39 protein-coding genes, 16 tRNA genes, 1 rRNA gene and 1 pseudogene (1 of these 57 running past the window's edge) are annotated in these 57,671 nt (G+C 54.9%); 49 read left to right on the forward strand and 8 right to left on the reverse strand.

Annotated features, from left to right (window positions below):
• The 20 genes and pseudogenes from F556_RS0128005 to F556_RS0128095 form a co-directional block, all read left to right on the forward strand.
• A 23S ribosomal RNA gene (locus F556_RS0128005) occupies nt 1–284 on the forward strand; the annotation flags it as partial.
• A gap of 81 nt (nt 285–365) precedes the next feature.
• A tRNA-Asn gene (locus F556_RS0128010) sits at nt 366–441 on the forward strand.
• Between the two features lie 4 nt (nt 442–445).
• A tRNA-Ser gene (locus F556_RS0128015) sits at nt 446–538 on the forward strand.
• Between the two features lie 74 nt (nt 539–612).
• Nucleotides 613–687 (forward strand) — tRNA-Glu (locus F556_RS0128020).
• A gap of 82 nt (nt 688–769) precedes the next feature.
• Nucleotides 770–845: transfer RNA gene (locus F556_RS0128025), tRNA-Val, on the forward strand.
• A gap of 15 nt (nt 846–860) precedes the next feature.
• A tRNA-Met gene (locus tag F556_RS0128030) sits at nt 861–937 on the forward strand.
• A 33-nt stretch (nt 938–970) separates the two neighbouring features.
• Nucleotides 971–1,046: transfer RNA gene (locus F556_RS0128035), tRNA-Asp, on the forward strand.
• 17 nt (nt 1,047–1,063) lie between these two features.
• Nucleotides 1,064–1,139 (forward strand) — tRNA-Phe (locus F556_RS0128040).
• Between the two features lie 26 nt (nt 1,140–1,165).
• Nucleotides 1,166–1,241 (forward strand) — tRNA-Thr (locus tag F556_RS0128045).
• A gap of 3 nt (nt 1,242–1,244) precedes the next feature.
• Nucleotides 1,245–1,329, forward strand: a tRNA-Tyr gene (locus F556_RS0128050).
• Nucleotides 1,330–1,338: 9 nt separating this feature from the next.
• Nucleotides 1,339–1,412 (forward strand) — tRNA-Trp (locus tag F556_RS0128055).
• A 21-nt stretch (nt 1,413–1,433) separates the two neighbouring features.
• Nucleotides 1,434–1,509: transfer RNA gene (locus tag F556_RS0128060), tRNA-His, on the forward strand.
• 29 nt (nt 1,510–1,538) lie between these two features.
• Nucleotides 1,539–1,613: transfer RNA gene (locus tag F556_RS0128065), tRNA-Gln, on the forward strand.
• 5 nt (nt 1,614–1,618) lie between these two features.
• A tRNA-Gly gene (locus tag F556_RS0128070) sits at nt 1,619–1,693 on the forward strand.
• Between the two features lie 7 nt (nt 1,694–1,700).
• Nucleotides 1,701–1,774 (forward strand) — tRNA-Cys (locus F556_RS0128075).
• 14 nt (nt 1,775–1,788) lie between these two features.
• A tRNA-Arg gene (locus F556_RS0128080) sits at nt 1,789–1,865 on the forward strand.
• Nucleotides 1,866–1,900: 35 nt separating this feature from the next.
• A tRNA-Leu gene (locus F556_RS0128085) sits at nt 1,901–1,981 on the forward strand.
• Between the two features lie 212 nt (nt 1,982–2,193).
• Nucleotides 2,194–3,648 (forward strand): annotated as a pseudogene (locus F556_RS39305) (alpha-helical endospore appendage domain-containing protein); the annotation flags it as partial.
• Nucleotides 3,649–3,728: 80 nt separating this feature from the next.
• Nucleotides 3,729–4,097, forward strand: a complete 369-nt coding sequence (locus tag F556_RS39345) for a hypothetical protein (RefSeq protein WP_083938155.1) — start codon at nt 3,729–3,731, stop codon at nt 4,095–4,097.
• A gap of 326 nt (nt 4,098–4,423) precedes the next feature.
• Nucleotides 4,424–5,353 carry a nucleoside hydrolase gene (locus F556_RS0128095; protein WP_020620328.1) on the forward strand — a complete coding sequence of 310 codons (930 nt, stop codon included), beginning with the start codon at nt 4,424–4,426 and terminating at the stop codon, nt 5,351–5,353.
• A 65-nt stretch (nt 5,354–5,418) separates the two neighbouring features.
• Here F556_RS0128095 and F556_RS0128100 read toward each other — a convergent pair whose 3' ends face one another.
• Nucleotides 5,419–6,207, reverse strand: a complete 789-nt coding sequence (locus F556_RS0128100) for a GTP cyclohydrolase II (protein WP_020620329.1) — start codon at nt 6,205–6,207, stop codon at nt 5,419–5,421.
• Between the two features lie 141 nt (nt 6,208–6,348).
• On the opposite strand from F556_RS0128100, the gene F556_RS0128105 reads away from it, so the two are divergent.
• From F556_RS0128105 to F556_RS0128185, 17 genes are all read left to right on the forward strand, one after another.
• Nucleotides 6,349–6,708, forward strand: a complete 360-nt coding sequence (locus F556_RS0128105) for a winged helix-turn-helix transcriptional regulator (RefSeq protein WP_020620330.1) — start codon at nt 6,349–6,351, stop codon at nt 6,706–6,708.
• Between the two features lie 408 nt (nt 6,709–7,116).
• The gene (locus F556_RS0128110; protein ID WP_020620331.1) at nt 7,117–8,133 is read left to right on the forward strand and encodes an ABC transporter substrate-binding protein; all 1,017 of its coding nucleotides are present in this window, start codon (nt 7,117–7,119) and stop codon (nt 8,131–8,133) included.
• A 2-nt stretch (nt 8,134–8,135) separates the two neighbouring features.
• Nucleotides 8,136–8,939, forward strand: a complete 804-nt coding sequence (locus F556_RS0128115) for an ABC transporter permease (protein ID WP_020620332.1) — start codon at nt 8,136–8,138, stop codon at nt 8,937–8,939.
• Between the two features lie 63 nt (nt 8,940–9,002).
• A complete protein-coding gene (locus tag F556_RS0128120) occupies nt 9,003–9,734 on the forward strand; it encodes an urea amidolyase associated protein UAAP1 (protein WP_020620333.1) in 732 nt (243 codons plus the stop codon).
• Between the two features lie 17 nt (nt 9,735–9,751).
• Nucleotides 9,752–10,408, forward strand: a complete 657-nt coding sequence (locus tag F556_RS0128125; protein ID WP_020620334.1) for an urea amidolyase associated protein UAAP2 — start codon at nt 9,752–9,754, stop codon at nt 10,406–10,408.
• Between the two features lie 14 nt (nt 10,409–10,422).
• Nucleotides 10,423–14,256 (forward strand): urea carboxylase, encoded by a 3,834-nt coding sequence (uca, locus tag F556_RS0128130; RefSeq protein ID WP_020620335.1) that lies wholly within the window; start codon nt 10,423–10,425, stop codon nt 14,254–14,256.
• A 60-nt stretch (nt 14,257–14,316) separates the two neighbouring features.
• Nucleotides 14,317–15,165 carry an ABC transporter ATP-binding protein gene (locus F556_RS0128135; protein ID WP_020620336.1) on the forward strand — a complete coding sequence of 283 codons (849 nt, stop codon included), beginning with the start codon at nt 14,317–14,319 and terminating at the stop codon, nt 15,163–15,165.
• Nucleotides 15,166–15,492: 327 nt separating this feature from the next.
• On the forward strand, nt 15,493–16,752 hold the full coding sequence (locus F556_RS0128140) for an ATP-grasp domain-containing protein (protein WP_020620337.1): 1,260 nt from the start codon (nt 15,493–15,495) through the stop codon (nt 16,750–16,752).
• The gene (locus F556_RS0128145) at nt 16,749–17,585 is read left to right on the forward strand and encodes a Rossmann-like domain-containing protein (protein WP_020620338.1); all 837 of its coding nucleotides are present in this window, start codon (nt 16,749–16,751) and stop codon (nt 17,583–17,585) included. The genes F556_RS0128140 and F556_RS0128145 overlap by 4 nt, the downstream gene beginning before the upstream one ends.
• Nucleotides 17,582–18,385 (forward strand): class I SAM-dependent methyltransferase, encoded by an 804-nt coding sequence (locus F556_RS0128150; RefSeq protein WP_020620339.1) that lies wholly within the window; start codon nt 17,582–17,584, stop codon nt 18,383–18,385. Before F556_RS0128145 ends, F556_RS0128150 begins: the two co-directional genes overlap by 4 nt.
• A 30-nt stretch (nt 18,386–18,415) precedes the next feature.
• The gene (locus tag F556_RS0128155) at nt 18,416–19,990 is read left to right on the forward strand and encodes an ABC transporter substrate-binding protein (RefSeq protein ID WP_020620340.1); all 1,575 of its coding nucleotides are present in this window, start codon (nt 18,416–18,418) and stop codon (nt 19,988–19,990) included.
• Between the two features lie 12 nt (nt 19,991–20,002).
• Entirely contained in the window at nt 20,003–20,974 is a 972-nt protein-coding gene (locus F556_RS0128160; protein ID WP_020620341.1) for an ABC transporter permease, read from the forward strand.
• Nucleotides 20,958–21,794, forward strand: coding sequence for an ABC transporter permease (locus F556_RS0128165; RefSeq protein WP_020620342.1), 837 nt, complete (start codon nt 20,958–20,960; stop codon nt 21,792–21,794). Before F556_RS0128160 ends, F556_RS0128165 begins: the two co-directional genes overlap by 17 nt.
• A 306-nt stretch (nt 21,795–22,100) precedes the next feature.
• The gene (locus tag F556_RS0128170; RefSeq protein ID WP_020620343.1) at nt 22,101–23,693 is read left to right on the forward strand and encodes an ABC transporter ATP-binding protein; all 1,593 of its coding nucleotides are present in this window, start codon (nt 22,101–22,103) and stop codon (nt 23,691–23,693) included.
• A gap of 36 nt (nt 23,694–23,729) precedes the next feature.
• Nucleotides 23,730–24,869 carry a cysteine synthase family protein gene (locus F556_RS0128175; protein WP_020620344.1) on the forward strand — a complete coding sequence of 380 codons (1,140 nt, stop codon included), beginning with the start codon at nt 23,730–23,732 and terminating at the stop codon, nt 24,867–24,869.
• Between the two features lie 28 nt (nt 24,870–24,897).
• Nucleotides 24,898–26,088 carry a staphylopine family metallophore export MFS transporter CntE gene (gene cntE, locus F556_RS0128180; RefSeq protein ID WP_020620345.1) on the forward strand — a complete coding sequence of 397 codons (1,191 nt, stop codon included), beginning with the start codon at nt 24,898–24,900 and terminating at the stop codon, nt 26,086–26,088.
• Nucleotides 26,089–26,162: 74 nt separating this feature from the next.
• The gene (locus tag F556_RS0128185) at nt 26,163–26,984 is read left to right on the forward strand and encodes a polysaccharide deacetylase family protein (RefSeq protein WP_020620346.1); all 822 of its coding nucleotides are present in this window, start codon (nt 26,163–26,165) and stop codon (nt 26,982–26,984) included.
• A gap of 118 nt (nt 26,985–27,102) precedes the next feature.
• On the opposite strand, the gene F556_RS0128190 is transcribed toward F556_RS0128185, so the two are convergent.
• Nucleotides 27,103–27,549, reverse strand: a complete 447-nt coding sequence (locus F556_RS0128190) for an SMI1/KNR4 family protein (protein ID WP_020620347.1) — start codon at nt 27,547–27,549, stop codon at nt 27,103–27,105.
• A gap of 103 nt (nt 27,550–27,652) precedes the next feature.
• Between F556_RS0128190 and F556_RS0128195 the strand changes: the two genes are divergently transcribed.
• The 6 genes from F556_RS0128195 (at nt 27,653) to F556_RS0128225 (ending at nt 37,354) form a co-directional block, all read left to right on the forward strand.
• Entirely contained in the window at nt 27,653–28,822 is a 1,170-nt protein-coding gene (locus F556_RS0128195; protein ID WP_020620348.1) for a TolB-like translocation protein, read from the forward strand.
• Between the two features lie 547 nt (nt 28,823–29,369).
• The gene (locus F556_RS0128205; RefSeq protein WP_020620350.1) at nt 29,370–30,269 is read left to right on the forward strand and encodes an ABC transporter permease; all 900 of its coding nucleotides are present in this window, start codon (nt 29,370–29,372) and stop codon (nt 30,267–30,269) included.
• A 9-nt stretch (nt 30,270–30,278) separates the two neighbouring features.
• On the forward strand, nt 30,279–31,154 hold the full coding sequence (locus tag F556_RS0128210) for a carbohydrate ABC transporter permease (RefSeq protein WP_020620351.1): 876 nt from the start codon (nt 30,279–30,281) through the stop codon (nt 31,152–31,154).
• Nucleotides 31,155–31,177: 23 nt separating this feature from the next.
• Entirely contained in the window at nt 31,178–32,764 is a 1,587-nt protein-coding gene (locus F556_RS0128215; RefSeq protein ID WP_020620352.1) for an extracellular solute-binding protein, read from the forward strand.
• A 95-nt stretch (nt 32,765–32,859) separates the two neighbouring features.
• Nucleotides 32,860–35,097 carry a helix-turn-helix domain-containing protein gene (locus tag F556_RS0128220; RefSeq protein ID WP_020620353.1) on the forward strand — a complete coding sequence of 746 codons (2,238 nt, stop codon included), beginning with the start codon at nt 32,860–32,862 and terminating at the stop codon, nt 35,095–35,097.
• A 37-nt stretch (nt 35,098–35,134) separates the two neighbouring features.
• Nucleotides 35,135–37,354 (forward strand): family 78 glycoside hydrolase catalytic domain, encoded by a 2,220-nt coding sequence (locus F556_RS0128225; RefSeq protein ID WP_020620354.1) that lies wholly within the window; start codon nt 35,135–35,137, stop codon nt 37,352–37,354.
• A gap of 1 nt (nt 37,355) precedes the next feature.
• Here F556_RS0128225 and F556_RS0128230 read toward each other — a convergent pair whose 3' ends face one another.
• Nucleotides 37,356–38,258: an AraC family transcriptional regulator gene (locus F556_RS0128230; RefSeq protein ID WP_020620355.1), complete on the reverse strand. Its 903-nt coding sequence runs from the start codon at nt 38,256–38,258 to the stop codon at nt 37,356–37,358.
• A gap of 148 nt (nt 38,259–38,406) precedes the next feature.
• Here F556_RS0128230 and F556_RS0128235 point away from each other — a divergent pair, with 148 nt between their 5' ends.
• A complete protein-coding gene (locus tag F556_RS0128235; protein ID WP_020620356.1) occupies nt 38,407–39,219 on the forward strand; it encodes a phytanoyl-CoA dioxygenase family protein in 813 nt (270 codons plus the stop codon).
• Nucleotides 39,220–39,243: 24 nt separating this feature from the next.
• Here F556_RS0128235 and F556_RS0128240 read toward each other — a convergent pair whose 3' ends face one another.
• Nucleotides 39,244–40,146, reverse strand: a complete 903-nt coding sequence (locus tag F556_RS0128240) for an AraC family transcriptional regulator (protein WP_020620357.1) — start codon at nt 40,144–40,146, stop codon at nt 39,244–39,246.
• Nucleotides 40,147–40,297: 151 nt separating this feature from the next.
• On the opposite strand from F556_RS0128240, the gene F556_RS0128245 reads away from it, so the two are divergent.
• From F556_RS0128245 to F556_RS0128255, 3 genes are all read left to right on the forward strand, one after another.
• The gene (locus F556_RS0128245) at nt 40,298–41,035 is read left to right on the forward strand and encodes an SDR family oxidoreductase (protein WP_020620358.1); all 738 of its coding nucleotides are present in this window, start codon (nt 40,298–40,300) and stop codon (nt 41,033–41,035) included.
• Between the two features lie 841 nt (nt 41,036–41,876).
• Complete coding sequence (locus F556_RS37405) at nt 41,877–42,047, forward strand: hypothetical protein (RefSeq protein WP_211222651.1); 171 nt, start codon at nt 41,877–41,879, stop codon at nt 42,045–42,047.
• 49 nt (nt 42,048–42,096) lie between these two features.
• Nucleotides 42,097–43,557, forward strand: coding sequence for a sulfatase family protein (locus F556_RS0128255; protein ID WP_020620360.1), 1,461 nt, complete (start codon nt 42,097–42,099; stop codon nt 43,555–43,557).
• Between the two features lie 57 nt (nt 43,558–43,614).
• Here the strand turns inward: F556_RS0128255 and F556_RS0128260 are convergent, their stop codons facing one another.
• Complete coding sequence (locus F556_RS0128260; protein ID WP_020620361.1) at nt 43,615–44,409, reverse strand: helix-turn-helix domain-containing protein; 795 nt, start codon at nt 44,407–44,409, stop codon at nt 43,615–43,617.
• 151 nt (nt 44,410–44,560) lie between these two features.
• Between F556_RS0128260 and F556_RS0128265 the strand changes: the two genes are divergently transcribed.
• Nucleotides 44,561–45,430 carry an SDR family NAD(P)-dependent oxidoreductase gene (locus tag F556_RS0128265; RefSeq protein WP_020620362.1) on the forward strand — a complete coding sequence of 290 codons (870 nt, stop codon included), beginning with the start codon at nt 44,561–44,563 and terminating at the stop codon, nt 45,428–45,430.
• Nucleotides 45,417–47,066 (forward strand): AMP-binding protein, encoded by a 1,650-nt coding sequence (locus tag F556_RS0128270; protein ID WP_020620363.1) that lies wholly within the window; start codon nt 45,417–45,419, stop codon nt 47,064–47,066. Before F556_RS0128265 ends, F556_RS0128270 begins: the two co-directional genes overlap by 14 nt.
• Before the next feature lie 652 nt (nt 47,067–47,718).
• On the opposite strand, the gene F556_RS0128275 is transcribed toward F556_RS0128270, so the two are convergent.
• The 3 genes from F556_RS0128275 to F556_RS0128285 all read right to left on the reverse strand — a co-directional run.
• Nucleotides 47,719–48,297: a PepSY domain-containing protein gene (locus tag F556_RS0128275; protein ID WP_020620364.1), complete on the reverse strand. Its 579-nt coding sequence runs from the start codon at nt 48,295–48,297 to the stop codon at nt 47,719–47,721.
• 166 nt (nt 48,298–48,463) lie between these two features.
• Complete coding sequence (locus F556_RS0128280; RefSeq protein ID WP_020620365.1) at nt 48,464–54,550, reverse strand: glycosyl hydrolase 115 family protein; 6,087 nt, start codon at nt 54,548–54,550, stop codon at nt 48,464–48,466.
• 125 nt (nt 54,551–54,675) lie between these two features.
• On the reverse strand, nt 54,676–57,671 hold the 3' portion of the coding sequence (locus tag F556_RS0128285; RefSeq protein WP_020620366.1) for a family 43 glycosylhydrolase. 1,615 nt of this gene lie beyond the right edge of the window; 2,996 of the gene's 4,611 nt are visible here — the last part of the coding sequence; its start codon lies off the right edge, out of view; its stop codon occupies nt 54,676–54,678.

Consider the following 57,671-nt stretch of genomic DNA (forward strand, 5'->3'; position numbering starts at 1 on the left):
GTCCCTATCTGTCGTGGGCGTAGGAAATTTGAGAGGAGCTGTCCTTAGTACGAGAGGACCGGGATGGACGTACCGCTGGTGTACCAGTTGTTCCGCCAGGAGCACCGCTGGGTAGCTATGTACGGACGGGATAAACGCTGAAAGCATCTAAGCGTGAAGCCCCCCTCAAGATGAGATTTCCCAACAAGTAAGACCCCTGGTAGACGACCAGGTTGATAGGTCCGGGGTGGAAGTGCAGTAATGCATGCAGCTGACGGATACTAATCGGTCGAGGGCTTATCCTAAATAACACCTCAGCTAAGATACACCATGCTTGATTCGCATCCAGTTTTTAAGGTGCAATGCCTTATACTACTGATCTACGTTCCCTGATAGCTCAGTTGGTAGAGCACTCGACTGTTAATCGAGTTGTCACAGGTTCGAGTCCTGTTCGGGGAGCCAATATGGAGAGGTGTCCGAGTTTGGTCGAAGGAGCACGATTGGAAATCGTGTAGGCGTCACAAGCGTCTCGAGGGTTCGAATCCCTCTCTCTCCGCCACTTCACCCCAAAAAGTGAAGTCGTTTCTAAGAAGGAGTTTCCGATTACTTTTCGGGGGCCCCGGATAACAGCATGGCCCGTTGGTCAAGGGGTTAAGACACCTCCCTTTCACGGAGGTAACAGGGGTTCGAATCCCCTACGGGTCACCAACTTTTTCTAAAAAGAAATCAAAAAAAGCTTGATTTTAGCAGCACTTTTAAGGTATACTATTAAATGTCGCTTCTAAAAAATGGACGCTTAGCTCAGCTGGGAGAGCATCTGCCTTACAAGCAGAGGGTCGGGGGTTCGATCCCCTCAGCGTCCACCATATTTTGTTTAACGACGCGGGGTGGAGCAGCCCGGTAGCTCGTCGGGCTCATAACCCGAAGGCCGCAGGTTCAAATCCTGCCCCCGCAACCAACTTACCTTCGGAGTTTATCCGAGAAATCATGTGGAGCTGTGGTGTAGCGGTTAACATGCCTGCCTGTCACGCAGGAGATCGCGGGTTCGATCCCCGTCAGCTCCGCCATTTAATACTCATGATAAGGCTCGGTAGCTCAGTCGGTAGAGCAGAGGACTGAAAATCCTCGTGTCGGCGGTTCGATTCCGTCCCGAGCCACCATCAATGTTTTAACTGGAATTGCATACGCCGTTGTAGCTCAACTGGTAGAGCAACTGACTTGTAATCAGTAGGTTGGGGGTTCAAGTCCTCTCGACGGCACCACATGGAGGATTAGCGAAGTGGCTAAACGCGGCAGACTGTAAATCTGCTCTCTCTGAGTTCGGTGGTTCGAATCCATCATCCTCCACCAGTTTACCTTAGGGGCATAGTTTAAAGGTAGAACAGCGGTCTCCAAAACCGTTAGTGTGGGTTCAATTCCTGCTGCCCCTGCCAACTGAATATCTTGTTATTATGGCGGTCGTGGCGAAGGGGTTAACGCACCGGATTGTGGCTCCGGCACTCGTGGGTTCAAGTCCCATCGATCGCCCCATTTAACAAACTACAACAATCAAAAATTGTTGGGGCATAGCCAAGCGGTAAGGCAACGGACTTTGACTCCGTCACCCCTAGGTTCGAATCCTAGTGCCCCAGCCATTAATGCGGAAGTGGCTCAGCGGTAGAGCATCGCCTTGCCAAGGCGAGGGTCGCGGGTTCGATTCCCGTCTTCCGCTCCATCTTTTTGGCGCCATAGCCAAGTGGTAAGGCAGAGCTCTGCAAAAGCTCTACCCCCAGTTCGAGTCTGGGTGGCGCCTCCACAACCTTCATATTTGCGCCCTTAGCTCAGCTGGATAGAGCGTTTGACTACGAATCAAAAGGTCAGGAGTTCGAATCTCTTAGGGCGCGCCATCTTTTTTTTATGTAAAGAGAAAAGTAAATAACATGCCGGCGTGGCGGAATGGCAGACGCGTTCGACTCAAAATCGAATGGGGAGACCCGTGGAGGTTCGAGTCCTCTCGCCGGTATCATCTATGAAGGCTTAACACTGATTGCTCTTAGGAGTGGTCAGTGTTTTTTTTGGCCATATTTCCGCTACAGCAAGTATGGTCTTATTTGTGCTTAGACCCTTACCTTAATTGGCAGAGAAATGGAACATGAGGGGTGTGAAAGGTATATGATAATGTACGGTTATATTTTAAGAACTAACTAAGATTGGAGTAAGGGGTGAGGATAACAAATGTCACAATCTAATCTTCCCAATATTACACCTCTTATTAGTATAAACAGAAATGATGCCATCAACCTTCTACTATCGTCCATTGCTCTAGAGGAACTCGGACTGAGCCATATTATTAATGCCGAAGGGGAAAAACTTCAATATGTCCTTGGCACGCTACCAGGATTGACAAGCCCAGGGGCTACGATTAGCGATATTTTGTCAGTCAATGAAAGTGTGAGAAATACCATTCGAGATTTAACAAAACAGGAATGGCTGCTGCAAAATAAACTAGAAGCTATTCTTGCTACCCCCATTTCTGTGGGGCCAACTGGACCTACAGGTCCTGCCGGTCCGACGGGCGGGCTCGGACCGGGTGATGCCTTGTTTACCGTCACAGGGACAACAGGAAGCGCTATAGTGGGCTTAGGGGAGAGTTTAAATTTACAATCGGATACATTGGACATCCTAGTTACCAGCGGTTCGGCTAACGTACAAATCGAAAGTAAGCTTTCGGCAACTGGCCCGACCGGAGCGACAGGTCCCATAGGCCCGACTGGAGCCGAGGGTATGACTAGGGCTGTCGGATCTACGGGTGCGATTGGACCAGCAGGGCCAACTGGAACCGCGGGAGTCATCGGTCCAACTGGAGCAACAGGGGCAATTGGGATTACGGGCCCCACAGGAGTTGGCGTCACTGGTGAAACAGGTGCGACCGGTATAGCAGGCCCAGCAGGTCCAACTGGAGTTACGGGCCCCACAGGAGTTGGCGTCACTGGTGAAACAGGTGCGACCGGTATAGCAGGCCCAGCAGGTCCAACTGGAGTTACGGGCCCCACAGGAGTTGGCGTCACTGGTGAAACAGGTGCGACCGGTATAGCAGGCCCAGCAGGTCCAACTGGAGTTACGGGCCCCACAGGAGTTGGCGTCACTGGTGAAACAGGTGCGACCGGTATAGCAGGCCCAGCAGGTCCAACTGGAGTGACAGGAGCAACTGGAGTAGGCGCAACCGGTCCTACCGGTCCTACCGGTGCAATAGGGGCAACGGGATCCACTGGAGTAACCGGTCCAACCGGAGTGACAGGTGCAGTCGGAGCTACAGGCCCGACAGGTATCGGCGTAACCGGTCCAACCGGCGCTACTGGAGCAGTAGGTGTTACCGGCGCCACCGGTCCGTCAGGTCCAACGGGAGCCGCAGGAATTACCGGTCCAACGGGCACCGCGGGAGTCACCGGTGCAACTGGAGCAATCGGGGCAACTGGGATTACAGGCGCAACGGGAGTAGGAGCAACCGGTGCAACTGGCGCGACAGGTGTAACGGGGGCAATTGGAGCTACAGGTCCAACCGGCCCTACCGGAGGGGGAGCCACGGGCTCGACAGGCGCAACCGGCGCCACAGGACCGGCAGGCCCAACGGGCCCGACTGGACCAACAGGGCCGTTGGTGGCCGTAGATGGATTCTCGGCTTTAGGCAGCGTATCAGGTATTTCAACCTCAACGCAGATTACCAAATTTCGGTTACGAGCCCATATTTTAATAGTGGCGGATTTGATACGGTGACAGGAAACTTCACCGTTCCGGTGACCGGCAGGTACTCCATTCAGGCCACCATTAATTACGCAACGACTGCTGCACTCACCATTTCACTGGGACCAGGTGTCAATCCATCCTTTGCTGTCCGTCGCATATCGGCGCCTGTAACAGATCTGATTAACGGGCTGTTTCCAATCTTGAATGTTAATATTCTCCTACTTCTGACTCTCCGCGCTGTACTGGGCAGCGGGACAGTCACATTGGCGGGGGATGTATTGCTTAATGCGGGTGATGTAATTGGATTATTTTATGAGTCCAATGGATTGGCTGTTTCGCTGAACCTTGGTGGGACTACTCCAGGGATTGTCTGGTCGATCCATCGAATCGTATAGGTTACAGCCAACAAAAACCATCGTTGATCCCAAGATTATTGGAATCGACGGTGGTTTTGGTTTTAACCATTAGTGCCTAGTTTTGTTCCTCCCTATAACGCCCAGGGGTTTGGCCTATGCCTGTCTTATTTCTGAACACATGCCGGAAGCAATCATAGCTATAGCCAGTCTGAGCTGCCAGCGAGTGAAAGTCGATTTTGTGCATATAATATTCGTTAATGAACGTCTCCACTACTGCAAATATGTAATTTCAGATACAATAAAGTTAGTATACCATGGTGTTAAAGCCAGTTAATTATACTTATTTCATTAGCCGGAGGTTGAACATGATGACGGGACGTTATCCGAGATTGTCCGCAGAGCAGTTGGTTCGCAAGCTGGAGGCGCCACAGGGCAAGGTGAGCATGGTGTTGGACACAGATACATTTAATGAAATTGATGATCAATTCGCCGTCATTTATACGCTGCTGTCACCTGAAAAAATCGAACTGCAAGCCCTCTATGCAGCCCCGTTCTATAACGAGCTGTCAAGCGGACCACAGGATGGAATGGAGAAAAGCTACGAGGAAATTAAGCGTATTCTGAAGCTGATGAAGCGGGAGGAAATTCCGGTCTATCGTGGCTCGAAAGGGTATATGCAGGCAGCTGACCAGTTTGTTGAAAGCGATGCCGCGAGCAATCTGGTTGAACGGGCGATGGCCGCTACACCGGATGAACCGTTGTATGTTGTAGCCATTGGCGCCATTACCAATGTTGCAAGCGCGATTGTGATGAATCCCGCAATTATTGATCGAATCGTAGTGATCTGGCTCGGTGGGCATGCGCTGGAATGGCCGGATACGCGAGAGTTTAACTTGGCACAAGATGTGTACGCTTCCAGAACGGTGCTCGACTGTGGCGTGCCATTGGTGCTCATTCCGTGCATGGGGGTTGCATCCAATCTACGGACGACGCTGTCGGAGGTCAGGGACTATGTGCGACCTGTCGGTGCAATTGGAGCCTATCTCTATGATACGTATGAGAAGAGTCGGGACGATCATTTTGCGTATTCCCGAGTCATCTGGGATATTGCGGTGATCGCCTGGCTGGTGGATCCTGAGCGGGTGCCCTCGCATCTCCTCCAAAGTCCGGTCCTATCCGACGATTACCGTTGGAGTCTGGATGCCTCACGTCATCTGATCCGTTATGTGCGCTACATTGACCGAGACGCCGTGTTCCACGATTTATTCACGAAATTGGCCAACGCTGATAGATAGACTTTCCAGGCCAAAAGAAAAAGGCGGCTGTCCAACTGGATAGCCGCCTTTCTATAAGAAAACGATCAGTGCGCCTGCAGCATCGTTTGCAGCGGGTCGTGGCCGTGGTGTGGATCGGAGAAATGTCCTGAGCGATCGATTTTCGTCTGAAGATAATGGCTATTATATTCGGACTGGTCCCCCCAGAGCGGAACCCGGTCTTTGACATTCAGTCCGGCAGAGCGCAAGGCGTCTAATTTCTTGGGATTATTCGTGATCAAGCTGACCGGCAGCTGGCGCAGACGCTGCAAGATGTGGATGGCATCGGCATAGCTGCGTGTATCATCCTGGAAGCCCAGCTCCAGGTTGGCTTCAACGGTGTCCAAGCCATTTTCCTGCAGGATGTAGGCCATGGCCTTGCTGAACAACCCGATCCCACGTCCTTCATGGTTAGCCAGGTAGAACAATGCGCCAGAGCCATGCTGGACCATCATCTTCATGGATTGGTGCAGCTGATACCCACAGTCACAACGTTTGCTGCCGAAGATGTCTCCGGTATGACAGATGCTGTGCATGCGAATCAGAGAATCCTGGGCATGTTCAAAATCACCGTAAACCAACACGCTGGATTGCTGGCTTTCCGCCAGATTCAGGGAGGACAAGCGACGAATCAGCGATTCGGCACTGGCGGTACGGCATGCTTCTCTTTCTTCTGGATCTTCTACCGGAAGCCAGCAATACCATTGAAAAATAACCGTATCTCCATCCAGATTGACGGGGAGCTTGATCGGGCCGACCAGGATAAGGGATGACGTATCGGAGACGACCGTCTGTATTTTGTCTTGCAGCAGTGCGAGTGTATGAGGTTGAAGCATAGAAGCCACCTTCCTTGCCAAATCATTTTCACTTACTTTATGTAACCTATAATATATTTTAAATAAACTTCCGTCAAGTAACTTTATTTCGTTGTGTAATTGCCAAGGATTCGGTACAATAGAACCTAGAGGTGATAAGAGATGCAACGGATGCAAATATGTCCCCGGTTTGAGCGAGCTGTCGAGATTCTGAGCAAGCGCTGGACGACGTTGATCGTCTATCAATTGTTAGAGGGCCCTCAACGATTTGTCGCGATCGAGAATTCTCTAACCAATCTTAGCAGCAAAGTATTGTCAGAGCGATTGAAGGAGCTGGAGGAGGAAGGGATCATCGAGCGGACCGTATATCCGGAGAAACCGGTACGCATTGAGTATGCTTTAACAAGTAAAGGCCAAGAGCTGGCCCCGTTGATGGAGCAAATCTCTGAATGGTCTACGAAATGGATTGAACTGCCCTCCGAATCGGATGATTTACAGAGTGATAAATCTAAAACCGAATAGTTCAACACCGAAGCGGCTGCCTGTGGAGGCAGCCGTTTTTTGACGTCTCCACAACTTGATTACTTTTATGTAAATAAACCTTACATTTGGATTGACAGTATTCCATGTTGTACGTATACTATAGTCAGATGTCAGGTATATTGACAAATGAATCAGGGTTCCCGTAGCTCCATCTCTGGGAACAACAAAGCTGTCTAGGGTTCCGCTGACCGCAGGTGAAAGGCTTAAGGCTTCGCCGCTATCTGGTCAGGCCAGGTCCGAGAGACTAGCGTACAGTTCAGGCATGCCTATGGGATGGCGGTCGGCACTGTATAACACGGACGGATAAAAGCCAGGGAGATCACTCGATCTCTCTGGCTTTTCTTTATTTCCGTCCCCAAAGAAACAGAGACAAAGGAGAGGGATCGAATGGGAAGAAATACTCGGCAACGTGTAATTATGGGGATGCTGGCGGTCATGCTGCTGCTGGCGGGCTGTAGTTCAACGACAGGCAGTGGAACATCTGACGGGGGCAGTAGCGATCCGGTAACGATTGCACTCAGTCCATGGCCGGGCTGGTATATGTGGTATGCGGTTCAGGAGAAAGGATTTTTTGAAAAGCATGGGGTCGAGGTCAAGCTGGAGTTCTTCCCCGTCTATAGCGACTCGCTGCAGGCGCTCGCGACTGGCAAGGTCGATGCCAACAGCCAGACACTCAGCGACACGCTGGCGCCACTGTCCAAGGGCATTCCGTTGAAGGCCGTGCTGGTCAATGACAACTCGCATGGGGGCGATGCCATTGTGAGCCGGCCGGAATTCGAGACTATACCTGACCTGAAGGGCAAGACAGTCGCTACAGAGCTGGGAACGGTCGACCACTTGCTGCTGCTGACCGCACTAGACCAGCACGGCATGACAGAGCGGGACATCAACTTCGTGAATATGACCGTTAATGATGCGGGACCGGCATTTATCGCTGGTAATACCGATGCTTCCGTCCTCTGGGAACCGTTCCAGACTAAGGCCGTCAATGAGGGGCAAGGCAAGGTGCTGTTCTCCTCCGCGGACGTGCCGGGACTCATTCCTGATTTGCTGGTTTTCCAGGAGAAGGTCGTGCAAGAACGGCCGGAGGACATTCAGAAGATTGTCGATGCCTGGTTTGAGGGGCTGGCTTATTTTGAAGACAACCGTGAGGAAGTCATCGAGCTGTTGGCGAAGCAGGCCGAGACGACGCCGGAGGATTTTGAGCTGGGCATCGACAGCATTCGTCTGTTCAGCATTGAAGAGAATCTCGCGGCGTTCCAGCCGGGTGATTCGTATACCTCACTTAGCTACACGGCCGAGAAGACGGCTGCGTTCCTGCACAGCCTCGACATGATTGATGAGATTGACGATTTTGAGAGCTTCCTGGATCCGACATTCGTGCAAGCCGCAGGGAGGGAGTAGCGATGGAGCCCGGCGTCAAAAAACGCGCGCCCCAGCGCTTGCAAATCTACAAGGCTATTCATCCGCAGGCCTTTCTTCTTACCGCGATCTCTTCCTTTGTTCTGCTAATCGGGGTGTGGCTGCTCCTCAGTACATCGGGTGTGGTCAATCCGATCTTTCTGCCGCCGCCGCAGGCGGTGTTGACAGAGCTCTTCGTCCAACTGGGCAGCTCGGAGTATTGGGGACATATCGGCATTAGTGTCTTCCGCGTCTTCAGTGGTTTTGCCCTTGCCTGTGCAATCGGTATTCCGCTTGGCATACTGGCTGGAACATTCAAGTATAGCGAAGCATTCATCGAGCCGCTGATGGAGTTTATCCGGTATATGCCTGCCGTTGCTTTTATCCCTCTCATCATGGTGTGGGCGGGTATCGGCGAGAGCTCCAAAATTCTGCTGATCTTCATTGGGTGCTTTTTCCAGCTGGTCCTCATGGTCGCTGATCTGACCCGGCGCGTCCCGCACGATCTGCTGCATGCCTCCTTCACGCTGGGAGCCAGCCGTTGGCAAGCCATCGATTCGGTACTGATCAAAGCCATCCGTCCTCAGCTGATGCATACGCTGCGATTGATACTGGGCTGGGCCTGGACGTATCTCGTGGTGGCCGAATTGGTGGCTGTCAATAGCGGACTGGGTTACACCATCATGAAGGCGCAGCGCTTCCTGAACACGGAGCAGATCTTCGTCGGTCTGATCGTCATCGGGCTATTGGGACTGATAACGGACCGTATCATGGCTTACCTGAACAAGCGGATGTTTCCATGGGCATAGCGGCCTGTTTCACCCGATAATAAACTGATTATTCTGACTACTATTCAGAAAAGAGGAATGACCATGCATGTCGTATCGTCTTCATCGTTAACCCTCACGCTGGTGCCGGGGGCCAAATGGTCGGGCATCATCGGCAAGGACAAAGAGCTAATTTTTACCGCAACGGAAAGTGGGGCCAATCTCTCGATGTTGTTATACCAGGCAAATGATCCTGCTGAGCGCTACAGCATGTCGGATTCACTCAAGGCTCAGTATACCGCTTATCTGTCACAGGGACGGGTGCTCATGTCGGATAATGGACGGGTATTGGCAGCTATCACCGAAGATTCAGTGGGATGGCACGACACGATCTGCGGCTGCTCGGCGGCTGCGGAGATCGAGGAGGCCTACGGGAGGACCAGCTACCAGGAGCACCGCAACAATCGGCTGATGAACGGGCGCGATAACTTCCTTGTGGAGCTGAGCAAGTCCGGACTGGGTCCCCGGGACCTGGTGCCTAACGTTAACCTGTTCTCCAAAGCCGTCTGCGATGAAGCGGGCACACTGCAGCATGTTCCAGACCATTGCGCAGCTGGCGCTACGGTAACGCTGCGTACGGAGATGGATATCCTGCTGGTTCTTTCGAATACACCTCACCCGTTGGACCGTTCTGCGAGCTACCCATCCGTTCCAATCACCTTGGAGGTGCGGGATGCAGAGCGGACGAAAGTCGGCGATACTTGGGTCGAGAAGCGTCCGGAGAACCGGAGAGCCTACGAGAATACTTGGCTGTATAACCGTCTGAAGAGCAGCTGAAAAGGAGCGGATGAAGGATGAACGGAGTAAGCTTAGCAAAGAAAGAAAGTCAGCGGAAGGCAGAGGATGCCATCCTTGATGTTACCGTACCGGCAGGGGAAGGGTGGTCGCATGAACTGCTGCCCGGTCAGGTGCTGCGCATTATTGACGTTGAAGGCAACCAGGCAGCAGATACGCTGTTCTACGATGCGGAACATCCGCATGATCATTACAGCGTGACAAGAACGATTGCGGGCCAAGGTGGAATCTACCTGACGACAAGCTCGGTGCTGCGGGCCGAGTCAGGCAAGCCGCTCCTGACGATCATCGCGGACACTTGTGGACGTCATGATACGCTGGGTGGCGCCTGCTCCGCGGAGAGCAACACGGTCCGGTACGCTCATGATACCTTGCCGATGCACAACTGCCGGGACACCTTTCTGCTGGAGCTTGCCAAGCAAAGTGAGCGGTATGGTAAGCGGGATCTACCACCCAACATCAACTTCTTCATGAATGTGCCAGTGACGCCAGCCGGGGAGCTGCAATTTGCGGATGGCATTTCTGGACCGGGCTGTTATGTGGAGCTGGAGTCACATGGCCGGACGCTGGCACTGATCAGCAATTGTCCGCAGCTCAACAACCCTTGCAATGCCTACAATCCAACGCCGATCCGGGTGCTGATCTGGGATAACTGAGAGGAGGAACGGTAATGTTCGACAAAATATTGATCGCCAACCGCGGGGCCATTGCGGTCCGCATCGAGCGTACGCTCCGGGGGATGGGCATTGCCTCGGTGGCCGTGTACACGGAGGCTGACCAAGACAGCCTGCATGTAGACGGTGCGGATGAAGCTATCCGGATCGGCGAGGGTCCGGCCAAGGATAGTTATTTGAACGCGGAGCTGATTCTTCGCACAGCGATCGAGACCGGGGCGCAGGCGATCCACCCGGGCTACGGGTTTCTGAGCGAGAACGCTGCATTTGCCAGGGCCTGTCATGCGCAAGGGATCGTCTTCATCGGCCCGTCGCCAGAGCAGATCGAGCTGTTCGGCCTGAAGCATACGGCCCGGGCAGTGGCTGAGCGCGCCGGAGTGCCGCTGCTCCCCGGTACAGGGCTGATCACTTCCGTCGATGAGGCTGCATCGGAGGCGAAGCGGATTGGCTACCCGGTCATCCTGAAGAGCACGGCGGGCGGTGGTGGTATCGGGATGCGGGTATGTGAGAGCGAGGCTGCGTTGCGGGAAGCTTATGACACGGTAGGCTACCTGGCGGAGAACAATTTCAGCAATGGTGGGATGTTCCTGGAGAAATATATTGCCCGGGCACGCCATGTCGAGGTCCAGATCTTCGGCAACCGCTTCGGTGAAGTCGTCGCGCTGGGCGAGCGGGACTGCTCCGTACAAAGGCGCAATCAGAAGGTGTTGGAGGAGACACCGGCGCCGAATCTCCCGGAGCAGGTAAGGACGGCAATGCTGGAGAGTGCACGAAGCCTTGCTGCTGAGGCCGGGTATCGGAGTGCGGGGACGGTCGAGTACCTCTATGATCCGGACAGCTGCGAATTCTACTTCCTGGAGGTCAATACCCGGCTGCAGGTTGAGCATGGAGTGACCGAGGAAGTGCTGGGGCTGGATTTGGTGGAATGGATGGTGCGGGAGGCTGCCGATGAACTAACCGGACTCGCGACGCTTGTTCCATCGCCAACGGGGCACAGCATCCAGGCCCGCATCTACGCAGAGGACTGTCTGCAGCAGTTTCGGCCGAGCGCCGGGCGGCTGGATGCCGTGCAGTGGCCGTCGGGTGCCCGGGTGGAGACTTGGGTGCGTGACGGCTTGACGGTGACGACGCTCTATGACCCGATGCTGGCGAAGATCATTGTCCACGGTCGCGACCGCGAGGAGGCGCTGGCCAAGCTGACCGAGGCATTGGCTGCTACCCGATTGTATGGGATTACGGCCAACCTGAGTTACCTGGAGGCGTTGCTGGCGGAACCGGGCTGCCGGAGTGGGGCATTGTACACGACGATGCTGGAGAGATTCGCCCCAGCAGAGCATGCGCTGGAGGTGCTTGACGGGGGTGTACAGACTACGATTCAGGACTGGCCGGGCCGGACGGGACACTGGGATGTCGGGGTGCCGCCGTGCGGGCCCATGGACCCGCTGTCCTTCCGTATCGGCAACCGTCTCTTGGGCAATGACCCGAATGCTGCGGGACTGGAGCTGACACTGCGGGGCGGCGCTTATCGCTTCCGCAATCGGATGCGCTTCTGTCTGGCCGGCGCTGATATGACAGCGACGCTTGACGGCGTTCCGGTACCGCGTTACATCGTGGTGCAGGCGGAGCAGGGTCAGGAGCTCCGACTGGGCGAAGCAGTGGCTGGGATGCGCACCTACTTGCTAGTCGCCGGGGGCTTCGATATGCCTCAACAGCTGGGGAGTGCATCGACCTTTACACTGGGCGGCTTCGGGGGGCATGGCGGCCGGGCGCTGCGCACCGGCGATATACTGGCCGTGCGGCGGGGGACGCTTGCCGCTGCAAGCACAGACGGTGGACTTCGAGAGCCTGATCAGACTGGGCAGGAGAGTGCGGGTCCGGTAGACCGGTTGGTTGGAGCGGCAGGCGTTCGAGGATTGGCTGTACATGGTGGAAAGGCGGGCGCCCCGGTGGCGGACTGCAAGGAAAACTTCGATCCGGGCTTCAGCCGTCACTGGACATTGGGCGTCATTCCGGGCCCGCATTGCAGCGGCGAATTCCTGCAGCCGGAGTATCTGGCACAGCTGACGGGCTACCCATGGGAGATTCATTTCAACAGCTCGCGTACCGGCGTGCGGTTGATCGGCCCGGCGCCGCTATGGGCACGAGAGGATGGCGGTGAGGCGGGGCTGCATCCCTCCAATATTCATGATAACGCCTATGCCATTGGCACCCTTGATCTGACCGGCGACATGCCGATTCTACTCGGACCTGACGGCCCGAGCCTGGGCGGCTTCGTCTGTCCGGTTACTACCGCTTCGGCTGAGCTATGGAAGATTGGCCAGCTGCGGCCTGGGGATACGGTGACGTTCCAACTGCTGACGCTCGAAGAGGCGGATGAATTGCGGGAGAGACAAGAGCATGGATTACAGGAGCTGGAGTCAGCGATCCTACCGGCCGATTGTTCCCTGTATGAGGGCCTCGCACCTGCCCAGGCCAATGAGGAGCTGCTGGGTGATGCCACGCTGGATGCAGCATTCGAGAGCTCGCTTCCGATTGCTCCGGAACGACTGCTGTCGCCAGATTATCCTGTGTTGGCCAGTGAGCGGGAGGGCCGACGGTTCCCGCTGACGATTCGCTGCAGTGGCGACTCCAACCTGCTCGTCGAATACGGTGAGCTGGAGCTCGACTTGCTACTGCGTTTTCAGGTGCATGCGCTGATGCAAGCCATACAAGAGAGCGGCATCCTGCCGGTGCTTGACCTGACGCCTGGCATCCGTTCCCTGCAGGTGCATATTGACCCGTCACGGATGAATGTCCAGGAGGCATGCGAGCATGTGCTGACGCTCGATGCCGCCTTGCCACCGATCGAGTCCATGTGTGTTCCCTCCAGAATCGTCCACTTGCCGCTCTCATGGGATGACCCAGCGACGCAGCTGGCCATCGAGCGATACCAGGCGAATGTCCGGCCGGATGCCCCATGGTGTCCGAGCAATCTCGAATTTATCCGCCGCATCAACGGATTGGACTCCGAAGACGAAGTGAGGCGTATTGTCTACGAAGCCAATTACCTCGTCCTCGGACTCGGCGATGTGTATCTGGGTGCCCCGGTGGCTACACCGACGGACCCGCGCCACCGGCTAGTGACGACCAAGTACAACCCGGCACGTACCTGGACGCCGGAGAACGCCGTCGGCATCGGCGGGGCTTACATGTGCGTCTATGGTATGGAAGGACCGGGCGGTTACCAGTTTGTCGGCCGCACTATTCAGATGTGGAACCAGCTGCATCGGGGAGCGAGCTTTGAGGAGGGCAAGCCGTGGCTGCTTCGTTTCTTCGATCAGATCCGCTTCTATCCGGTGGAGGCGGCAGAACTGCTGCGGCTGCGGGAGGATTTCCCGCGCGGTCACTTTGAGCCGAAGATCGAGGAGACGACCTTTGACCTTGGCGAATATGTGGCGTTCCTGCGTGGAGTCGATGCAGACGTTGAAAGTTTTCGATTCCAACAGCAGACAGCCTTCCGGGCTGAACGAGACAACTGGCGATCGCAGGGACTGGCGGAGTACATCTCTGTGCATGATGCACCAGAGTCCACTGGGGAGGAATCGCTGCCCGAGGGTGCGGTGCCGGTGCGCTGCAATATGCCAGGTAGTGTCTGGCGGGTGCTCGTGCAGCCAGGCGACCGGGTAGCGCAGGGCGATGCCCTCATTATTGAGGAGAGCATGAAGATGGAATTCCGCCAGGATGCGCCTTGTGATGGCATCGTCGGCGAAGTGTTCGTTAAGCCAGGCGACGAAGTTCAGGCGGGACAGCTCATCGTCAGCCTGCTGGGCGAGGAGTTAGCGGCCGTCTAAGTGAGCATTGTCTGAGCAGTTAGAGGGTACAGAATAGAACGTGAGAGGAGCGTGGCACAGATGAGCCAGGCAGCACGACGGTCGATACAGGACATGGGTTTCGAAGATAAGGCAAGCATTAAGGAAGCGGCGCGTCCGGTTCAGCAGTCTGCTACCCGGGCCCGTATCGAAATCCAAGGCGTCCACAAACGGTATGTTTCCCGCAAAAGCACCTTCGAGGCGCTGCGCGATATTAATCTGTCCCTTGGCAGCAACGAGTTTCTAACCATCCTTGGCCCCTCCGGCTGCGGCAAATCCACGCTGCTGCGGATGGTGGCGGGGCTGGATGAACCGACGGAAGGGCAGCTGCTGATCGATGGCGAGGAAATCCATGGACCCGGCGCAGATCGGGGTATGGTGTTTCAGGGCTACACACTATTCCCCTGGCTGACTGTGCGGGAGAACATCGAGTACGGGCCCAAGCTGCAAGGGATGCCAACCTTGGAGCGCCGGAGCCTCTCCAACCATTGGTTGTCAGTGATTCGTCTGGAGCAGTTCGCCCAGGCTTATCCCAAGCAGCTCTCTGGCGGCATGAAGCAGCGGGTAGCCATCGCCAGAGCCCTCGCGAATCGGCCCAAGGTACTGCTGATGGATGAACCATTCGGGGCGCTGGATGCGCAGACCAAGCAGGAGATGCAGGAGATGCTACTGGAGGTGTGGGAGCGGGAGAAGACGACCGTCCTGTTCATTACCCATGATATCGACGAAGCGATCTTCCTCTCCCAGCGCATTGTCGTGATGGGTACCGGACCTGGACATCTGGCGGCGGAATATGAAGTGAAGCTCCCGGAGGGCCGGACGGCGGATGTGCGAGAGCACCCGGATTTTCTAGCGCTGAAGCGCGAGCTCTCGCACTTGTTGAAGCATTGATTGCAGTAGGCCCCCCGCAAGGGGGCCTTTGCTGTAGCTCTATTTGCTCGCACTCTCACCATTCATCCGCTGTAAGTTACCTTTCTTCCTCTATTTGTCCGCATTCCCGCCATCGGCCCACTGTAGCACACTTTTGTTCCTCTATTTACTTGAGAAACCGTTAGTCGCCCGCCGTAGCACACCTATCTTCCTCTATTTGCCCACATTCCCGCGCGACTCATATTTTTCTCCATATTTTCATTGACAATGTAAAATCCTGTATTGTATACTCCCCATTAATAGTAATAATAACGATTACTATTAAAACATATAATCAGGAGGTTGAACATGGCACATCTGTTGATGATCGAAAGCTGGGTAGGCGCAAGCGGTAATTTGCTGCCGCCGCTACTCCGGTCCTCGGGACATACCTACATCTTTGTCACACGCAAGCTGGAGCATTATCAAAGCGCGCATAGCACGGAGCAGCATCCGGTAGTGAAGTACGCCGATGAGGTGATCGTAACTGAGACGAACGACACAGCTGGCTTGATTGAGACGCTGCGGGCCCATACATTCGACGGAGTCATCACCGTATGTGACTACTATATCGAAACTGTGCAAAAGGTGGCCGAGGCTTTCGGACTGCCATGTCCATTCCCCCGCTCCGTACATAAGGTTCGCCACAAGCATCTGATGCGGCAGGCGCTAGATCAGGCAGGCGTGCCGAATCCGGCCTACCGTCTCGCAGGCAGCTGGGAAGAGACAACGCAGGCAGCATCAGAGATCGGCTATCCGCTGGTGCTCAAGCCGGTCGATCTGGCCTCCAGCGCCTTCGTCAGCCTGATCCGTAACGAACAAGAGCTGCAAGATGCGTACCGCGCGCTGGAGGTGTTCCCGCTGAATTTCCGCGATCAGCCACGTGATCGGACGTGCTTACTCGAGGCCTACATGTCCGGCGAGGAGATCAGCGTGGAGAGTGTCTCTTATCATGGGGAGACGACCATTCTGGGCATGACGGACAAATCCGTGACGGGCAGTCCCTATTTCATTGAAAACGGGCATATGTTCCCTGCACGGCTATCCCAAGAGGTTCAATCGGAGGTTGAGGCGCTGGTTCTGGCCTCGCTCCAGGCGACAGGCTACGATCATGGCATCGCCCATACCGAAGTGAAGCTGACGCCGGAAGGTCCGCGGATCGTCGAGATTAATCCAAGAACGGCAGGCAATTATATTGTCGAGCTGGTGGAGCGGGTGACGGGCATTGACCTCCTTGCAGCCTTCGCCGAGCTCTCACTGGGCCAGCGTCCCGACCTGACTCGGCAGGACCGTGAAGCCGTAAGCGCAGCCGTCATGTTCCTGATCCCGCCGCAACGCGGCACGATTGCAGAGCTGGAAGGCGCGCACACCCTGGAGGATGACGCCCGGATTGTCCGCTATAAGCTGGAGTCTTGTGAGCAGCGCCGGGTGGAGCAGCCGATCGACAACGCCTGCTACCTCGGCCATGTCATCGCAGAGGATACAGAGGGTTTGGCGGCGCGAGCGTATGCGGAAGCGGCGCTTGAACGGCTCGTTCTCCGGTATGACAAGCGGGAAGCGACGGTATGACCCATCCGCAGATGCAAGCTCAGATGACGATCGAAACGTTGCTTGAAGCCATACTGGACGGTGCGCTTGGCCCCAACCCGGCTAACCTGACGGTAACCGGCGCTTCCCAAATCTATCAAACCACCAAGTTTTCAGGCACGGCTGCCAGATATCACAACTATTATATGCTGCTGCGGGTCGAGGATGCATTTGGCGCCTGCTCTCATACGAAGGACCAGGTAGGAACAGAGGCTGCTGCCGAGCTATCCGGCAGCCCCTTATCAGATGCGCTGCGTGATGAGCGCTTGCCGGTCCGGATAGCGGCCATGGATGCCTATCTGGGCACCGTCTATCCGCATCGCCAGTTCAGTTCTGGACCACTGACCATTCCCCCGGGCACCCCCATCGAGAAGGCGAATCTGCGAGATCCGGCAATTGCCGATCTGGCGGCCATTACACCCGGACAGCAAGTGGCGCTGATCGGGGTCGTCAATCCCCTGGTGGAGGCGATTCAGGCAAGGGATGCGTTCTGTCTGCCCTGCGACCTGCAGTTGGAGATGACCAATAACGGGCAACCCGTGGAGAGGGATATGGAGGTGGTGCTGGAGCGGGCCGACAGCATTATCTGTACCGGTATGACGCTCAGCAATGGCTCCTTCGACCGCATCGTAACACGGGCGAGGGAGAGGGCCATCCCGCTGACCGTCTATGCGCAGACGGGCAGCGCCATCGCAGCCCGGTTCGTGGGGGCGGGCGTTACCGCCCTGCTGGCCGAGCCTTTTCCCTTCACCCAATTCAGCAGTGAGACATCCCAGTTGTACACCTATCAGATGCAGGGAGGAGAGCGTACATGACGACCCGGCTGCAGCTCGAGACCGATAATTTTCTTCATACCAATCCGGCGCTCTACGAAGCCTTCAATGGCGAGCACGATCAGAGCATGGCGCATTTCATTCACAAGCTGCTGGCGCATTACCGGCCCGGCTCCCGTGTCCTGGATATCGGCTCGGGTCTGGGACGAGAGGTGGCGTTTCTTCGCGAGGCGGGCTACGATGCTGTCGGTTTGGACAATTCTGAGGCGATGCTGACCTGGGCGCGGGACCGTTATCCCGGCGTGCCGTTTCATTATGGAGAGCAGGCAGACTTCTCCCTGGGACAATCGTTTGATGCCCTATATTGTGTAGGCAGTACCTTTCTCTACAACTTCACCAACGAAGCGATTCAAGCCAGTCTGCATTGTTTCAAAAACCATCTGCGCGAGGGCGGGCTCTTGTATCTGGATATGCGCAATGCCGCCTTCTTCCTGACCCGTGAAGGCCAGCGTTGGCTGACCGAGGAGCTGGCGGAGCAGCGTATCTTCGAGGGCCGCCCCGTCTCACTGCGTACACGCTTCAGTCTGAATCTGCCAGCTCAGCTGCTCCTGCGCGATTATTGCTGGAGCGTAGCAGAGGACGTCCCCATTACCGAGCATTTGCAGCACCGGCTGTTATTTCCGCAGGAGCTCGCACAGCATTTGCATACCGCTGGCTTCCGGTTGCTCCAGCTGTTTGACCAGCCGGCACCGCATACGCACGCGGATGCTGCTGCAGGCGATCTCTCTTTCACCGATGCGCTTACAGGCCGACGCTTGCAAGTCATTGCGCAAGCTGTATAAATTCTACAAGAACGTTCACCGGAGGTACCTATGACATTCCATACTCGTTCACTTATTCTTCTGCTGCTTGCCACAATTCTGGTGGCGGGCTGCGGCAACAATGCCCCGGCAGAGCACCCGCAAGAGGCAGCATCCGGCAACGTACAGCAGCAAGAGCAAGAACTGATCATCGCCGGGCAAGAGATTGCTGCCAGTCTGGATCCCGTTCAGCCATTAACCTCCAGCTATCTGAGACTTGCCGGCGCCGCAGAGGCGCTGTTCCAGGTCAATAGCGATGGTCAGATAGAACCTTCATTGGCTGAGGGCGCAGAGGAGATTGACGCCAACACCTGGGAAATCAAGCTCCGTCCTGGTGTTCAATTCTGGAGCGGCGCTTCTGTAGACGCTGCGGCTGTCATCGCCTCGCTGGAACGTTCCAAGGCACAGGATCTACAGGCCCAACCATTCCTCAGCGATCTAACCTTTACAGCGCTGGATGAGTTAACGATCCAGGTCAAGACCGCCGGGGAGCATCTGCCAGTTCCTCTGAATCTGTCTTACTACCAGACGGTCATCCATAACGCCGAAGCCAGCCATGATACAGTGGAAACAATGGATATGACCGGTATGTACCGGGTGGTGGAATTTGTACCCAAGCAGCGGTTGGTGCTGGAAATCAACGAGAACTACTGGGGAGATGCGCCGACGATTTCGCGGGTTGTCTACGAGGAGATCAGCGACGGCCAGACGCGGGCGTTGTCAGCGCTCAGCGGCCGCACGCATGTGGCGCTTAACATTCCGGTGACCAGTCTGCCAGAGTTCACGGGCAGTGACGCTGTTGATATCGTAGCAGCCCCGGTGGCCAACTCACAGACCATATATTTGAACCTGAATCAGCCTCAACTGCAGGATGTCCGCGTTCGGCAGGCGTTGTCTTGGGCGATTGACCGTGAGGAGCTCGTGCTGCTGGCTGCCGAAGGCCAGAGTGTGCCAATCTCGACGTGGCTGAGCTCCAATCCGGACTATGCCGAAGCCCGTGATGCGGTCTATGACAGGGTGAATCAGGAGCGGGCCGGGCAACTGCTGGATGAAGCTGGATGGCTGGCAGGCGATGACGGTTTGCGTGCCAAGGACGGCAAGGTGTTATCGATACGGCTGATGACCTGGGGCGGCGACAAGGCCTTGGGCGAGGCGCTGCAAAACTACTGGTCCCAAATCGGCATTCAAGCCCAAGTGCAGCATGGTGACTATAGTCTGATCGAGACGGCACGCGAATCGGGGGACTGGGATGCTTCCATTGAGGCCTGGAATACCTTTGGCGATACGTATACGCTGCTGGCTGGCCAGTATTCGCCCGAAGGAAGCGCCAATTACGGTAGCTATGAGGATGAGCAGACCGTGGCTTTGCTGGAGGAGATGAGAACGGAAACGGATGCTGAAGCCAAGCGCGAGTTGGCGCTGCAGGTGAATACCAGAGTAGCCGAGCAAGCGCCGGTCATTGCTTTGTTCCCTCGTCCGCACCTTACCGCAGTCAGCAGCCAGCTGGAGGGCTTCAAGGAGCACTTCCGACAATTTGAGAATGTAGTGAAAGCAGACCTGTCACTGGGTACGGCCCGGGCCAATTAGGCGGAACAGGACATGGTCTATGTACTCGTTCGCAAGCTGCTGGCAGCCGTCCTCACGTTGTTCTGCGCAACCTTGATCCTGTTTGTACTGACGCGGCTGTCGCCCGGCGACCCTGTGAAGGTGCTGCTGGGCCGCTCAGCCGAGGTGGCCATGAGTGACACGGCCGCCTACCAGCAGAAGGCGGATGAGCTGAGGAGCCAATGGGGGCTAGACCAGTCGGTGACGGATCAATATCTGCGATGGGTTACCGGTCTGCTGAAGCTGGATCTGGGAAATTCCATGCATACGGGAAGACCGGTCAGCACTGAGATTGCCGAGCGGCTGCCGGCGACGGCACTGCTCGCAGTAGCGGCACTGCTGCTGCAGCTAGTGCTCGGACTTGTGTTCGGCGCCCTGTCAGCCATCAGCGCCGGGAAATGGAGCGATCATGTCATCCGGTGGATCTGTGTAGCCTTGGCCTCGATTCCTGTCTTTGTTATTGGGCTGGTCTTCCTGCTCTGGTTTGCCGTCCGGTTGGGCGTGTATGAGATCAGCAGCGAAGCCAGTCTCTCCAGACTCTGGCTGCCTGCCGTCACACTTGGACTCATCGGCGCACCTCAAATCATTCGGGTCGTCCGTGCCAATATGCTGGCTGAACTTGGGCAGCTGTATGTGCAGTCTGCCCTTGCCAGAGGGCTGGCGCTCCGTCTGATTATCCGTCAGGTCATGCGCAGCACGCTGCTGCCCGTCCTGACGATGGCGTCCCTCTCCCTTGCTGCGCTGATCAGCGGAGCGGTCGTCGTGGAGAGCATTTTCGCCTGGCCTGGGATTGGCAAGTACGCGCTGGATAGCATTTTATTGAAGGACTATCCCGTCATCCAGGGCTATGCCTTTGTGATGGTAACAGCAGTCATTCTAATCAATCTGCTGACCGAAGCGGTCTATTCCATCCTGGATCCCCGCATCCGCAGAAAGGGAGTCGCCACAAGTGAATCGACTGCGTAACGGACGCTATCCGCTAAGTCTGACTGCAGGCCTCGTCATCCTCGGCTTGATTGCCTTGCTGGTTGCCGGGGCCCCGCTGCTGGCGCCGCACGATCCCTTGGAGCAAAAGGCTGCGGAACGTCTGGAGAAACCTAGCGCTTCTCACCTACTGGGTACGGACCGTTTCGGCAGAGATGTACTCTCACGGACACTGCATGGGGGGAGTATGACGCTGGGGGCCTCTGTGCTGGCACTGGCCAGCGCGCTCGCCATCGGTTTGCTGGCCGGCCTGGTGGCGGGGATGTTCCACCGGACCTGGGTGGACGTGGTGCTGATGCGAATCATCGATACGCTGATGGCTTTCCCTTTTATGGTGCTTGCCATTGTCATTGCTGCGCTGTTCGGCACCGGCTTCATCCATCTGCTGATTGCTATCGTCTCGGTGTGGTGGGTGGCTTTTGCCCGCCTGACACGCAGCGTGGTGCTGCAGCTCAAGTCGGAGACGTCGATTGCGGCAGCTCAGGTGCTGGGTGCGGGAACGACCGTGATTCTTATGCGGGAGCTGCTGCCGAGGGCAATGAGTCCGGTGCTGATCCTAGCAACGTTTGAGCTGGGCAGCCTGATTCTTACGCTGTCAGCGCTGTCGTTCCTGGGATTGGGCGCGCAGCCGCCTTCACCTGAATGGGGCAGTATGCTGGCGGATGGCAGAGATCATTTTCTGCAAGCGCCGCATATTTTGCTGGGGCCTACGCTCTTTATTGTCATGACAGTGCTTGCGTTCAATCTCATCGGCGAAGGCCTGCGAGACCGGCTCGATCCGTATGAGCGGGCAAAACTCTAATGAAACGTAATTGGCGAGGCACGCTACCGAAACTACATATTCTTATTTCGATCAGAAGCCACCTTTCTATCATCTAAGGAAACGACGTATCGCTATTCCTCATCATATCCACCCCTATTGAGGTCTGAGGGACTAAAAGCGATACCACGTTTCTTTAGAATCCAATAAAAGCCGATTTTAACGAAATAGCGTTACCTGGTTTCCTTAGCCGCCTCTTGCATATGCCAGCGATCGCAAAAATACATTGATGCCCGTAAGCTCCTTTTTAAGGGCAGCCGGATGAATTCTACATAAGGGGGGCGGGAGATGACGAGCAGGGAGAAGGAAGTCGTACTGCGCGTGGATGGACTGCAGGTGGCTTATCGGCAGAATGGCATAAGCAAGGTTGTTCTGAACGATCTCGACCTGGAGCTAAGAAGCGGCGAAATCGTCGCGCTATTGGGGGAGAGTGGCTCCGGCAAATCAACGATTGCCAAAGCGATAACGGGACTGCTGCCGCCCTCGGCACAAATACAGGAAGGGACGCTGCAGTTGGCGTCAGAACCTCCAATTCATCTGAACCGCAAGGATACGGATTGGGAGCGCATCCGCGGACGCCGACTGGGCATGCTGTTTCAGGATGCCCGGCTGGCCTTGAACCCTGTGCTGAAAATCAAGGAGCACTTCCGGGAAAGTCTGCTCTTCCATCGGCTGGCTGCACCGCAAGATGTCCTGCCGATAGCGTCCGCACTGCTCAGCAAACTGAACTTCGCTGACCCGGGCCGGGTACTGGAGAGCTATCCCTTCCAGCTCAGCGGGGGAATGTGTCAGCGGGTCTGTCTTGCCTTGAGTCTGAGCCTCCAGCCGGCAGTGCTGATCGCAGACGAGCCGACCTCGGCACTGGATACCGTCAGTCAACGCGAGGTGCTGGAGCTGCTGCTGCGGCTGCAAGCGGAGCAGGGGCAGACGGTGCTCTTAATTACGCATGACCTCGCAGTAGCGAAGGCGGTGAGCAACCGGGTGCTTGTGCTGCGTGAAGGGAGGATGGAGGAGCAGGGCCTTACCAGCGATGTGTTGCTCCGCCCGAAGTCTGCTTATACCCGGCAACTGCTAGATGCACGCTCGCACCGACTCAAGCCTTTGGTTCTGAAGCCGGGGCGTGCAATTGTACTGGAAGCTTCGCAGCTGCACAAGCACTATGGGCGTGCTTCTGTTCTCCAAGGCGTCGATTTGAGCGTAGCTGAGGGCGAGATTGTCGGTATTCTCGGCGAGAGCGGGTGTGGCAAATCGACGCTGGCACGCTGTCTGACCGGATTGGAACGGCCGGACGGGGGGAGCATACGGTATCACGGCAAGGAGACAATAGGCTTGCGCGGCAGACAAAAGCGCGAGTTGTGCAAGCAAGTTCAGATGGTTTTTCAGGACGCGAGAGCCAGTCTGAATCCCGGCCGTACTGCGCTTCAACTCGTTCAGGAGCCGCTTCGCTATCTCAAGCTCGGCGGACGCAAGGAGCGGGAAGCGATGGCGGCTTACTATCTTCATGAAGCAGGCATTACAGACGAGGCGCAGCATCGCCGTCCGCCCCAGCTCAGTACAGGCCAGTGCCAGCGAATCGCGATTGCCAGGGCGCTCGTCGTTCAACCGGACATCCTGATCTGCGACGAAGCGGTGTCTGCGCTCGATATGAGCGTGCAGGCCCAGATCCTGAAGCTGCTGCAGCGTCTCAACCGCAGGTTCGGCTTCTCGATCATTATGATTTCTCATGATATCCGGGTGCTGCAATCTTTTTGCCATGTTATTGCCGTCATGCATCAAGGTCATTTCTGTGAACTCAAACCAGGCGCATCGCTGCATACGAGCGAGGAGGCGTACACGCAGACTCTGCTTCGGTGTGCCGGAGATATGGAAGCCGGGCTATAGAGGATGATCGGATCACCTTCGAGGAGGGACCACTGAATGAAAGCGAGTATATTGGAGACAATCGGCCATACACCACTGCTTACGATACCCAACACCAATCATGCCAATGAAGCACAAATTCTCATGAAATACGAGCGGTACAATCCGGGCGGCAGCATCAAGGACCGGGCGGCCTTGCACATCATCAAGGAGGCAGAGCGGCGGGGATTGCTAAAACCGGGCGGCACGATTATTGAATCGTCCAGCGGCAACTTCGGCATCTCGCTAGCGATGATTGGAGCTGCCAAGGGATATCGCGTCATCATCCTCATCGATCCCAAGACGACTAGCGCCAATCGGGCACTCATCGAGAGCTTCGGCGCCGAGGCAATCGTCGTTACCGAACAAGACGATTGCGGCAGCTATCACAAGACCCGGATCGCGCTGGCTAACCGGCTGGCTGACGAAATTGAAGGCGCCTATCGTCCCGACCAATGCTTCAATCTGTTGAATAGCGAAGCCCACTATGCGAGCACGGCGCGCGAAATTCTGGATGACAGTGGCGGCGAGTTGTCCGTATTCATCACTGCCGTCAGCACCGGCGGCCAACTCGGCGGCATCTCCAAATATCTCAAAACCTTCGCTCCCCATGTGCAGGTAATCGGTGTCGATGCCGTGGGCTCTGCGATCTTCGGCGGGCGCTCGGACGCGTACCGGATCCCGGGGATTGGACTGGGCTGGACGCCTGTGAATCTGGAGATGAGCCGGATTGATGAAGCTTACAAAATTACCGACGAACAGGCTTTTGTGACCGCACGTGCCTTTGCCCGTCGGGAAGGCATTCTGATGGGGCCCTCCAGCGGCGCCTGTGCTCTGGTTGCTCTCAAGAAGGCACAGATGCTGCCACCGGGCGAACGGGTGGTCTGCATGATCGCCGACGGCGGTGACCGTTATATCCCTACCTTGTTCAATACGGAATGGATAACTGCCCAGGGCTTCGACACAACAGCGGATATGACGGTAGTCCGCCAGATGGCGGCCGAACTAACACCGTGGAGCGTCTGTCCAGCCGCGGATGCCAACTATCGCGCAGACCTCGTCGCGAGTCTGGAGGTGCCGCAGTCGACGCTGGATATGAACACAGAGCTGCTGCACGGCCGCGAGGTCGGAGTAGCGGCGTCCCGGTACATCGACTAGATCTTTAGAAGACGGAGGGTAACGACTGTTGCGTAACCGGACCCAGCTGGCCACATCGTGGCCATTCGTTCGCCTGTATATGCTGGCTTTTTTATTTTTCAGCGCTAATTCCATTCTGAATGTCATTCTGCCCCTCCGCAGTGAGAGTATGGGCGCCAGCAACACGATGATCGGCCTGATTATGGGAACCTACATGCTGACCTGTATGGTATTCCGGCCATGGGCCGGTCATATCGTCCGCAAGTACGGGGCCGTCCGTGTCCTGCGCTTGCTCCTGATCGCCAACGGGGCAGCTATTCTGCTGTACACCGTTTCTGGTCTGGAAGGCTTTTTTGCGGCTCGTCTGATCCAGGGTATCGCCACTGCCTTTTTCTCCATGGCACTGCAGATGGGCATTATCGATGCGCTGCCAGAGGAGGAGCGCTCGCAGGGCGTCTCCTTGTATTCACTCTCGACGTACATGCCGGCCATTCTGGGACCGCTGGCTGCGCTGGGTATCTGGGAATGGGGTGGCATGAATGGCTTTGCGGCTACCATGATGGTGATTGCCGTGGCGACAGGCCTGTTCGGTTTCCGGACCTCCATCCAGCCAGCACGATTGTCCCAGACAGAGGAAGAAGCAGTGTCCAAGGCAGGGCCGCTGCGCCAGCTGATCCGCCAGCCGGCCTTTGTTACCAGCAGTCTGCTGATGCTGATGGCCTCGATGGTGTTCGGCGCCGTCGCGGTCTTCATACCGCTGTATGCGGGTCAGATCGCCTGGGGCAATGCGGGCGTATACTTGATGATTCAGGCCGGTGTCATTGTGCTCTCCCGATTTGCGCTCCGCAGGCGGGTTCCCTCTGACGGGCGCTGGCATCCGGGATTCATCCAGGGCATTCTTCTGCTAGCTGGCGTTGCGGCGCTCATGCTGGCTCTGGCACCCTCAGCAGGTCCATGGCTGCTGTATACGGCCGCCGTGCTGATGGGGATCGCCCAGGCCTTGTTGTATCCCACCTTGACTACATATCTGACGTTTGTGCTGCCCGCCGCTTCCCGCAATGTCCTGATTGGCCTGTTCATCGCTTCCGCCGACCTCGGCATCTCGCTTGGCGGGATGGCGCTCGGCCCCGTGGCCGACGCCCTGTCGTATTCGGCAGTGTATGCGGTGTGCTGCGGCCTGATGGTCGCGGCTTCGGTAACGGCTTGGATCAGCGGCCGGGCTTTGACAGTCCGTGCATGAGCTACCTCTTTGCACCTTAGCTCTCCACTGGTAAACTGAAACTGTGAAACGAAGTGGAGAGCAGGAGGGATAGGATGACTAGTATTCTCATGTGCTACCCGGAGGGACGGCACAAAGCACTAACGCTGAGCTACGATGATGGCCGGTTTGCGGACCGGCGGCTGGTGGAGATTTTCAACCGGCATGGACTCAAGGGGACGTTTCATATTAATGCCGGCCTGCTGGGTGCGCCGGACCGCCTAGATGCGGAGGAAGCGGGCAAGCTGTATGAAGGGCATGAGATTTCGGCCCATACGCTGACCCACCCAACGATTGCCCGCTGCCCGAACGAGCAGATCATTCATGAAGTGATGGAGGACCGCCGCCAGCTGGAGCGAATTACCGGCTATCCGGTCCGGGGGATGTCATATCCGAATGGTTCCTACAGTCCGCGAGTGAAAGCGCTTTTGCCGGGACTCGGCATCGAGTACGCCCGCGTCGTAGCCAGCTCGGGTCAGTTTGGACTGCCTCATGATCTGCTGGAGTGGCAGCCGACCTGCCATCATAACCATGATCTGCTGCAGCATGCCGAAACGTTTCTTGGCCTGTTCAAGCAGCAATACTTGTATTTGATGTACGTCTGGGGACACAGCTATGAGTTCGACAACGACAACAATTGGCAGCTCATGGAGGAGTTCGGCGCCATGATCGGTGGTCAGCCGGACATCTGGTATTGCACCAACATGGAGTTTGTGAACTATGTCCGAGCGTTTGATAATCTGCAATTTGCCGCTGACTTGAGCTTTGTCTCCAACCCGTCAGCAGCCAGCGTCTGGATCAAGGTAAACGGCGACACCGTTCAGGTGCAAGGCGGCCAGCAGGTACGGCTGGACAACCTTCCGCGCAAGCGGTGCTGACTCAGAGAAAACTCCTAGGGTGGGAAGTCATTACCTTGTAAAAGAAAGAGGGCATCTAGCTCGCTTCGTTTACGAGTTAGGTGCCTAATTTTGTGTCCCTATGGGTGAAAGGTTAGTCCTACTCACTAGGACGAAGACGGGCGACAAATTCTGTGAAGCTCAACGCCAGCACCTTTACATTGTCCTCCATCATCTGCTGGGCTTGCTCCGGGGTCTCGGCTTCGTCCTCTGCATCTTCACGCATCATGGCCTCTTCATGTTCCATAACCAGTACGGTAGGGGAACCGGGGGTATTCCTGTAATCCAGCAAATAATTGTTCCCGCTGCTCACGCTCCAGGCGATTGGAATGATGCGAGAAGGATCCGGGTTCACCTCATCTACAAGATCTCTGTTGGTAGAGATGAATTTGGCATCCAGAGGGTGAAAACGAATCTCCCAATCTCGTACCTCGCCATCTTCCATCAAATCATACGAAGAGCTCAGCATCCCACCCAACGCATGAAGGTATGCCTCGGGAAAGATAATTCCGTAATATTCTTGAATGGTTTGGATCGTGTTCTCCATTTATTCATTCCTCCCACGCACTGTCGCTTATCCATTTATTTAGCCAATAATTTGTTGTAATGTCAATTCTTAATTCACTCCAATCAAAAGGAGGGCGTAATCGATGGAAAAGGTGAAAAATCAGCTGCTGCCGGCCAAGCGTATCACGCCGGACAACGGACATTATTTCTACGGCTATTATGACAATCCGGCCTTCGACGGGGAAGCGCGGTATCACTTGTGTCATCGCGTCCCGTTCTATGATCGTTACCCGACGGCGGACGATACGGCCGAGTTGGGGATGATTGAGCTGGCGACGGGACGCTACATCCCGCTGGCCGAGACGACGTGCTGGAACTTTCAGCAGGGCACAATGCTCCAATGGCATCCGGCCGCACCGAACGATGAAGTGATCTTCAACGCACGCGAGGACGGTGCTTGCCGGGGCGTCGTGTTGAATGTGCATACTAAGGCCCGCCGACTGCTGGAGCAGCCGGTTGTCAATGTGGATCCGACCGGACGATGGGCGCTCAGCGTCAATTTCGACCGAATGTTCGACTTCCGTCCCGGCTATGGGTACGCGGGTAAACGCGACCGCTTCTATGACGAACCCCAACCGGCGGCAGACGGGGTCTATCTGACCGAGCTGGCAACGGGAGAGAGCCGGCTTGTCCTGTCGTTGGCGGAGATTGGCGCGCTAACCGGCGCTGACCCGGGGGCGAAGCTCCTGGTCAACCACATCAATTTCAATACGGACGGCAGCCGCTTCCTGCTCCTGGCCCGCAATTTCCCGACGGCGGGCGGCCACTGGAAGACGGCGATGCTCACCGCTAATAGCGACGGTTCGGACCCGTTCCTGCTCTCCGGGTATGCCAGCGCCTCCCATTATCATTGGCGGGACCGCGAGCAGCTCGTCATCTGGGCGAGCTCGCAAGTCGCATCGTCGCCGGGCGAGCAACTGCTGGTGCTGCAAGACCAGACCCAGCAGAAGGAGGCGCTGGACCCGGCATTCTTCCTGCGCGACGGCCACTGCAGCTACTCGCCCGACCGGAAATGGCTGCTCTACGACAGCTACCCTGATGCCGATCACTACCGCCACCTGTATGTATACGATCTTGTGCGCAGGCAAGGCCATACACTCGCCTCGTATTATTCGGACCCGGCAATCAGCGGCGACCTGCGCTGCGACCTGCACCCGCGCTGGACCCGCTTCGGCACGGCGATCTCGTTCGATTCCATTCACGAGGGCCAGCGTGCCATCTATTCTATGGATGTGCGGGAAATTATAGGCTGATCGTCATCATTTTTGTCCGAAGCGCAGAGCTGCCGCAGTAACTTTCCGATGTACTCTGAACACTCAGGTGGAGGTTGATCCACTTGGGTGTTTTTGTGCTGGAATGCAACGAACAGCGCCGCCATTGGACGGCGCAGCCGATTCTAACGGACACCACGACCGCTATTTTACTTGAAATCGATGGTTTGAAATTGTAACGGCCATATACGCACCTATTTGCCTAGCCGGTGCCTAATGTAGCCTGATTTCACTGAAATAAGTGCGCGGGTGGCCGTTAAATTGGCGAACCAGGCGAAATGGTTGAAATAAGCGCGTGGGTGGCCGTTAGAGCAAAATGAAAGATAAAAGCACCTTTTTTGACCAAAGGCACATTTCTTCACTTGCAATATCCCCCTATATACCGCGTGACGGCACTGGAAAAGGATTGTGCTGTGAAAAAAATGTGTTACTTGCGGGAGCCTGCGCCATCCAAGCATAATTGGTGTTGGCTGCAGCCCACTTAAACTACCGCATGGAGAGCTGGAACGAAAGGGGCGGTGTAAGGAACATGTTCAAGAGTAGACGGTTCCAGTACAACATTCCATTGTTTATTATGTTTGCTCCGATTATCGCTTATTTTCTCATTTTCAAGTTTGCTCCAATGGGTGGACTGGTGATCGCTTTTAAAAATTACAACTTTACCGATGGCATTTGGGGGAGTGCCTGGGTTGGACTGGATCACTTTCATACCCTCTTTACCAATCCGAATATGCTCAATATTTTGCGAAACACGCTGGTGCTAAGTTTCCTGCAATTGGTGCTTGGTTTTCCGTTTCCGATTCTATTGGCATTGATGATTAATGAGATCCGTCGATCGTGGTTCAAGAAAACCGTACAAACCGCCGTTTTCTTTCCACATTTCCTCAATTGGGTCATTGTCGGTGGCATCGTGATTACGATTTTTTCTCAAGAAACAGGCATAGTCAATAACATCATGAGATGGTTAACCGGAGACAGTTACCCTTATTTGTACAATACGGGCTCATGGCTTGCGATCTTCATTGGATCCGGCATTTGGAAGAGTGCAGGATGGGGAGCCATTATTTATTTGGCGGCATTGGCCGGGGTCGACCAGTCCCTATACGAAGCAGCAGGACTCGACGGCGCCAGTCGTCTGAGACAGATGTGGCATATTTCCCTGCCTTCCATCCGACCCGTCATTTTTATCATTCTGATCCTGTCGATCGGGAGCATCATGGAAGTAGGGTTCGATCAGGTCTATATGCTGCAGAACTCAGCCGTTTCACAGATTGCCGATGTTATTTCAACCTGGAATTACAGGGTAGGCATAACAGGCGGAAGATTTAGTCTCGCGGCCGCTTTAGGATTTTTCGAATCCATCATAGGTCTCATCCTGGTTTTGACGGCCAATTCGATTGCACGCAGATTTAATAATGGATTGTGGTAGGTGATAATGATGAGAGAATCGCAAGGGGACAAAACATTCGGTGTCGTCAATAACATCCTGCTCCTATTGTTCAGTTTGAGCTGTCTGCTGCCCATGGTTCATCTGATTGCCTTGTCATTCAGCTCGCAATCGGCCATTGTATCAGGCCAGGTCGGACTGTGGCCGGTTGGTTCGACTATACAGGCTTACGAGAAACTATTCGAAAACAGCCGAATTTTAACCGCTTTCAAGAATAGTGTCATCATTACGATTGTGGGCGTAGCTTTGAATCTGCTGTTTACAATCTTATGTTCATTTCCTTTATCCCGTTCTTACATGTATGGCCGGCGTTTCTTTACCTTGGCCATTGTGTTTACGATGCTGTTCTCCGGCGGGCTGATTCCCGGATATTTGCTGGTCAAGTCTCTTGGTCTAGTGGATACCTACGGCGCGATCTGGCTGCCGGGTCTGGTCAGTGTCTACAACATGCTGGTGATGCGTACGTTCTTTCTAGGGATTCCCGAAGAATTGGTGGAATCGGCGCGGATGGACGGCGGCGGAGAATGGACCGTTTTGTTCCGGATTTTTCTGCCGCTTTCGCTGCCTGTTATCGCTGCCCTCGGGTTGTTCTACGGGGTGGGGCACTGGAATGCGTTTTTCAACATGCTTATTTTCATCCACTCTCCGGATAAACACAATCTGGCTGTCATGGTCCAACAGATGATTATGAGTCAATCTATCATGCAGGAGATCGGCAACTTATCTCCCGAAGATTTTAAAACGATAACGCCAGAATCGATTAAATCGGCAGGGATTATCGTGATGGTTGTACCGATGCTGCTGGTTTACCCGTTTTTGCAGAAATACTTTATTAAAGGCATGCTGATTGGCGCAGTTAAAGGTTAGCACATAAAAGGAGGACTTATGGTATGAAGACAATGAGAAAATCGGTTTCATTCATGCTTGCTTCATTAGTGGTATTGGTGACCATATTAGCTGCCTGCTCTGGCGGCAACAATGAGGGAACCACAGGTGGTGAAAGCGATCCGAACGTAAAAAAAGATCCTATTACCGTATCGATGTATGATCGGGGTAACGTCCCCCCGGAAGTGGGCACGGTCGATAACAACTTATGGACCCAATGGATTAATGAAACCGTTCCAGTCGAATATGTTCCCGTACCGCGTTGGGAGTCTGTACAGCGGTTCAATACCCTGCTGGCCGCCGGCGATGCACCCGATCTCATCCTTGAATACGATAACGCGTACCGTAATCAATTATATTTGCAAAAGCAATTAATGCCGATCGAAGAGCTGATTGAGCAGCACAGTGTGGAATACAAAGCATTGCTGGAGGAATTCCCGCTCCTGCGGCAATTGGGCACCAAATCGGATGGTCAACTGTATGAGTTTGGACGCTTGCTGGGCTACATACCAGGCGGATATCTGTTTATCCGTGAGGATCTGCTGGAAGCAGCCGGACTAGAGGTGCCGCAGACTGTGGAGGAAGCATACGAAGCGATGAAGAAGGTCAAAGCGGATCAGCTGGCCACGTTCGGCACCAATATGAGCGGTTACAATTGGATGGACGTTGCTTTTCAGAATACGACATGGGTGCTTGAGGATGGCGACATGGTGAAGGATTGGGAACGTGTTGCAGCTGCCACTCAATACAAGAAGCAGCTTTTTGACGAAGGGTTGATTGACAGGGATTTCATGACGGATAAAAATGGAGAGAAGGCGTTACAAGATTTTGTGCAAGGCAACACCTTCATGTTTGGATTCGCGGGGAATGCCTTACTCGTCTATAATAATTATGAAACCTTAAAAAGTAATGTACCCGATGCGAAGCTTGCTGTCATCCCGTTGCCACGCAGCGAGTTTGGGCAGTTCAGCCCCTATTTTAACGATCCGGTCCAGATGACCGGCGTGGTCAATATCAAAGCGGAAGATCCGGAATCGGTGATGCGCTATGTGGATCTGATGAGCAGCGATTCGATGGCTCATACGCTGAAGTATGGACAGGAAGGCGTTCATTATGAGATGGTTGACGGCGTAGAGCAAACCTTGGATCAGGATAAGTATGAAAAAGAGGTCAGCTGGCTGGGAGACTATCGGATGTTGGGCGGACAACATATTATTAATGAATTCACCAAGTATTTAGAGGATTTGGACCAGTCAGATCCATTTGATAAAGAGGTTCATACCCTGCTTGAAACGGCCTTTAACCTCTATATTGACAGAGAACGGCCATTGCCGGAAGTGACCAAATACATGCCCGGGCTGCCGGATGATATCCAGTTTGTCGTCTCCAATGTCAATGAGCCTATGTCTGACCTGTGGAGCAGAGCCATCGTAGGCGGTAGTAATGCAACGGTCGACAAGACGCTGGAGGAGGCCAAGACGTTGTGGTCAAGATCTGACGGCGAACAAGTCGAACAATTCTATTTGGAATGGTATAGAGAAAACAAAGACACCTGGGTTTTCACAGAAGATCTCTACGATATGAATTTCTAATGGAGTAAGATGGCTTCTGTCTGCAGCGTCCGTTGCAGGCAGGAGCCTCATGTTAGGTTGAGATTGATAAGGGGTGAAAGAAGGTGAATCACAGAGTGAAAACGCGTTCATGGTTTAATCGCTTGCTATTCACCTATCTGCCCATTTTTTACTTGTCTGCAGGCGTGCTTGTTTTTATTTTTCTGATGGTGATCAATCAGCTTATGGAGCGTCAAATGACGGACATGAGCGAAAGCTATGGAAAATATGTGACGCAGCAGATTGAATCCTCGTTGCAAAACATAGAGCAGCTCATGATTACCGAGATTCATAACAATCCGGAGATTAAGCAATATGTGTACGGAATGGAAGACGAGATGAACAACCGTTTTATGTTGGAACGAAGCTTGTTCAAGAATTTCAATTTCTATCTGATAGATTTCCCATTGATTGACTCGATCTATATTGTGCGTTTTGCAGACAATAGAGTGCTCAGCACGAGTGTGTCTGCGCCTCTGCATGAATTTGGGGACCGCTCATTTATTGAGCCGAAACTGGAAGGAGCGATCCCTCTGGAGTGGAGCGGGATCCGTCCGTTCAAAGTGTTCCCGGGAGATCAGAACGAATATGCCGTTGTCTCCCTTGCCAAATCGATATCGCTGGGCTCTCAGACCCGCGGCATTCTCGTAGCGAATGTGTCGGTGGCCGCCATTCAGAAGATGGTTCGGGGGATGAATACGTTAAATGTCAGTTCGACCTCGATTTATGATCAGAACGGGGTGGCCCTCTTTGAAAGCACGCAAGATTCCGGGACGATGCTCGCCTCAGTCAACTCACATTATACCAATTGGAATATTCAAACGGGGGTACAGGATAAGGTAAATTACAGTATTGTTTCCAGTCTAAAAGAGGTGTGGACCGTTATCGGTCTTGCTTCCCTGGTCTTATTTACAGGCTTAATGATCTATTTCGCTCGCAGATACACGTATCCCATTGACCGGATGATGAATAGTATCAAGAAATATTTGAAATCCAAACCCGATGAGCTGCCGGATATTCTTCATGAGCATCCGGAATATATGGATCGAGCCGTGCACCATCTCATCGATGTGGCTAACCAGATCAGTGATGTGAATAAAGAGAATGTTCTGCATCGGCAAAAGCAATTTTTCGTTGACTTGATAGGTGGAAAAGTAGTGGAAGAGCATGAAAAAGATATCGAATGGATCAGAGAGTTGATGGGGTACTCGAAGTTTCATATCGGGGTAGTCATGATTGATCGATACGATGAATTTTGCTCGGTCTATCCTGTACGCGACCAGTATCTGTTGAAATATGTGATGTCTAATGTGGCGCAAGAAGTAGCCAAAACGTATGAAGTGCCTATGGTGGTGGAGTGGCTGGACAGCGGGCGCATGACCCTGTTATTCAAATTAAAGGAGCAGGATCATCCGGCAGAAAAAATGGTAGCTTCGATCTGCGAGACCTTGCGGGAGTGGATTAAAAATAATCTCGATTATGCGGTATCAATTGGTATCGGAGCTTCCGCGTCAACGATAACTGACGTCGCCCGCTCGTTTAAAGAAGCCGAAGAAGCACTGTCTTACAAAAAATCAGTCGGCGGGAACCGCGTGATTGCCTATTGGGAGCTGGAAGGCAATGTTTTCGCGGGGATGTACGAGCAACTACAGTCGATCCGTGATCTTGCCGAATCGTTTAAGCGACGCGACATGGAATGGCAGATACACTTTGAGCGTCTGATGGATACCGTTCAAGGGAAGTATTTTCATCATCATGATATGGTGAATTTATTGAATTTCATGTTGTTTCACATCTCCAAAGAAGTATCCGACCTACCGCTGTCTTATCGTGAAATCTGGGAGAGTGCAATGGGCGAGTTGAGCAAAGAATTGGAGGTTTTCGATTCTGTCAGCCAATTGAGGTCTACTATTGAGGCCATCCTGAGTGCAACGATTGAACAAATGAACAAATTGCGCCAGGGCCGCAATAGTCAGGAGCTGCTGCAAGAAGTCAAGGTTTACATTGAGCAGCATTACAGCAACCCGGAATTGAGCCTGCAGCTATTAAGCGATCAATTCCAGATGAATCAGAGTTACTTGAGCCGGTTGTTCAAAGAGGCGTACAGTGAAAATTTCGTAGATTATGTTACGAGGGTTCGTATGGATCGAGCCCGCTACTTGCTGACGCATACGGACGAGCAAATTCAACACATCTCACAGCAAGTTGGATATGCGCATTATTTTTCATTTAACCGGATGTTTAAGAGAGTATCGGGTGTGACACCCGGTGAATTTCGCAAGCAGTTTACCTCCTCGCAGCAGGAAATCAAATAGATCATGACCATCAACTTTAACGATAGGATGGGTGATTATGAATAACAAAGACCAGATAAGCTGGATTGGCGATCCTGTATTTGCAACTTACCGCAAGCAGGACATTCGTCATAAAGAAATGCATTCCGCTCCCGGAACAGAGCACCATCCTGACGAATTGCTCAATCATCATCTGCTGCTTCGCAAGTGTTTTGAATACGGCAATGCCTCCCCCGCGCGGGCAACGTTTTCTATCAGTGCCGACGACTACTGCAAAGTCTACATTAATGGTAGGTACGTGGCTGAAGGTCCTGCGCAGGGTTATCCGGATAGATATTATTACCAGAACATAGACGTTGGATCTTATTTGCAGCCGGGCCCCAATGTGATAGCCGTACATCTTTACTACCATGGTAAAATCTCCCGATCTTACACCTCCGGAGATTTCCGGCATGGGCTGTGGGCCAGCCTGGAGGCGGATGGCGAGACGCTTCTGGTGAGCGATACAAGCTGGCGGATCAAAAAGGCACAGGAATACGTGGCCAAGACAACCTTGGGCTATGATACGCAATACCATGAGCATATCGACAACCGATTGAAAGATGAGGACTGGCGCGAACTGGATTTTGACGATAGCCAGTGGGCCTATGCAGTCGTGCAACCGGACATGGAGGATATGCGTCTGATAGTCCAGCCCACGCCTCCGGTACAGCTCACAACCTTGTATCCTGCGGAGATCCGTGAGATTGGCGAAGACAGGCTCTGGATTGATTTTGGCAAGGAGATCACGGGAGCTATACAAATGAAGGCTACGGGGCAGGCGGGGCAAGTGGTGGAGATTGGCTGCGGTGAAGAGCTGCTGGATAATGGCAGGGTCCGTTACGCCATGCGTTGCAATTGCGATTATCGGGACGAGTGGACGTTATCAGGGGCTGATCCAGATGTCTTAGAGTGGTTTGATTATAAGGCCTTCCGTTATGCCGAGATCACCACGCCTCCCCGTGCAAGAATTGATAAGGAAAGCATCGTTGCAATCGTTCGCCACTATCCAGTCGATGAAGCTAATGGACAATTGCAATCCGATTCGCGGCTGCTGGAAGACATCTGGCGTATTTGCCGGCAGGCAGTTGTGTATGGCACACAAGACTATTATACGGATTGTCCTTCCAGAGAGAAGGGCGGCTATTTGGGAGATAACACAATCATTGCCCAGTCTCATGTTTATGTTAGCGGTGATTTGCGGTTATTCCGAAAAACCTTGGAGGATTTTGCTGCCACCACATCGATTTGCCCAGGCATGATGGCTGTCACTTCCGGTAGTTTAATGCAGGAGATCGCCGACTACTCCCTGCAATGGCCTATGCAGGTGCTGATGTACTACAAGCATAGCGGGGACAAGGCGTTTGTTCAACAAATGTTGCCCTATGCGCAAGGGCTGATTGCTCATTTTGCAGCTTTTGCCGGGGACGATGGTCTGCTGCATCAGGTAGATGACAAGTGGAATCTGGTGGACTGGCCCGTAGGTTTCTTGGATGGTTACGATTTTCCTTTGACGAAGCCGGTAGGGCCAGGCTGTCATAATGTCATCAATGCTTTTTATCGTGATGCGCTTAATAGCACCAATGAACTGAAGAAAATAGCGGGTGAAGAAGGCCCGCTGTACGATGTTGCAGCATTTGATGCCGCCTTTCATAGCGCTTTTTGGAATGGGGAGACCGGTTTATTCCGGGACGCCGTTGGTTCGACACATCATTCGCTCCATGCCAACATGCTGCCGCTGGCATTCCAAATGGTGCCCGAGCAGAATCAAGCAAGCGTCGTGGCATTTCTCAAAGAGAAGCGTCTGTCCTGTGGCGTATACATGGCCTATTTTTATTTGCGTGCGCTTGCTGCTGCCGGCGAGTACACGGCAATCTGGGAGACCATTCTAAGCCAGGAGGAACATGAATATCCCTCGTCCGATCCTAACCATTCGGGTACTGGAACTGTAACGTCCGGTTATTGGGCGAACATGGTAAAGGAGGGGGCCACCACTTGCTTCGAGGCTTGGTCAAAAGAACTTAAGTGGAACACCAGTCTGTGCCACCCTTGGGCGAGCTCGCCGATTCCGATTATCGTAGAAGAAATTCTTGGCATACAGCCAGCCGAGCCAGGCTGGAGCAGCATCTTGCTGCGCCCTAATCTTCCGCCCCATATGCCCGATTTAGAATTGTCATTACCTCTGCCTTGCGGAAGAGTTGTTGTCAAAGTGAATCATGGCGAAGTGTCGCTGCATTAAATCAGAGTTTGTTATGATCTTCGCCGCCATATAGTCGATACGTAGACGGCGCCATGCCCGTAATGGATTTGAAGTGTCGACTAAAGTAATGAATCGAGGTATAACCCAGCTTGCTGGCGACGACCTCGATTTTCTCTTCTTCTAGAAGCAGTTTTTTTGCCCATTGCATTCGTTTTTGTATCATATAAGACTTTGGAGAAATGCCCATGACCTCTTTGAATAAATGGGAAAAATAGTTGGGATGATAGCCGCAGCTTTTAGCTAATTGAGATATACTCCACGCTTGCTGGGGATGCTCCTGGATCATCTGCAACGCATTGCTGATCATGGTTTGTTTGGATGGATAAGGGGCCGACACGTCTATTTCATGACGGACGATATCTGTAATCAACTGCATCAGCAATCCGCGTAATACAAGGGAGTAGCCGTGCTCCGCTTCCTTATATTCCTGTACGATCCGATGGAGAATCCTTTCCGCTTCCATATAACGAAAGCGAAAGGGAATACGGATGCCGCCGTAACCCTCCACTTCAATCTCCCAGGAGGGTCCTGCTTCAAAAGGAGGACCCTTCTGGATATTTTTGATTCTTGGACCGGGATGCATGGGCTCGGAGGACATGCGATGCCAATCAAAGTGGACGCTGATAAAGGTTGCGGGTCTATCCGCACGGATAGACAACTTATGGGGCGTGTCTGGTCCATAATAAGCAAACTCACCGGGATGAATTTCATATTCCCCGTCGCCGATCGACAGATCCATGCAGCCGGAGACTACGAAAACAAACTGATGATCCGGAATCGTACGTGGACCGTAACTTACGCCTGGGGAAGCGATATGCATGTTGGCATAATTGACCGCGGGGAGCAGCATGCTCATGGGGCCAAGCGAACGGATTTGCTCCATTGGTCTCTCTCCCTTCATCTCGTATAGACCTTAGAAAACTACAACTTATTATAGTCTTTCCTGCAACGACTTGTCTTCAGCGCGCTGGTACACTTGACCTTGTAGCCGATAGATCGGCTGCCAAACGACCAGGGATGGGGGATTATGCATGCTGACACCAGAGCAAGTAAAAAGCTTTGAACGCGACGGTTTTGTTAAGGGAGAGGTTGTACTAAACGACGAGGAGGTCGAGCGTCTGCGCCTGGAGCTGGATCTCGTACTCGAAGGCAAATCGGATAACAAGCCGGTCCTCAATCGCAATCTGGCAGACAAAAGCGATTACGGGATGGTCATGGAAGCGAGCGAGACCATCGTGCAGGTAGTCAACATCTGGATGGCTAGTGAACTTTATCGGAAACATGCGGCTCATCGTTCGGTATGCGAGGATGTTGCGCTGCTCGCGGGTTCGAACGAGCTGCGCATCTGGCATGATCAAATCCAATACAAGCCTCCAATTACAGGCGGACCTACGAGGTGGCATCAGGATCATCCACTGTGGCCGATTATTCAACCTTCCGAGCTCATCAGCGCCTGGGTCGCGCTTGACGATGCGGTAATCGAGAACGGCTGCATGTGGATGGTTCCCGGCAGTCACAAATGGGGAGATCATCAAAGGTATTTGCTTCACGGGTCTGATCATATGCCGCAGCATAAACGTCCTGAGTTGCTGCCCCCGGGCATCGAGATCAAGCCGGTGCCATTCGAGATTAAGAAAGGTCAGGTTGGTTATCATCACTGTATGACTTGGCATGGCTCTCTGCCTAACACTTCCGAGCTTAAGCGGCGAGCCATCGCGGTTCACTATATGCCGGAGAATATCCGTTACGAGCCCCTTGGCAACCATCCGATGAGCAAGCATATTCATGTACAGCCCGGGGAACGATTGACTGGCGATGATTTTCCGGTTGTTTATACCAGGTAACGATGAAAGATGATGCGGGTAAAACTAGCGGTGGCTGCGCATGTCCTGTGCCGGGGATTGTCCGTACATCCGGACATACTCCCGGCTGAATTGGGAGGGGCTCTCGTAGCCTACCCGGTAGGCGGCATCGGCGGCCTGCATCGCTTCAGTCAGCATGAGCCGGCGCGCTTCCTGCAAGCGTACGGTCTTCTGGTATTGCAGGGGGCTCAGCCGCGTGATGCGCTTGAAATGCTTGTGAAACGCAGACGCACTCATATGCACGCTGCCGGCCAACTGCTCGACCAGCAGGGGGCGGTCGAAGTCGCGGTTAATCGTGCGAATGGCCTGCGCGATGCGCTGCGCCTGACTGCCGGGAATGGCAAAGGACCGGAGCCAGGGCCCCTGCTCCCCCTGAAGCACCCGGTACAGAATCTCGCGGATCATGAGCGGTGCCAGCACCGGCACGTCCTGCGGGGTTTCCAGGAGCCGCACCAGCCGGACGACAGCCTCCAGCAACGACTCGGAGACCCGGCTCACGCGGATGCCGCGCGGATCGGTAGGAGCAGGCTGCACCGGCGAAGTTTGGACAAGCTCCAAGATCATGTCCGCATCGAAGGTCAGCTTCAGGCTCAGATAAGGAGATTCGGGCTTAGCCTCCACGATGTGGCCGACGACCGGCAGCTCGACGGAGGTGACGAGAAAGGATGCGGGATCGTAGCGGTGCAGCTCCTCTGCCAAAGCGGCGGTTTTGGCTCCCTGGGCAACGATGCACAGGGACGGCTTGTAGACGGACTCCATCCGGGCACTGGGCTGCGAAGCGCGCAGCAGACTCAGCCCCGGGATCGCCGTCTGATGGGTACCGTCTGCGGGTGCATAAGCAGCAATCAGCTGAGCCAGCCGATGCAGCGTATCCGAATTCGGCGGGTCGGGTATAGAAGCAGGCTCCATGGGTTCACGCTCCTTGTGATGTAGGTGTTCCCTATCATACTGCGAGCGTAGAGGAATAGGCAAGGAAAGAATAGAGATCGACTAACGGCTAATCGTCGGCGAAGCGTATAATAGGAGGTGAATTCAGAAGCTGCAGAGGAGATGAAACGTTATGAGTCTGAGAGGAAAAGTGGCGATCGTGACTGGCGCATCACGGGGAATCGGGCGGCAGATCGCGATTCAACTGGCGCAAGCGGGCGCGAGGGTGGTCGTTAATTATTCGGCCAGCGGCGGCGAGGCGGAGGACGTCGTGCAAGCCATTATCGAAGCTGGTGGCGAAGCGGTGGCGGTACAAGCAGATATCAGCAAGATGAGCGAGCTGGAGAAGCTGTTCGCGGAGGTCGACAGCCGATTTGGCCGCTTGGACATCTTGATCAACAATGCCGGAGTGATGACGTGCGAAGCGGTTGCTGAAGTCACCGAGGACTCCTTCGACCGTCAGTTCGCCATCAATGTCAAGGGAACCTATTTTGCCTGCCAGCAGGCAATGAAGCGGATGGCGGAGGGCGGGACCATCATTAACTTCTCGACATCCGTCACCGGCGCGATGCTGCCGACCTATAGTGTCTATGCCGCTACCAAGGGGGCGGTGGAGCAGATGACGCGCCAGCTCGCCAAGGAATTCGGACCACGGGACATCACCATTAATTGTATTGCGCCCGGACAAGTGGCGACCGACCTGTTTTTGACTGGCAAATCCGATGAGCTGGTCGATTCGTTCCGCCGGATGAACGCGTTTGGCCGTCTTGGGGAGCCCGAGGACATCGCCAATGCCATCGAGCTGCTGACCAGTGACAAAGCCCGCTGGATTACCGGACAGACCCTTCGTGTCAACGGGGGCTTCAATTAGTAGACCCGAGAGGGTCTATTTTTGTATGGTTAGAGTTTACTTAGCTGGCGGCGCGAGGGAGGAGTGGTGGTGTGCGTGTGTGCGTGTGCTCGGGGGACAAAAGTATAGGGACTTAGCTGCCTGATGCACCAGATCGCTAAGACATAATTACAGCTACATCTGGCCTCAGGGATGATGCGCCAAGGGTCGTAAGGACAAAAATACAGTTATATCTGGCCTCAGGCGTGATTAGCCAGCTCGTAAAGACAAAAATGCAGTTCATTTCGCCGAAATATCCATATATTGACAAAAAGGGACTGGATAGCTGTACTTTTGTCTTTAATTGCGTCATTTAGCTAGTATCTAAGGTTATTAGTTGTACTTTTGTCTTTACCACAAGCCCGGCGATTAACTTGCAGTTTGCGACAAACATATGGCGCGGGCTGGAGTTTGGCTAAGGCGTTGTTCCGTAGCAAGCCGGAACCTGAGTGGCTGATATCTTTGCGAACGCAGGCGCAGAACCAAACTAATACGCTTGTTGGTGGTTCTTTTATTGTAATAATACACTTAGCAAGCTGGAATATCAGAGGTTTCAGAATAATAGTTGTATTTTTGCAATTATCATTGCCGTTGCGAGGTGTGCGTTACATAACAAAAGATGAGGTACCTGCGGCTTTTTGCGTTTAACCCGGACTGAGGAAACCGGTAAATCGAGGTTAGTTTTCGTAAGCTGTTGCCCGCCTACGCTAGCTCGGGCAAAGCAGTCGTAGAATCGTACAAGTTATTGAAGTTTTATACATAGTCAGTTCTTAGAGAGATTGCCTATACTTTAAAAAAGCTCATTTATTTAAACGCTACATCCTTGTACACGGTGTCCCTGGGGCTGCGGATGTTCTCTGACCCGTCAGCTGTGATTGATTGGGGAGCAATGTTCGCGATGGCTACGTTGTCTCTGCTGCCGCAACTCGTGATCTTCCTGTTTTTCCGGCGTTTCTTGGTACAAGGCATTGCCACCACAGGCATCAAGGGCTAGCGGCCATGGAGATGCAAGGTTAAGTCTGAACAAAAAAGGAGCAAGACGATTGAAGGTATTATTGTTAGATTTGGACTCTACGAATCCGGAGCATTTGGGATGTTATGGCTATCACCGCAATACCTCGCCGCATATTGATCGCATCGCGCACAGCGGGGTGACCTTTACCAACTATTACACGTCGGATGCCCCCTGCTGCCCCTCTCGGAATGCACTGATGAGCGGCAAGTTCGGTATTCATAATGGAGCGGTGGGGCACGGCGGGACAGCGGCAGATCAGCGCCTGGAGGGAAAAAGCCGGCAATTCCAGAGTAAGCTGCATACCGATTCTCTACCGGCCATTTTCAAAGCGCAGGGCATGAAGACGGCACTGATTAGTCCGTTTGCCGAACGGCATTCTACCTACACGTTCTATGCCGGATTTCAAGAGATCTATGATACAGGGAAAAATGGGATGGAGTCCGCGGAAGAGGTAACGCCTACCGTTCTGCAGTGGCTGGATCGACAAGATCAAGAGGAGGATTGGTTTCTATACGTTAATTACTGGGATCCCCACACCCCTTACCGTGCGCCAGAGCCATTCGGCAATCCCTTCGCCAATGAACCCATTCCGTCCTGGCTGACCGAGGATGTATTCGAGCAGCATAAGCAAAAAATCGGTCCGCATAGCGTGCATGAGATCAACATGTATAACGACAACGTATCTCCCGACTATCCGCGCCATCCCGGCAAAATCGAACAGTACGACGAACTCCGCCGCATGATTGACGGCTATGACTCCGGCATCCGATATATGGATTCGCATCTGGGGCAGATATTTGATCATTTGGAGCAGCAAGGGGTGATGGATGAGATCGTCATTATCATTACGTCGGATCACGGAGAAAATATGGGGCAATTAGGCATATACGGGGAACACGGGACTGCGGATCAGGGCACTTGCCGTATCCCGATGATTATGCGCTGGCCTGGCGCCATTCAAGGGCATGTGGATCATGGCCTGCATTACCATCTGGATCTGCTGCCGACCGTAGCGGAGATCCTCCGGCAACCTGCGCCCGCGGATTGGGATGGACAGAGCTATGCCCCTGTTATCCTCAGGGGGGAAGACGCCGGACGCGAGTATCTGGTCGTCTCCCAGTGTGCCCATGTCTGCCAGCGCAGTGTACGGTTTGGCGATTACTTATATATTCGCACCTACCATGACGGCTATCATTTATTTGACAAAGAAATGCTGTTCAACCTCAAGGACGATCCGCATGAAATTCATAATCTCGCGGCAGCTCGGCCCGAGCTGTGCCGGGAAGCCGTCTATCTGTTAAACGAATGGCATGATGATGCGATGATGACCATGACGGATGATATTGATCCGCTGTGGACGGTCATGCGGGAGGGGGGACCCTATCACGCGCGTGGACACTTGGCAGCGTATGCCAGGCATCTGGAGAGCACCGGCCGTTCGCACGCCATTCCGCTCTTGCAGCAGCGGCATCCGCAAGAGAAGCTGTGAATCGGAGACTGTCCTTAACGAGGGCAGTCTTTTTGCTGTGGTTAAACCAGCTTCGGCCTAGCTTTGGATACGCGATGAGGTTTGTTTTCTGACATATTCGCGGGGCGACATGGACATGATTTTTTTAAAGGTTTTGGAGAAATACGCCGAATCATAGTATCCCAGGTAGTCAGAAATAGAAGCGATGGTCATATCGGTGACGGTTAAGAAATCGCACGCATCCATAATTCTTAAATAATGAACATATTGGATGGGCGAATGCCCCATCACCTCTTTGAAGATAGATGTGGTGTAGTTCGGAGAACGGTGGATCAGCCTGGCCAGCTCGTTAATCTCGATCGGCTCCCGATAATGATGGATAATATAGCTTTTCAGTGTTTTTACGAAGTGAAGCTTCATCGGGGCGATGTCGGATTCACTCATCTCTTTGCCCAGCAGGCCCAACAATTCCTGGAGGATACCCTTGCAGATATAATGCTTCGTGCGGTGTCCTTCTCTGAGCTCGGTGAATATTTTTTCAATGCGATGCTTGTAATATTCCATATTGCTTACACGAATCACGTGGTATTCATGGCTCTGTATGAAGTCCGGTTCATCCTCGAACGCTGTCACTTGGGTGAACAATACCGTGTATTTGAGGTGGGGCTGCCCGTCATAATTACGTCCACTGCGAATGGAGTAGATGGGAATGAACAGAATCTCGCCCGCGCTGAGCACAAACTCTTCGCCATTGATGAGATACTGCGCTTGACCTTCCAGCATGAACACAAGAATATTCCAGCCGACCCGCTCGGAGGCGTTATGCCAATCGGGAATCATTCTGTCCAGGTTGACGACGATTTCGTTGAACATGGTGGTCACATCCTGATGATAAGGATAGTAAGAAACGGTGCATCCATCTTACACCTCTTTCTTGCGTTTGTTCAACTACTAGAGACATGGTAAGGTAAACGTATGTGGTGTGGATTGGCATTTTATTGCATGAAGAGAGGCGCTGCCCGATATGCCTGATTATAGCTTGCTGGAGAAGCTGTTATTCCCACCCGTGCATCTGGACCGGGAGAAGCTGGCTGCCTGTGTGCGCGGCAAGACGATTGCGATTACTGGTGCCAGCTCCGGCATTGGCGAGCGGCTGGCTTATTTGATGGGCGAGTATGAGGTGCGCTTGATTCTAATTGCCAGACGTGAGGACAAACTGCGGTCCATGCAAAAGGGGATTGAGGGCGATCCTGCGATGCGGGCGAAGGTCGTTGTAGCCGCCGCTGATCTGAGGAACGAATCCGAGATGAACGCGGTGTTGTCTCAGCTGCAGCAGCTGCCGGACGGTCTAGATATCCTCGTTAGCAATGCGGGGTTATCCATCCGGCGTCCAATCGAGGCGTCACTGGAACGGTATCATGACTTCACGCGTACCATGGCCATTAATTATTTTGCACCGGTTCGGCTGATGCTGGCGCTGATTCCGGTACTTCGGGAGCGAAAAGGACAGATTATCAATATTTCGACGATCAATACGGCTTTGATTCCATTGCCCTATTGGGCCGCGTATCAGGCCTCCAAGCAGGCCTTCGACACCTGGCTCCGCTCCGCAGCACCGGAGCTGCATGCAATGGGCATCGCCACAACCTCCATCTATCTTCCATTAGTTCGGACACCGATGATCGAGCCGACGGCCTCCTACCGCGATATGCCTGCCATGAGTGCAGACCATGTCTCGCAGCTGATCGCCAAGTCGATCTACAGTAGGCGCAGTCGGTGGAGTCCGTGGTGGCTTGTTTTCGGGCAGTTGGCTTCCCTGACGGGGAGGGGTGTGTGGGAGAGGGTAATGCCGGGTGTGCTGCGCAAGAGGAGGGATAAGCATGGGTCTTCTTAGACTGGCGGAAGTGATGGTCAAGCTGAGGATGTTCACGCCTCAAGGCTTGTACAGACTGCTGAGCACTATGTTCCGTTACGGCATCAATGTGATGGCGCTGCTGAACATTGCCCAGCGCACTTACGGCGCAGCCCCAGCGCTGGTCGATGATCATGGGGAGTGGAGCTACCGGCAGCTGTTCTCCGAGTCGGAGCGGCTTGCACAGATTCTGCAGCAGCGTTACCAGTTGGGAAGTGGGCGCAAGGTAGGGCTGCTGTGCAGCAATCACGCGGCACTGGTCAAGTCGCTGTTTGCCGTGTCGCAGACCGGGGCGGACATCTACCTGCTTAATGTGGAGATGAGCGTCGAAGGGCTCCACGCCTTGCAGCAGGAGCACGGCTTCGATCTGGTCATTCATGATGCGCAGTGGGCGGCCCCGCTGGAGCAATCGCCGTATACGAAGGCCGTGCTTCACAGCTATCATGAGCGCTTGCCAGCGATTAATAACCTGCATCTTCATACCGCCAGCGATACGAACTCCCGGGTGCGGCGGACATCGACCAGTCGCTTCATGCTGCTGACAGGCGGCACGACAGGCAAGGCCAAGCGAGTCCCACACAAGCCGTCCTTGTTCCACTATCTAAATCCTTTGGCAACAATGCTCACCCGTATGCGGCTGACCCGGTATAGCGTGGCCTATATAGCCACACCTATCTACCACGGGTACGGATTGGCAATTCTGCTGTTATGGACTGCTTTGGGCAAAAAAATGGTGCTGACGCAGCGTTTCGACGCGGCGAAGGCCTGCTGCCTGATTCGGGAGCAGGGGGTGGAGGTGGTCACCGTGGTGCCGCTCATGCTGGACAAAATGCTGAAGCAGGATGCCGCGTCCCTACGCTCGCTCGCTTGTATCGCTTCGGGCGGTGACAAGCTTCGTCCCGGGCTGGCAGCTGAAGTAGCAGAACGACTGGGGGCGGTGTTGTACAATTTGTACGGCACATCGGAAGCAGGGCTGGTCAGTATAGCTACACCGCAGGAGCTGGAGCGCGACGCCGGTACAATCGGACGCGGCATCCAGGGTCTCCGGCTGCGCATCCGGACCGAGGAAGGACAGGAGGCAGAGGCGGGGCGTGACGCGCCGCTGCATGTCAGCAGCCGCCGGTGGAGGAGGCGAATAGGAAGTGAAGAGGGACAGGAGGCGGAGGCTGGTCGCATTGGACCGTTGCATGTCAGTAGCACCAACTGGTGGCGGCTAGGCAGGGACGCGCACTGGATCGCGACCGGGGACCTGGCCTATCGCGACGGGCAGGGCTACTATTATTTGTGCGGTAGAGTGGACGATCTGGTCGTATCTGCTGGCGAGAATGTCTATCCCATCGAACTGGAACGCATCCTCCTGCAGCATCCTGCCGTTGAGGACGCCGCCGTCATCGGCGTGGCCGACGAGCAGTTCGGACAGCGGCTGAAGGCTTATGTGCAAGCCGACGCCGGTGCCGGACTCACCGCAGCAGAGCTGTTGGACTGGCTCCGTCCACGGGTGGCCCGATACCAGATGCCGCGGGAAATCGCCTTCCTGCGTCAGATGCCATATACGCATCTGGGCAAGCAGGATAAGAAGCAACTGCATAATCAGTTGCAGAGCCATGTGACATCATAATTCCCTAGTGCTCCTGATGAGCTGTCCAGGAGGGAGGCGGAACAGGATTTGCAGTCGAGCGGGGCTTTGGCGCTCAACAGGTAGCCACGTCCCCCGACTACAGCCTCCCGCCACCACGCTAACGGCCACCACAGCCGCTATTTGACCCGAATCAGGACTTTTTCTAGTCTAACGGACATGAGCGCCGTTATTTCCTCTTTTCTTCTAGTTTCACGCTACATATTAACTAAATAAGCGCGCTGGTGTCCGTTAGCCCAGAAATCACCTCCATATTGACCAAATAAGCGCACCTGTGGCCGTTAGAGCAGAGGAAGGCTTAAAGCAAGAGTAGGTCAAGCAAGGGAGTATAAGCAAGAAAGGGCAAGCTAGCAAGGCCAGGTAAGGTCAATCAAGATAAGGTCAAACAGGTAAGGACAAACAGGAGAAAACTAGCAAGAGATGTCGGTCGTACACGGTAAGCGAGTTGACACCATGTCGGTCGTACACGGTACGCGAGTTGCCACCATGTCGTGTCGACTAGCCAATGACCGCCAACCATTCACGGATCGATGGGGTGTTGCGAGCATGCATAAAGTGGGCAACAAACAGGAATAGCCCCCTGCCGAGCAGGGGGTGTGGTGCGACAAGGGAATGGACTATGGTGGTATCAAACCTAACGATCAACCTGGGTTTTTAAAATATCCCCGGTTTCTGCATCGATTCGGACTTCTGTTTCTTTTCCGTTCTCGCCGGTTTCTACTTCATAATAAGCCCGCCCTGCATCTTGCTTGCGTTCTACGTCACGAAACTCCCCTGCGGCGTGGTCCATGGCAATGGTTACAGCCTGCTGAATGCTGATCGCTGTTGCAGTATAGGGCGTATTGGTGTCCACCTCCTGCTCGACAGACAACACTTCGCCGGTAAGAGCATCCAAATCGATGTCATAATCATGCGTTTCGGTCTCAACCTCTACATCATAATAGAGGGTGTTGCGTTCGTTCTCCAGTTGGATGGACTGCACCCAGCCTACGCCATCGACTTGCTCCAGCGCAAGTCGCTCTACCTCTTCAATCGCCAGAGGCAGCTGCTGCTCCGTTCCCGCTTGGTTCATGGGTTCGGCAGGTGCAGTGGCACCGTTTTGTGGTGTCGCCGATCCTCCCGGGGATTCGGTCGCGCTGTTCGATCCACACCCTACCACACCGCCAATCAGCAATACAGCAATCGCTGTTCCAATTGTTCCTTTGTTTTTCATCCTTCAGACACCCTTTCTCTCCATAAGTTTCAACATCTTGTCTTTGTTTACCCACAATTGCGGAAAAATAGACAGTCCAGGGAGAGTTCAGCAACCACTTCTGAGCAGTAACGCAATGAAACGACTGCGCCGTTCAAGACGGCGCAGCCGTTTCATGTGGACTACTTCAGTAGTTACTGCTGCGATTAGCAATAAACCGTACCAGAATAGTGGCGACTTCTGCCCGAGTGACTGACGCCCCCGGATCCAGGAGATTGCCCGGCTTGCCGTGCAGGATGCCTGTCGCCACCGCCCAATTCATTGCATGAACCGCCCAAGCCGCAATTTCGCCGCTGTCTGCGAAGCTCGTGCTGTCGCCGTCAGCAGCAGGGGCTCCGGCATACCGGTGCAGCAGCGTAACCAGCTGCTCGCGGGAGATGTCCGCGCTTGGCGCACTGCCGTCGCTAATTCCCGCCGCGATCGCCCAATCCTGCGCCTTGCTGTACCAGAGCTCGCCGCCCTCGGTTTCGGTGCCGTCCAACCGGGACAGCACAGTGAAGAGCATGGCGCGGCTCATGGATGCTCCGGGATCGAACCTGCCGGGCTCGGTGCCCCGGAACAGCTCGCGACTGGCCGTGAAGGCAATCGCGCCAGCCGCCCAGTGGCTGCTGCTTACATCGCTGAAGGCGATAGGGTTCTCCATTAGCTGCACCGACAGATCACCACGAGCCAGGAAACTGAGTCCATCCTCGGTCAGCATGGAGGTGCCGAGGATCGTTCGGCTGCCGTCGGCGTCGACGGAGTAAGCGACCGTGAACGATGAAGCGTCTTTCACGGGCAGCTTGATCCAGGCCTGTGTTGTGCCCACCGGCAGTTGAACATTGGCTGTCACTTCTCCCCGAGTACTCGTGAGAATCTCGACCTGCACACCGTTCGATTCCGTGATGAGGGCGCGGCTGCTGCCGTCTGGACGGGTCAGAAGCTCGCTCTTACTGCCATCATGGCCAGTGAAATGCTCCGACAGGGTGCCGTCTTTTTCTCTGATAGCGAGCTTGCGGTCGCCATTGGGCCAGACCGTCGTCTCCGTTATCCTTCCGCTCGTAAGATCCGTGGTGCGGGTCGTCGTACTGCCGTCTGAATTCTGGACAGGTTCTTCCGGTTCAGCAGTATCGGGGGCCGGATCAGGCTCGGCAGGTGGGACCGGACCTACCGGACCTTGCCATCCGCCACCCGTGTTATACACTGCGACAGTTACAGTGCAGGAGGCTGTGTAGCTGCCGTCGGCGGTCGTCGCCGTAATGATGGCAGTACCGACGGAGCGGACGCGAACCAAACCATTGTCGTCCACGGACGCCACCTCCGGATTGGAGCTGCTCCACGTCACATCCAGGTTCGTCGCATCCGCCGGCTCCACCTGAGCGGTGAGCTGTAGCGTGGCGCTGCCATGGTTCGTATAGAGCGTGGCGCTCGTCTGGTTCAGGCGCACGCCGGTGACCGGTTCTGGCTCGGGCTCCGTGGATGGCTCGTAAGGCAGAATCGTCAGCGTCACATGCGGACTCGCTTGATGCGTGTCCGTGGCGCGGTAACGGATCCAGTACGTCCCGGGAGCCAGATCGGTGAGGACGGTCGCATCCGTGCCGACAGGGGTCCAGCTCGCGCCCTCGTCCGCCGACCATTCCATCGCGCCGTTCACCCCCGCGATGCTGCCGTCCCCGGCCGCTTCAGCGGTTTCGTTGCCGGCAGCGAGTCCTTCAGGGGCAATCTTGGCGATACCGGTTATTGTAACCTTGAAGTCGTCATAGTCGATGGATCCACCCGCCATATTATCCAACCCGAACCGCTGGCCCGTCAGCTTTGTTCCGCCAGTGTGGCGGAAGCGGAAGTCTGTTGCTACCGGGACAGGATCATCGTCCATATAGACGGTATAGGTTCGCGCGTCCCAGTTGGCCACCAGTTTAAAGGTGTGCCATTGATTGTAATTGAACTTCTTGACGCTGACCCGATCCGCATTGGATGTGCCTTTGTGCACTTTCATCTCATGTACGCCATTCACATTTTCAAAGGCATTGACCATGGAGTAATTGCCGGTGCCGCTGTCGTTGCGCACCATGGCGCCGTTGGCATACTGAAAGCTGCCGTTGAAGCGGGCCCGGTATTCGATGACGATCCGCTCCTCTCCCGTTGCCTGTACCTCGCCCACATAAGGCAGGAAAAGGTCGGCCTTGCCCGAGGTCGCTGTGGTTGTCAGACGCAGAAACCGGTTCCCGTCCTCCTCCTGCACGGTAGCGGTTGCGCCATTCGTCATACCTTCAATCGAGAAGCCATGGGGGAACTTGCCTATCTCATCACCGGAGAAATCCCGGTAGGCGTGATAGAACACGCCGTCTTCAGTGAGGCGTAAGGATTCCAGCAGCGCGTCCTCTGCAGCCGTCATGGCCAGCAAGGCCTCGTTCGCTTGCTCCTGCGTGACCGTGTTGCTCTGGGCCAAAGCTTCCGCCTGCTCAAGCGCATCCATCCATGCCTCGTAGGCTGCCGGACTGTAGTTGCCGGGACCTGCGGCGACAGGATAGGATATTTCCTTGAGCAGGGCGCGTTTGGCGTCTACCGCAGCTTGGAGGCGCTGGCCTGTAGAGCTTTCGGTCCTCAGAGACGGGATCCAGCTGGCATCGGTTGGCGTCTCGGCCCCCTGTGTCAGATAGATGCGATCAATCGATAGGCCGTCTTCACGCATCCACAGGCTGAAGGCATGTTCATCCGCGGAATCAACCGAAACCTTGCCTACGTTCTTCCAATGCCATTTCTCATCCAGCGAGTTGGAGAAGAAGACGTCCGTCGAGAAGTCGCCATTGCTGCCGTTTAACCCGCCCCGGATGGAATCGGAGGCATTGTCCACGTAGCGCCATCGAACCCAGACCTGATAGGTGCCGGTCGTACCAAACTGAATCTTGTAGGTCAACTCAGGACTGTAGACCGGGAATTCATGAAGCTCTGACCATTGCCCGCCCAAATCAGGAAGGCGCATCGCCATGCCCGTATCGGATTGCGTCAGACGCCAGACGTTGGGGAGCTTGCCCGGCACCTCGGGTGCCTTATCCTGTTTGGAGACGGTATAGGCCTTCATGTCCCCGGTAATTTGACTTTCTGATTCGAGCACATGCTCCATGGCATATTCAGCTTCCAGGCTGACCTGACCGCCCGCTTCCACAAAAGCTCCAGCTCCCCAGCCCGCCGGGATGTTCTTGGGTTCAGCCGGTACAGACACCCAAGGCAGCAGATCAATGCCAGGGTGGACCACAGCATTAAACTGAGGATGATAGCTTTCGTCAGGGCCCAGCTCAGAAGGGATAACCCCATCCGGCCCCGTGTACAGCACCAGCTTGTCGATCATGATGAAGTTATCGACCATCCATAGTTTGATGGTATGCTTGCCTGATGACAGGGCTGGCAGATCCACCACATGCTTCTCGATCATATGGAACAGGTTGTTCACCCATACAGTGCCTTGGCCTTCATCGGCGGCCTCCGACTCTACGACAATCGGCGCCTCGTTATCGACAGATATGGCAAAGCGTACCTTTCCCTTCGAGTTCAGCGTAGGGATCCGGTAGATCTCCAGCGGGAATGATCCCGAGGAAGTCAGATGGATGTCATACTCCAGGCTGGGTGAAGCCGCAACGATTGCCGTCTCGTCCACTGCGCCCAGGTCAGGTGCATAGGCGCGCATCACGTCCCCGCCGAAGGCCCGCCCGAGGTTGCGGATGGTCTGCCAGGTTCGGTCGCCGTTCGAGTTGAGCCGGCTGTAGTGCTCGGCTTCTATTGAGACGTAGCCGTCCGCCTCCACATAACCAACGATTTCAGACAATACCAGCTCCGGATTCTCAACAGTGATCTGAATCGTCTTGTTCATGCCCGTATCCGCATCGGTAATGACAATGGCCGCCGTCTCACCTTGGTGGGCCTCGATTTGTTCGATGCCGACCCGGATGCGTATCTCATCACTTACCGTTCCAGAGTCTGCAGTCAGCCGAACCCAAGGCTGGTTGGCGACAGCCGTCCAGTTGAAGCTGCCGGCTCCCTTGTTGTAGATCAGGATGAACTTGTCGCTTGGATAGTAAGGGGAGAAGACGAGTCGAGAGCTCTCCTGGGGCAGCTTCTCGCCCTCTACGATGACACCCATAGCCGGTTCCTTCAGTACCAAAGCCGGTGTGCCGGCAGGCAACTGGTTGATCACGGGCGGCGGTGCATGCTCAGGATCGATAAAGCCTTTCCATTTGCCGTCAGCCATGGTACTGTAACGTTCAATCTCCGCTTTCTTTGCCAGGTCCGCTTCTTGCGATAGTCGGAGGAACGTATCGGCAGAAGTCATCCGGCCCTGATCAAATGCCAGATTGCTGCGGTCGGCATAATAAAACGCTTGGTTCACATAATAGGCCCAGTTTATCTTGGCTTGCAGCATCTGATAGAAGCTTAGTCGTTGCCCTTCGGGCAAGGCGTCATAGATCGCTGCGGCGCGTTCGAACAAGTCCTGGTAGACAGCCAGGCGCCGTGAGCTTTCATCGCCGAAATGCGTCTGATTGAATAGTCCCACCTTCATATGCTCCAGCTTGCGAACATTGGTATGCTGGTAGAAGGCTGTGAGAATCGCCGCCGCCTCGTCGCTGTGCTGATCGCCGAAGTGCTCGCCCATCCAGTCCTTCAGGAATTGCTCGGGCTGGTTCTTATAGCGCTCTACATTCCAGCCGTAACGAAGGAAGAAGGTCATCTCGGCTTCCTGCGGCTTGATATCGCCAATATTCAGAATCCAGGATTTGCGGATATTATGCTCCCAGGATTTGCTGAGCTGCTCGCCGATCAGAGCAAGCGGGATCGAATTGAGCCACATGTAGCTCTGATCGACAGGAGCCCAGTACGACACGTGATAATAGAGTCCGTGTCCGCCCTGGCGTGCGCGTTCGCCAGCATCCGGCATCGTCCGCATAATACCGTGATTGTCGTCGCACCAGATGACAGTTACATTGTCAGGCAGATCGAAAGTGGGGTGATTGTAGATCGGCAGCACTTCCTTATAGGGGATGAGTGCCTGAAACGATTGGTCGTAGTTGTGCTGGCCCAGTACCTCGAGGAGCAGACGCTGCTGTTCCCGGATGATTTCATTCATCAGTCCGGCCTTGCGTGTCTCCAGATCATCGCCCAGGTACTGATAGGCGGGCTCCATAATGTTCTTCACATTGAAAGGCTCGTCATGAATGCCCCGCATCCCCAGCGTCCATTGGGCTTCGGTATCCTTGTGACGTTCGATGTTTTCCCGCCAGTATTGCAGAACAGCGGCTTTACTCACCGTAAAGTCATATTGAATCGTGTCGTGAGGCACGCCTTGCTGGGCGGCATAGGCCCTTTTCCAACTATCCCATTCGTGCGTGTTCGTCCGCAACAGCATATCCGGGTGGCTGGAGCCCAGGACGATACCGTATTGCTGAACCAGATCGATGTTGCCCGGGACATTGTTGATAGAGTTGACATGCATGGCTGCCCAGAGATAGTTGCCCTTCAAGCGCAGGATCAGCTCGAGAATGTGGGCATACGTTTGCGGGCCCATCGTCTCGGGATCTCCGAGCACCTCTTTGGCCCAGCGGCTGAGCTTCTCCTCATCGTTGAGGAACACGCCCCGGTACTGCACATCGGGCATATCGATCACAGACGTGTCGGCAGCGATATAGACCTCGCTCTTCGTTTGGATTGCAGCGTCGGCAAAATAATACCAGGGGCTCACACCCATCCGTTCCGACAATTCGTATACGCCAAAAACGGCACCGCGGACATCCGAGCCGACAATGACTAGCGTGTTGGCGTCTATTGTCTTGATCAAGTAGGCTTCCCATTCATCCTGAATGGCGCTCACTTCATCAGGCGTGATCCGGCCCTCAGCGATTAGCGATTGAATTGCGTTGCTGTCCCCCAGGGTGCCCACGATAATGACTGGACCGGACGGCAGTTCGGTCTCGCTGCTCATAAGGGAGTCCAACTGCGTGACCCGCTGAATATCCGCCTGCAAATCCGCAACGACGCGCTGCACCGGTGCTTCTTCGGCGGCGTCTACCCATATCGTCGCAGCAGACCCGTTTGCAGCCAGCGGGAAATCACCGCCGTTCTCCGTCTCCGCAACCCATGATGCGTCATCTGCCAACGTCTCGCTGGCTGCATAAGTGGGCAGCATGCCGGCGACCAGGGCTACCATGAGCAGCACGGCGACCATACGTCTTGTATGTCTAATCATTATGGCTCACCTCATTTGTTGGATTAGTGGCCTCAACCCGCACAGAAAACGGACCCTGAGCAGCATGTTGCATCGTCTTGGCTCAGGGTCCGCAGGTGTGAAGATCGACAATACACAAGATTCGGTTACATCATCGCAACGATAAACCGTACCAGAATAGTGGCGACTTCTGCCCGAGTGACTGACGCCCCCGGATCCAGGAGATTGCCCGGCTTGCCGTTCAGGATGCCTGTCGCCACCGCCCAATTCATTGCATGAACCGCCCAAGCCGCAATTTCGCCGCTGTCTGCCAAGCTCGTACTGTCGCCGTCAGCAGCAGGGGCTCCGGCATACCGGTGCAGCAGCGTAATCAGCTGCTCGCGGGAGATAGCGGCGCTTGGCGCACTGCCGTCGCTAATTCCCGCCGCGATCGCCCAATCCTGCGCCTTGCTGTACCAGAGCTCGCCGCCCTCGGTTTCGGTGCCGTCCAACCGGGCCAGCACAGTGAAGAGCATGGCGCGGCTCATGGATGCGCCGGGAGCGAACCTGCCGGGCTCGGTGCCCCGGAACAGCTCGCGACTGGCCGTGAAGGCAATCGCGCCAGCCGCCCAGTGGCTGCTGCTTACATCGCTGAAGGCGATACGGTTCTCCATTAGCTGCACCGACAGATCACCACGAGCCAGGAAACTGAGTCCATCCTCGGTCAGCATGGAGGTGCCGAGGATCGTTCGGCTGCCGTCGGCGTCGACGGAGTAAGCGACCGTGAACGATGAAGCGTCTTTCACGGGCAGCGTGATCCATGCCTGTGTTGTGCCCACCGGCAGTTGAACCTTGGCTGTCACTTCTCCCCGAGTGCTCGTGAGTATCTCGACCTGCACACCGTTCGATTCCGTGATGAGGGCGCGGCTGCTGCCGTCTGGACGGGTCACGAGCTCGCGCTTACTGCCATCCTGACTGGTGAAGGTCTCTGATGTCGTGCCGTCGGTTTCTTTTGTAATGACCTGGCGGTCGCCGTTTGGCCACGAGGTAATCTCCGTCACCGCACCGCTCTCAGGGTCGGTTGTAATCGTAGTCGAACTGCCGTCCGCATGCTGGACGGGTTCTTCCGTCTCAGCCGGATCGGTATCATTGCCAGGCTCGGGTCCAACAGGCGGCCCTACAGGACCATTCCATCCCCCGCCTGTACTGTAGACAGCGGCAGTCACCGTAGAGGTGGCTGTATGGCCGCCCTCATCCGTAGTCACCGTAATGACGGCAGTGCCGGCGGCATGAACGCGCACGAGCCCTTGGGCATCAACTGACGCGACGGCCGGGTTGGAGCTGCTCCACGTCACCTCCCGGTTCGTGGCGTCGGCGGGCTCCACATGGGCGGTGAGCTGCACGGTGGAGCTGCCGTGGTTGGTATAGAGCGTGGCGTTCGTCGGGTTCAGGCGCACGCCCGTGACGGAGACGGGCTGCTCAGACGGCGTGTATGGCAGCACCGACAGCGCCACATGCGGACTCGCTTGATGGGTGTCTGTGGCGCGGTAGCGAATCCAGTACGTCCCGGGCGCCAGATCGGTCAGAACGGATTCATCGTCTCCGAAACGCAACCAGTTCGCCCCTTCGTCTGATGACCATTCCATCGCCCCGTTCAGCCCGGTAATCTGTCCGTCCTTGGCATCTTCAGCCGTTTCAGGGTTGACGGTGAGGCCTTGCGGGGCAGCTTTTGCACCTCCGGTGATCAACACCCTGAAGTCGTCGAAGTCAATCGAGGCGTTGGCGTAGCCGTCGATGCCGAAGCGCTGGCCGGTCAGCTTCTCGCCACCGGTATGGCGGAAGCTGTAGTCGGTGGCGACCAGAGTATCGTCGATGTAGACACTGTAGGTTTTGGCATCCCAATTGGCCACCATTCGAATGTCATACCATTTGTTCAGAACAGCATCCTGGACCCTGGTCTTGGTGGAAGGGCCATTCTGGACGATGATCTTGCCTGTATCAAAGGCTGTAACCATCGAATAATTGCCTGTGCCGCTGTCATTGCGCACCATGGCGCCATTAGCGTATTGGAAGCTACTGTTCAGTCTGGCCCGGTAAGCGATAACGATGCGCTCATCCGGACCGGCATGTACTTCACCGGCAAACGGCAGGAACAGGTTGGCCTTGCCCGAGGTTGCTGTGGTCGTCAGACGCAGGAACCTGTTGCCGCCTTCCTCCTGCACCGCAGCGATTGCACCATTGGTCAAATCCTCGGTGGTAATGCCATAAGGATACTTGCCTGTCTCATCGCCGGAGAAATCCCGGTAGGCGTGGTAGACCACGCCATCCTCGATGAGGTTCAGTGAGTCCAGCAGCGCGGCTTCGGCATCATCGAGACGAACGACCGCCTCTTCGAACTGCCCTTCCTCCAGTTCAGCCTCGGCGGACAGCGCTTCGGCAACATCCAGCTCGGTGAGGAGGGCATCGTAGGCCGCCTGACTATAGTTGCCCAATCCGTCACCTAGCGGGTAGGAGAAGTTCATGACCCTGCTGCGCATGATGGAGACGAGCTCATCGAGCCCCCAGCTTGGCAGTACTTCTACTTGCGCTTCCGCAGGAATGCCAGCTTCCTTCAGAAGACCATATACCTGAACCGTACCGAGGGAGTTAAAGTCCACACCCTGCAACTTCCAGGTGACCTCGGCCATCCCGGTCACGCCATCCTGACCTGTCACTGGAATCTCTCCAGGCAGCTCGGGCACCCTGCCGGAAGGCGTCTTCGCAAGCACGGGAGGAACCTGAATCTGCGACGCGTCGGGGTCAGCTGCAACCGTCAGTCTAAACGATGCTTCCTTGCCTTCGTACGCTGCGGTAATGACCGACTCTCCGGGCTGAAGAGCCTGGACGAGGCCGTCCTCTGTCACGGCAGCTACTTCGGGGTTGCTGCTGGCGACAGTGGCAGCGCCAGTAATATCCACCACTTCATAATCACTGAAGTGTGCGGTAAGCCGCAGCGGCTGACTGGATTGCCCGCTGACCAAGAGGGGCTTCAGGCCGCTGAGGACGATGGACTGGAGGGCTGGCGCTTGCTCAGCGACGGTTATCGTTGCTGTCGCTGTATGGCCTCCGTAGCTTGCCGTGATGACGGTGCTGCCCGGGCCGACTGCCCGAACCGTGCCGGTGG

Origin of the sequence: Paenibacillus daejeonensis DSM 15491, assembly GCF_000378385.1 — a bacterium.
In the GTDB taxonomy this organism is placed as follows: Bacteria; Bacillota; Bacilli; order Paenibacillales; family Paenibacillaceae; genus Paenibacillus_D; species Paenibacillus_D daejeonensis.

Coding starts and splice junctions, on each gene's coding strand:
- F556_RS0128095 (WP_020620328.1), top strand. CDS start 4,424: ATGATGACGGGACGTTATCCGAGATTGTCCGCAGAGCAGTTGGTTCGC.
- F556_RS0128100 (WP_020620329.1), bottom strand. CDS start 6,207: ATGCTTCAACCTCATACACTCGCACTGCTGCAAGACAAAATACAGACG.
- F556_RS0128105 (WP_020620330.1), top strand. CDS start 6,349: ATGCAACGGATGCAAATATGTCCCCGGTTTGAGCGAGCTGTCGAGATT.
- F556_RS0128110 (WP_020620331.1), top strand. CDS start 7,117: ATGGGAAGAAATACTCGGCAACGTGTAATTATGGGGATGCTGGCGGTC.
- F556_RS0128115 (WP_020620332.1), top strand. CDS start 8,136: ATGGAGCCCGGCGTCAAAAAACGCGCGCCCCAGCGCTTGCAAATCTAC.
- F556_RS0128120 (WP_020620333.1), top strand. CDS start 9,003: ATGCATGTCGTATCGTCTTCATCGTTAACCCTCACGCTGGTGCCGGGG.
- F556_RS0128125 (WP_020620334.1), top strand. CDS start 9,752: ATGAACGGAGTAAGCTTAGCAAAGAAAGAAAGTCAGCGGAAGGCAGAG.
- uca (WP_020620335.1), top strand. CDS start 10,423: ATGTTCGACAAAATATTGATCGCCAACCGCGGGGCCATTGCGGTCCGC.
- F556_RS0128135 (WP_020620336.1), top strand. CDS start 14,317: ATGAGCCAGGCAGCACGACGGTCGATACAGGACATGGGTTTCGAAGAT.
- F556_RS0128140 (WP_020620337.1), top strand. CDS start 15,493: ATGGCACATCTGTTGATGATCGAAAGCTGGGTAGGCGCAAGCGGTAAT.
- F556_RS0128145 (WP_020620338.1), top strand. CDS start 16,749: ATGACCCATCCGCAGATGCAAGCTCAGATGACGATCGAAACGTTGCTT.
- F556_RS0128150 (WP_020620339.1), top strand. CDS start 17,582: ATGACGACCCGGCTGCAGCTCGAGACCGATAATTTTCTTCATACCAAT.
- F556_RS0128155 (WP_020620340.1), top strand. CDS start 18,416: ATGACATTCCATACTCGTTCACTTATTCTTCTGCTGCTTGCCACAATT.
- F556_RS0128160 (WP_020620341.1), top strand. CDS start 20,003: ATGGTCTATGTACTCGTTCGCAAGCTGCTGGCAGCCGTCCTCACGTTG.
- F556_RS0128170 (WP_020620343.1), top strand. CDS start 22,101: ATGACGAGCAGGGAGAAGGAAGTCGTACTGCGCGTGGATGGACTGCAG.
- F556_RS0128175 (WP_020620344.1), top strand. CDS start 23,730: ATGAAAGCGAGTATATTGGAGACAATCGGCCATACACCACTGCTTACG.
- F556_RS0128185 (WP_020620346.1), top strand. CDS start 26,163: ATGACTAGTATTCTCATGTGCTACCCGGAGGGACGGCACAAAGCACTA.
- F556_RS0128190 (WP_020620347.1), bottom strand. CDS start 27,549: ATGGAGAACACGATCCAAACCATTCAAGAATATTACGGAATTATCTTT.
- F556_RS0128195 (WP_020620348.1), top strand. CDS start 27,653: ATGGAAAAGGTGAAAAATCAGCTGCTGCCGGCCAAGCGTATCACGCCG.
- F556_RS0128205 (WP_020620350.1), top strand. CDS start 29,370: ATGTTCAAGAGTAGACGGTTCCAGTACAACATTCCATTGTTTATTATG.
- F556_RS0128210 (WP_020620351.1), top strand. CDS start 30,279: ATGAGAGAATCGCAAGGGGACAAAACATTCGGTGTCGTCAATAACATC.
- F556_RS0128215 (WP_020620352.1), top strand. CDS start 31,178: ATGAAGACAATGAGAAAATCGGTTTCATTCATGCTTGCTTCATTAGTG.
- F556_RS0128225 (WP_020620354.1), top strand. CDS start 35,135: ATGAATAACAAAGACCAGATAAGCTGGATTGGCGATCCTGTATTTGCA.
- F556_RS0128230 (WP_020620355.1), bottom strand. CDS start 38,258: ATGGAGCAAATCCGTTCGCTTGGCCCCATGAGCATGCTGCTCCCCGCG.
- F556_RS0128235 (WP_020620356.1), top strand. CDS start 38,407: ATGCTGACACCAGAGCAAGTAAAAAGCTTTGAACGCGACGGTTTTGTT.
- F556_RS0128240 (WP_020620357.1), bottom strand. CDS start 40,146: ATGGAGCCTGCTTCTATACCCGACCCGCCGAATTCGGATACGCTGCAT.
- F556_RS0128245 (WP_020620358.1), top strand. CDS start 40,298: ATGAGTCTGAGAGGAAAAGTGGCGATCGTGACTGGCGCATCACGGGGA.
- F556_RS0128260 (WP_020620361.1), bottom strand. CDS start 44,409: ATGTTCAACGAAATCGTCGTCAACCTGGACAGAATGATTCCCGATTGG.
- F556_RS0128265 (WP_020620362.1), top strand. CDS start 44,561: ATGCCTGATTATAGCTTGCTGGAGAAGCTGTTATTCCCACCCGTGCAT.
- F556_RS0128270 (WP_020620363.1), top strand. CDS start 45,417: ATGGGTCTTCTTAGACTGGCGGAAGTGATGGTCAAGCTGAGGATGTTC.
- F556_RS0128275 (WP_020620364.1), bottom strand. CDS start 48,297: ATGAAAAACAAAGGAACAATTGGAACAGCGATTGCTGTATTGCTGATT.
- F556_RS0128280 (WP_020620365.1), bottom strand. CDS start 54,550: ATGATTAGACATACAAGACGTATGGTCGCCGTGCTGCTCATGGTAGCC.